The sequence below is a fragment of the Nitrospira sp. CMX1 genome (genome assembly GCF_054902215.1).
In genome coordinates, this window is sequence record NZ_JBUBKD010000024.1 from 1 (window position 1) to 57,671 (window position 57,671).

Annotated in this window: 55 protein-coding genes, 1 tRNA gene and 1 pseudogene (1 of these 57 running past the window's edge); 43 read left to right on the forward strand and 14 right to left on the reverse strand. The window is 54.6% G+C overall.

What is annotated here, in order from left to right:
* On the reverse strand, positions 1–460 hold a 460-nt coding region (locus tag ACYX34_RS06800), incomplete at its 3' end, for an LEA/WHy family protein (RefSeq protein ID WP_462075800.1).
* Between the two features lie 370 nt (positions 461–830).
* Complete coding sequence (locus ACYX34_RS06805; protein ID WP_462075801.1) at positions 831–1,238, reverse strand: hypothetical protein; 408 nt, start codon at positions 1,236–1,238, stop codon at positions 831–833.
* Positions 1,239–1,625: 387 nt separating this feature from the next.
* On the opposite strand from ACYX34_RS06805, the gene ACYX34_RS06810 reads away from it, so the two are divergent.
* Together ACYX34_RS06810 and ACYX34_RS06815 are read left to right on the forward strand one after the other, a co-directional pair.
* On the forward strand, positions 1,626–2,108 hold the full coding sequence (locus ACYX34_RS06810) for a hypothetical protein (protein WP_462075802.1): 483 nt from the start codon (positions 1,626–1,628) through the stop codon (positions 2,106–2,108).
* A 229-nt stretch (positions 2,109–2,337) separates the two neighbouring features.
* Positions 2,338–3,495 carry a pyridoxal phosphate-dependent aminotransferase gene (locus ACYX34_RS06815; RefSeq protein ID WP_462075803.1) on the forward strand — a complete coding sequence of 386 codons (1,158 nt, stop codon included), beginning with the start codon at positions 2,338–2,340 and terminating at the stop codon, positions 3,493–3,495.
* A gap of 105 nt (positions 3,496–3,600) precedes the next feature.
* On the opposite strand, the gene ACYX34_RS06820 is transcribed toward ACYX34_RS06815, so the two are convergent.
* On the reverse strand, positions 3,601–4,395 hold the full coding sequence (locus tag ACYX34_RS06820) for a 3'(2'),5'-bisphosphate nucleotidase CysQ (RefSeq protein ID WP_462075804.1): 795 nt from the start codon (positions 4,393–4,395) through the stop codon (positions 3,601–3,603).
* Between the two features lie 93 nt (positions 4,396–4,488).
* On the opposite strand from ACYX34_RS06820, the gene corA reads away from it, so the two are divergent.
* Positions 4,489–5,544: a magnesium/cobalt transporter CorA gene (gene corA / locus ACYX34_RS06825; protein WP_462075805.1), complete on the forward strand. Its 1,056-nt coding sequence runs from the start codon at positions 4,489–4,491 to the stop codon at positions 5,542–5,544.
* A 14-nt stretch (positions 5,545–5,558) separates the two neighbouring features.
* Here corA and ACYX34_RS06830 read toward each other — a convergent pair whose 3' ends face one another.
* The 3 genes from ACYX34_RS06830 to leuC are packed head-to-tail and all read right to left on the reverse strand — an operon-like array spanning position 5,559 to position 7,959.
* On the reverse strand, positions 5,559–5,909 hold the full coding sequence (locus tag ACYX34_RS06830; RefSeq protein ID WP_462075806.1) for a hypothetical protein: 351 nt from the start codon (positions 5,907–5,909) through the stop codon (positions 5,559–5,561).
* A gap of 15 nt (positions 5,910–5,924) precedes the next feature.
* Positions 5,925–6,548, reverse strand: a complete 624-nt coding sequence (gene leuD, locus ACYX34_RS06835; protein ID WP_462075807.1) for a 3-isopropylmalate dehydratase small subunit — start codon at positions 6,546–6,548, stop codon at positions 5,925–5,927.
* Positions 6,549–6,555: 7 nt separating this feature from the next.
* Entirely contained in the window at positions 6,556–7,959 is a 1,404-nt protein-coding gene (gene leuC, locus ACYX34_RS06840; RefSeq protein WP_462075808.1) for a 3-isopropylmalate dehydratase large subunit, read from the reverse strand.
* Between the two features lie 111 nt (positions 7,960–8,070).
* Here leuC and ACYX34_RS06845 point away from each other — a divergent pair, with 111 nt between their 5' ends.
* Positions 8,071–8,553: an MEKHLA domain-containing protein gene (locus tag ACYX34_RS06845; RefSeq protein WP_462075809.1), complete on the forward strand. Its 483-nt coding sequence runs from the start codon at positions 8,071–8,073 to the stop codon at positions 8,551–8,553.
* A gap of 67 nt (positions 8,554–8,620) precedes the next feature.
* Here the strand turns inward: ACYX34_RS06845 and ACYX34_RS06850 are convergent, their stop codons facing one another.
* The gene (locus tag ACYX34_RS06850) at positions 8,621–9,235 is read right to left on the reverse strand and encodes a CBS domain-containing protein (protein ID WP_462075810.1); all 615 of its coding nucleotides are present in this window, start codon (positions 9,233–9,235) and stop codon (positions 8,621–8,623) included.
* A gap of 414 nt (positions 9,236–9,649) precedes the next feature.
* Here ACYX34_RS06850 and ACYX34_RS06855 point away from each other — a divergent pair, with 414 nt between their 5' ends.
* Positions 9,650–10,129 carry a hypothetical protein gene (locus tag ACYX34_RS06855; RefSeq protein WP_462075811.1) on the forward strand — a complete coding sequence of 160 codons (480 nt, stop codon included), beginning with the start codon at positions 9,650–9,652 and terminating at the stop codon, positions 10,127–10,129.
* Positions 10,130–10,315: 186 nt separating this feature from the next.
* Here the strand turns inward: ACYX34_RS06855 and ACYX34_RS06860 are convergent, their stop codons facing one another.
* The gene (locus ACYX34_RS06860; protein ID WP_086424882.1) at positions 10,316–10,663 is read right to left on the reverse strand and encodes a 4Fe-4S dicluster domain-containing protein; all 348 of its coding nucleotides are present in this window, start codon (positions 10,661–10,663) and stop codon (positions 10,316–10,318) included.
* A 194-nt stretch (positions 10,664–10,857) separates the two neighbouring features.
* On the opposite strand from ACYX34_RS06860, the gene ACYX34_RS06865 reads away from it, so the two are divergent.
* The 15 genes from ACYX34_RS06865 (at position 10,858) to ACYX34_RS06935 (ending at position 24,597) form a co-directional block, all read left to right on the forward strand.
* Complete coding sequence (locus ACYX34_RS06865; RefSeq protein WP_462075812.1) at positions 10,858–11,391, forward strand: DUF192 domain-containing protein; 534 nt, start codon at positions 10,858–10,860, stop codon at positions 11,389–11,391.
* Positions 11,392–11,422: 31 nt separating this feature from the next.
* Positions 11,423–11,740: a Rieske (2Fe-2S) protein gene (locus ACYX34_RS06870; protein WP_462075813.1), complete on the forward strand. Its 318-nt coding sequence runs from the start codon at positions 11,423–11,425 to the stop codon at positions 11,738–11,740.
* A 52-nt stretch (positions 11,741–11,792) separates the two neighbouring features.
* The gene (locus ACYX34_RS06875) at positions 11,793–12,131 is read left to right on the forward strand and encodes a protease inhibitor I42 family protein (protein ID WP_462075814.1); all 339 of its coding nucleotides are present in this window, start codon (positions 11,793–11,795) and stop codon (positions 12,129–12,131) included.
* Positions 12,132–12,135: 4 nt separating this feature from the next.
* Complete coding sequence (gene dat, locus ACYX34_RS06880) at positions 12,136–12,975, forward strand: D-amino-acid transaminase (protein WP_462075815.1); 840 nt, start codon at positions 12,136–12,138, stop codon at positions 12,973–12,975.
* 129 nt (positions 12,976–13,104) lie between these two features.
* Positions 13,105–13,563, forward strand: a complete 459-nt coding sequence (locus ACYX34_RS06885) for a ribosome maturation factor RimP (RefSeq protein ID WP_462075816.1) — start codon at positions 13,105–13,107, stop codon at positions 13,561–13,563.
* 51 nt (positions 13,564–13,614) lie between these two features.
* Entirely contained in the window at positions 13,615–14,772 is a 1,158-nt protein-coding gene (gene nusA / locus ACYX34_RS06890; protein WP_462075817.1) for a transcription termination factor NusA, read from the forward strand.
* Positions 14,773–14,794: 22 nt separating this feature from the next.
* Entirely contained in the window at positions 14,795–17,374 is a 2,580-nt protein-coding gene (gene infB / locus ACYX34_RS06895) for a translation initiation factor IF-2 (RefSeq protein WP_462075896.1), read from the forward strand.
* A gap of 110 nt (positions 17,375–17,484) precedes the next feature.
* Complete coding sequence (locus ACYX34_RS06900) at positions 17,485–17,766, forward strand: DUF503 domain-containing protein (protein ID WP_462075818.1); 282 nt, start codon at positions 17,485–17,487, stop codon at positions 17,764–17,766.
* Between the two features lie 42 nt (positions 17,767–17,808).
* A complete protein-coding gene (gene rbfA, locus ACYX34_RS06905) occupies positions 17,809–18,219 on the forward strand; it encodes a 30S ribosome-binding factor RbfA (RefSeq protein WP_462075819.1) in 411 nt (136 codons plus the stop codon).
* A gap of 4 nt (positions 18,220–18,223) precedes the next feature.
* Positions 18,224–19,174 carry a tRNA pseudouridine(55) synthase TruB gene (gene truB / locus ACYX34_RS06910; RefSeq protein WP_462075820.1) on the forward strand — a complete coding sequence of 317 codons (951 nt, stop codon included), beginning with the start codon at positions 18,224–18,226 and terminating at the stop codon, positions 19,172–19,174.
* 16 nt (positions 19,175–19,190) lie between these two features.
* Entirely contained in the window at positions 19,191–19,460 is a 270-nt protein-coding gene (rpsO, locus tag ACYX34_RS06915) for a 30S ribosomal protein S15 (protein ID WP_462075821.1), read from the forward strand.
* Positions 19,461–19,681: 221 nt separating this feature from the next.
* The gene (pnp, locus tag ACYX34_RS06920; protein ID WP_462075822.1) at positions 19,682–21,799 is read left to right on the forward strand and encodes a polyribonucleotide nucleotidyltransferase; all 2,118 of its coding nucleotides are present in this window, start codon (positions 19,682–19,684) and stop codon (positions 21,797–21,799) included.
* A gap of 3 nt (positions 21,800–21,802) precedes the next feature.
* Positions 21,803–23,083, forward strand: coding sequence for a M16 family metallopeptidase (locus ACYX34_RS06925; protein WP_462075823.1), 1,281 nt, complete (start codon positions 21,803–21,805; stop codon positions 23,081–23,083).
* A gap of 293 nt (positions 23,084–23,376) precedes the next feature.
* Complete coding sequence (locus ACYX34_RS06930; protein WP_462075824.1) at positions 23,377–23,892, forward strand: hypothetical protein; 516 nt, start codon at positions 23,377–23,379, stop codon at positions 23,890–23,892.
* A gap of 39 nt (positions 23,893–23,931) precedes the next feature.
* Positions 23,932–24,597, forward strand: a complete 666-nt coding sequence (locus ACYX34_RS06935; protein ID WP_462075825.1) for a hypothetical protein — start codon at positions 23,932–23,934, stop codon at positions 24,595–24,597.
* 271 nt (positions 24,598–24,868) lie between these two features.
* Here ACYX34_RS06935 and mutS read toward each other — a convergent pair whose 3' ends face one another.
* The 5 genes from mutS to ACYX34_RS06960 are packed head-to-tail and all read right to left on the reverse strand — an operon-like array spanning position 24,869 to position 30,790.
* Positions 24,869–27,526: a DNA mismatch repair protein MutS gene (mutS, locus tag ACYX34_RS06940; protein ID WP_462075826.1), complete on the reverse strand. Its 2,658-nt coding sequence runs from the start codon at positions 27,524–27,526 to the stop codon at positions 24,869–24,871.
* Entirely contained in the window at positions 27,519–27,863 is a 345-nt protein-coding gene (locus ACYX34_RS06945; protein WP_462075827.1) for a LapA family protein, read from the reverse strand. Before ACYX34_RS06945 ends, mutS begins: the two co-directional genes overlap by 8 nt.
* Entirely contained in the window at positions 27,860–28,411 is a 552-nt protein-coding gene (gene tsaE, locus ACYX34_RS06950) for a tRNA (adenosine(37)-N6)-threonylcarbamoyltransferase complex ATPase subunit type 1 TsaE (protein WP_462075828.1), read from the reverse strand. The genes ACYX34_RS06945 and tsaE overlap by 4 nt, the downstream gene beginning before the upstream one ends.
* 10 nt (positions 28,412–28,421) lie before the next feature.
* Complete coding sequence (locus ACYX34_RS06955) at positions 28,422–30,017, reverse strand: NAD(P)H-hydrate dehydratase (protein ID WP_462075829.1); 1,596 nt, start codon at positions 30,015–30,017, stop codon at positions 28,422–28,424.
* Positions 30,018–30,076: 59 nt separating this feature from the next.
* Positions 30,077–30,790, reverse strand: a complete 714-nt coding sequence (locus ACYX34_RS06960; RefSeq protein ID WP_462075830.1) for a pyridoxine 5'-phosphate synthase — start codon at positions 30,788–30,790, stop codon at positions 30,077–30,079.
* Positions 30,791–31,078: 288 nt separating this feature from the next.
* On the opposite strand from ACYX34_RS06960, the gene alaC reads away from it, so the two are divergent.
* From alaC to rlmB, 18 genes and pseudogenes are all read left to right on the forward strand, one after another.
* A complete protein-coding gene (alaC, locus tag ACYX34_RS06965; protein WP_462075831.1) occupies positions 31,079–32,275 on the forward strand; it encodes an alanine transaminase in 1,197 nt (398 codons plus the stop codon).
* The gene (locus ACYX34_RS06970; protein ID WP_462075832.1) at positions 32,272–33,585 is read left to right on the forward strand and encodes a homoserine dehydrogenase; all 1,314 of its coding nucleotides are present in this window, start codon (positions 32,272–32,274) and stop codon (positions 33,583–33,585) included. Before alaC ends, ACYX34_RS06970 begins: the two co-directional genes overlap by 4 nt.
* 3 nt (positions 33,586–33,588) lie before the next feature.
* Positions 33,589–34,647: a threonine synthase gene (gene thrC / locus ACYX34_RS06975; RefSeq protein WP_462075833.1), complete on the forward strand. Its 1,059-nt coding sequence runs from the start codon at positions 33,589–33,591 to the stop codon at positions 34,645–34,647.
* Positions 34,648–34,663: 16 nt separating this feature from the next.
* Positions 34,664–35,872, forward strand: a complete 1,209-nt coding sequence (apgM, locus tag ACYX34_RS06980; protein ID WP_462075834.1) for a 2,3-bisphosphoglycerate-independent phosphoglycerate mutase — start codon at positions 34,664–34,666, stop codon at positions 35,870–35,872.
* Positions 35,873–35,877: 5 nt separating this feature from the next.
* Positions 35,878–37,101 carry an aspartate kinase gene (locus ACYX34_RS06985; RefSeq protein ID WP_462075835.1) on the forward strand — a complete coding sequence of 408 codons (1,224 nt, stop codon included), beginning with the start codon at positions 35,878–35,880 and terminating at the stop codon, positions 37,099–37,101.
* Between the two features lie 185 nt (positions 37,102–37,286).
* A pseudogene (locus tag ACYX34_RS06990) lies at positions 37,287–39,749 on the forward strand (type I restriction-modification system subunit M).
* Complete coding sequence (locus ACYX34_RS06995) at positions 39,742–40,947, forward strand: restriction endonuclease subunit S (protein ID WP_462075836.1); 1,206 nt, start codon at positions 39,742–39,744, stop codon at positions 40,945–40,947. Before ACYX34_RS06990 ends, ACYX34_RS06995 begins: the two are co-directional and overlap by 8 nt.
* Positions 40,947–42,626 (forward strand): RNA-binding domain-containing protein, encoded by a 1,680-nt coding sequence (locus tag ACYX34_RS07000; protein WP_462075837.1) that lies wholly within the window; start codon positions 40,947–40,949, stop codon positions 42,624–42,626. Before ACYX34_RS06995 ends, ACYX34_RS07000 begins: the two co-directional genes overlap by 1 nt.
* A gap of 117 nt (positions 42,627–42,743) precedes the next feature.
* Positions 42,744–45,998 carry a type I restriction endonuclease subunit R gene (locus ACYX34_RS07005; RefSeq protein ID WP_462075838.1) on the forward strand — a complete coding sequence of 1,085 codons (3,255 nt, stop codon included), beginning with the start codon at positions 42,744–42,746 and terminating at the stop codon, positions 45,996–45,998.
* A complete protein-coding gene (locus ACYX34_RS07010; protein ID WP_462075839.1) occupies positions 45,995–46,699 on the forward strand; it encodes a M48 family metallopeptidase in 705 nt (234 codons plus the stop codon). Before ACYX34_RS07005 ends, ACYX34_RS07010 begins: the two co-directional genes overlap by 4 nt.
* Before the next feature lie 209 nt (positions 46,700–46,908).
* Positions 46,909–48,558, forward strand: coding sequence for a citramalate synthase (gene cimA, locus ACYX34_RS07015; RefSeq protein ID WP_462075840.1), 1,650 nt, complete (start codon positions 46,909–46,911; stop codon positions 48,556–48,558).
* Positions 48,559–48,691: 133 nt separating this feature from the next.
* The gene (locus tag ACYX34_RS07020; protein WP_086426756.1) at positions 48,692–48,967 is read left to right on the forward strand and encodes an integration host factor subunit alpha; all 276 of its coding nucleotides are present in this window, start codon (positions 48,692–48,694) and stop codon (positions 48,965–48,967) included.
* 42 nt (positions 48,968–49,009) lie between these two features.
* Positions 49,010–49,360 (forward strand): MerR family transcriptional regulator, encoded by a 351-nt coding sequence (locus ACYX34_RS07025; protein WP_413934776.1) that lies wholly within the window; start codon positions 49,010–49,012, stop codon positions 49,358–49,360.
* 80 nt (positions 49,361–49,440) lie between these two features.
* A tRNA-Pro gene (locus tag ACYX34_RS07030) sits at positions 49,441–49,517 on the forward strand.
* Positions 49,490–50,422, forward strand: a complete 933-nt coding sequence (surE, locus tag ACYX34_RS07035) for a 5'/3'-nucleotidase SurE (RefSeq protein WP_462075841.1) — start codon at positions 49,490–49,492, stop codon at positions 50,420–50,422. The genes ACYX34_RS07030 and surE overlap by 28 nt, the downstream gene beginning before the upstream one ends.
* On the forward strand, positions 50,419–51,060 hold the full coding sequence (locus ACYX34_RS07040) for a DedA family protein (RefSeq protein ID WP_462075842.1): 642 nt from the start codon (positions 50,419–50,421) through the stop codon (positions 51,058–51,060). The genes surE and ACYX34_RS07040 overlap by 4 nt, the downstream gene beginning before the upstream one ends.
* Before the next feature lie 5 nt (positions 51,061–51,065).
* Entirely contained in the window at positions 51,066–52,544 is a 1,479-nt protein-coding gene (cysS, locus tag ACYX34_RS07045) for a cysteine--tRNA ligase (RefSeq protein WP_462075843.1), read from the forward strand.
* Complete coding sequence (rlmB, locus tag ACYX34_RS07050) at positions 52,519–53,340, forward strand: 23S rRNA (guanosine(2251)-2'-O)-methyltransferase RlmB (protein WP_462075844.1); 822 nt, start codon at positions 52,519–52,521, stop codon at positions 53,338–53,340. Before cysS ends, rlmB begins: the two co-directional genes overlap by 26 nt.
* Here rlmB and ACYX34_RS07055 read toward each other — a convergent pair.
* Positions 53,296–53,574, reverse strand: coding sequence for a response regulator transcription factor (locus ACYX34_RS07055; RefSeq protein WP_462075845.1), 279 nt, complete (start codon positions 53,572–53,574; stop codon positions 53,296–53,298). The two genes, rlmB and ACYX34_RS07055, sit on opposite strands and share 45 nt — an antisense overlap.
* Positions 53,575–53,730: 156 nt before the next feature.
* Here ACYX34_RS07055 and ACYX34_RS07060 point away from each other — a divergent pair, with 156 nt between their 5' ends.
* From ACYX34_RS07060 to ACYX34_RS07080, 5 genes are all read left to right on the forward strand, one after another.
* Positions 53,731–54,516 (forward strand): prepilin peptidase, encoded by a 786-nt coding sequence (locus ACYX34_RS07060; RefSeq protein ID WP_462075846.1) that lies wholly within the window; start codon positions 53,731–53,733, stop codon positions 54,514–54,516.
* A gap of 287 nt (positions 54,517–54,803) precedes the next feature.
* Positions 54,804–55,235, forward strand: coding sequence for a GspH/FimT family pseudopilin (locus ACYX34_RS07065; protein ID WP_462075847.1), 432 nt, complete (start codon positions 54,804–54,806; stop codon positions 55,233–55,235).
* Between the two features lie 8 nt (positions 55,236–55,243).
* On the forward strand, positions 55,244–55,717 hold the full coding sequence (locus ACYX34_RS07070; protein WP_462075848.1) for a type IV pilus modification PilV family protein: 474 nt from the start codon (positions 55,244–55,246) through the stop codon (positions 55,715–55,717).
* Positions 55,714–56,472, forward strand: coding sequence for a PilW family protein (locus ACYX34_RS07075; protein WP_462075849.1), 759 nt, complete (start codon positions 55,714–55,716; stop codon positions 56,470–56,472). The genes ACYX34_RS07070 and ACYX34_RS07075 overlap by 4 nt, the downstream gene beginning before the upstream one ends.
* A 15-nt stretch (positions 56,473–56,487) precedes the next feature.
* Positions 56,488–57,671, forward strand: partial view of a hypothetical protein gene (locus ACYX34_RS07080; protein WP_462075850.1) — the 5' portion only. Its footprint extends 286 nt past the window's final position; only the first 1,184 of its 1,470 coding nucleotides appear in the window; it begins with the start codon at positions 56,488–56,490; its stop codon lies beyond the right edge, outside the window.

Here is a 57,671-nt window from a genome sequence, read left to right on the forward strand (position 1 = left end):
AGCCGGAGAACATGCTCGGCTCAACGAGCGTTCCTGCATTGGTGAACGGCAATCGCCCTTCCGTACCATGCAGCACGCCTTTGATGTCGTATGTCAGTTCCTGTTTCTGAGAGAATTGGAACAGTTGTCGCACGATGTCGAGCGTTGAGGTGCTGGTGTCGATTGTCATCACGGCATCACCTAACCGGGGAATCGTTACCTCCTTGCTTCCCAGGCCACGGGCCAGGCGTTTCCCGTTCAGATTCAAGGTGAAATCGATGCCCGTCAGGTGATAGTCGAAGTCGTTCGGATTGCGGACCCGGAGATCGACGCGAAGCCGCTGTTCGAACATCGTCGCGTCCAGCGGCGTGACATTGGTGACGAGTACCTCCGGCGGTTCGCCTTTTATGAACCAGGAGGCGCAGCCGGGAAATAGCATGGCCACGGCGAATAAGAGCAAGGCTGCTCGGTGAAGTTGCATAGGCGGCATCATAGCAAGAACATCTACGGGAAAGCGAAGCGGAAGGTGTCAGGACGTTCAGGGGAAGCGATGATAGGGTGAGGGTGAGTCTTTCACTGCTCATCCCAGCATCAGGGTCAGTGGTTGACGCATTGAATTGGATCTAACCCCAGGGTCTGTGTGCTCATTGGCAGGCTAATCAGAAACTATTTCGACATTCCCGCCATAGACTAAGATGACTGATCTCGGATGTGATCAGAGTATCGTGCAGGATGGTCAAAAAGTCCGTTTAGCGCGGCCGCAGCGAGTGAAGGGCTGAGCATACCCTTTGGGGTACGTTGAGGGTCTGAGCGATGCGAGAACAAAGCTGGCGGACTTTTTCAGCATCCTGCTAGTAACAATTTGGATTGGAAGGCCAACCTCCAGGGGAGGGTATACAGTTCATGGGACGTTGCGGAGGGAGCCTGACCGGACCTTCCGGTCTTGGTTCCGCCTCGTGGCGGTATCCTGTCGCCAGCGCCTCATTGATCATCGCCTCAATTTCTGTCTCGGTCAAATCGGGGTGTTCGTATCGAAACTTGCGCTCAAGAACTGGGCGGGTGGTGGCGATATACCGCTCACGAGACTGTCGGAGCCCCTCGCGAGCCTGGTCATACAGTGCCTTGCGTCCCTCGGTCTGCACATTGCCCATTGGGTTGGAAGCGGTATCGGTTCTTGACCCTGGGTCCATCCCATGATCGAGGCGGGGTTCAGCACATCCAATGAGCAGAGTGAAGATGAAAACCAGAGCGAGTCGCATGATACGGCCTCGTAGGGGGATCCGATCAGTCGCCACTGTTTGGCTTGACGGGCGAGTGTAGTCAGGTCGCCTATTCTTGGGCAACAGGCCGCTACGTTCTAACTCTTCAACACAGCAGAGGAATTGGAATAAAGGCTGGACTCGGATGCTCTTAGATCCGGTCTTGACAAGTGCTACCTCACAAGGTAACACTCATCATGGGGAAGGTTCGCCGGGGTGGGTATGTGTTTGTCACCTGGAAGGGCGATCATTTCCCCGGCATGTGCATGTCTATCGAGACTGTGCGCTCATCGTGAAATGGGATTTGGACAACAACCAACCGATGATCGGGACGGCATCGAGACGCATTCGTGCGTTGATTGAAAAATTAGAAGCCGAGGGAGCGCTATGAAGATTCGATCGGTCATGTGCAATAACCGCAAGAAGGCGTTTCAGGTGAAGTCCTCAAAAGGCACACTGTTGCTACCTTATTCAAAGACAGAGGTTCGTCCAAGCAGCACCGACCCGGTCGCCCGAGTCTTTGTCGATAAGGAATTGGGAGATGAGGGGTTTACCTATATTCTCGCATCCGGGAAAGAAGGGACGATTCATAGTGAGCAGGTGCTGGAATACAATCAAGACCCATCCTTCCTGAGAGATGCGTTGCTTTACAAACTGACGATTGAAGCGCAGAAGCGGATCGAGAAAAGTTCCCTGTCAAAGCGAGAAATTATCAGACGATTGCATACATCGGCGACGCAGTTGTACCGGTTGCTCGATCAAACCAACTACCGTAAGTCGGTGGACCAGCTTCTCTCGTTGCTGCACGTTCTGGATTGTGAGGTCGATGTTCGGGTTAAGAGCAGGAGTTCATCGGGAAAAGCAGCCTAAAAGAGTTTACATTCGGCACGTACTCACGCGTGCCGAATACGACCGAGGGTTTTTGAATACGCCGAATCTCTTCAGTCCCATCAACTGGCAATTGATTCTTATCTATCTGATGAATGTGTAAATCCCAACCCCTGGCCTGAGCATCCAGAAAGTGTCCCTTGCCTTGACGCCGGCACAATCCTCTGCCAGAAAGAGTACCAGTTTGGGGTAGAAAAGAAGGAGCACCGGAATGCGCACAGTTAGTCGACGAATGACGGATTTAGCTCAATCAGAAATTCGCGCTATGACGCAGGCCTGTGCCAGTGCAAAGGGTCTCAACATGGCGCAGGGGGTTTGTGATACGCCGGTACCTTCGATCGTGCTCGAAGGGGCTGAGCGGGCGATTCGTGATGGATACAACGTCTATACGCGCTTCGATGGGTTGCCGGAGTTGCGGCAGGCGATTGCCGAGAAGCTGGAACGGTATAACCGGATGCAGGCCGATCCTGAAACCGACATCACCGTGAGTGCGGGTGCAACGGGAGCTTTCCATTCTGCCTGTGCGGCCCTGCTGAATCCCGGCGACGAGGTCATTCTGTTTGAGCCGTACTACCAATACCATCTCAGTGCGCTTGTGGCGGTCGAAGCGGTTCCGGTGGCGGTTTCAATGCAACCTCCGACCTGGTCCTATTCGATGACCCAATTGGAAGAGGTCGTGACGGCCAAGACAAAGGCCATTATCGTCAACTCACCAGGCAACCCTTCTGGGAAGGTTTACAGCCGGTCCGAATTAGAGGCCTTGGCGGAATTTGCCTGCCGGCATGACCTCTTTGTCTTCACGGATGAAATGTATGAATACTTCCTTTACGACGGACGTCGCCATGTCAGTATCGCATCGTTGCCGGAGATGGCCGAGCGAACCGTCACGATCAGCGGGTACTCCAAGACCTTCAGCGTGACGGGCTGGCGGATCGGGTACAGCGTTGCATCGCGACGGTGGGCACAAGCCATCGGAGCAATGAACGATTTGCTCTACGTGTGTGCCCCAGCGCCGTTGCAGATGGCGGTGGCACGAGGTATTCGTGAATTGCCGGATAGCTTCTATGAGGGCCTGCGGCAGGAGTATCAGCGGAAGCGCGAGAGGTTTTGCCGTGCGTTGTCTCAGGCTGGGATCACTCCATCCGTTCCACAAGGCGCCTATTATGTCTTAGCGGATGTCTCTCATCTTCCTGGTCAGACGGGGAAAGCACGTGCGATGTTTCTGTTAGACAAAACCGGGGTCGCCGGCGTGCCAGGGGAAGCCTTTTTCAGGAGCAAGGTTGGGGCTGGTTTTATCCGATTCAGTTATGCCAAGACAGATCAAGATCTGGAGGAGGCCTGTCGGAGATTGACACAGACTCGGACGTAGCTAGTCCGGACTGTATATCGCCGTGAGGTGCCGTCCAGGTACGACCATGATACAGGCGCATCACGAGCCGGGATGAGCCTGCATTTTCATTTTCCATTGCACGAGTCATTCAGAGGCGGGAATCAGGCGCTCCAATTCGCGCATGAGTGAAGCGGGACAGTGGGGGCTCGTGGCGATGATCCCACGGTAGCGTGGGGTCGGTCGGTTGAAGGTCAGGGCTTGTCTGCTTCCATCGGTAATCGTCCCACCGGATTCGGTGATCAGCAAGACTCCGGCGGCAACATCCCACTCATTTTCCGGTTCAAAGGTCGCTACCGCATCGATGCGGCCGCCTGCCATCAGAGCGAGGGACCAGGCGATGGAAAGCATCGGACGATGCTGCGTGCATGAATCGAGTGCGGCGAAACGACCAATCTGGCGCTCCCAGGGACTCAGCGCAATCAGGGGCCGTTGCCTCGTGCCGACTTGCTGAGCATCTACCGGTTCACGGTTCAGTCGAAGCCCTCCGCCCCGGATAGCAGTGAAGAGTTCGTTGGTCGAAGGGTTATAGATCCCTGCCACGAGGGGATGACCATGCTTAATGAGGGCAACGGAAATGCAAAACTCCGGAACTCTGTTGATAAAAGCCTTGGTTCCATCGATCGGATCGACCACCCAGACCCGATCCTTCTGAAGACGGACGGCATCATCAGGGGATTCTTCCGATAACCATCCGTCCTGGGGAAATGCTGAGAGGAGGTACGTGTGCAGAATATCGTTGACTGCGAGGTCTGCTGATGTGACTGGAGACTGATCCGGCTTTCTGATCGTCTCGAATCCAGCAGCGGCTAATCGCAAGGCCTCTGCACCGGCCGTTTGAATCGCGGCTTCGAGTGTTTCAAGTTCATGAGTCCAACCCATAGCTGCAGAGTACCAGGCCTATCGCCGGATGAAAAGGACCCTGCCAGTTCTTGGCTTGACCTTCCACAAGAATCTGCGTACAAGCTCGCTATCATGAAGTTGGTCCAAAAGCGTTCGAAGAAGACCGGTCTCTCTCCTGGAACGTTGATCCACATCGGTGAAACACGTACGAACTCCGTGATCGTCACCCGCTTCAACTACGCTAGCACGCACTGCGACGAGCAGGTTGTGACGGACGTCGAGACCCTTCAGCCACCGGCAGATGAGACGGTGATCTGGGTCAATGTGGGCGGAGTTCATAAGGTTGAGGTGTTGGAAAGATTTGGCAAACACTTTGGCCTCCATCCGCTGCTGCTGGAAGACATCGCCAACACAGATCAGCGTCCCAAGCTGGACGACTACGAGACCTATCTGTTTCTTGTGATGAAGATGCTGACGACCTCCGATCGTGGAGATATCCTGGTTGAACAGGTCAGTTTCGTGCTCGGTCGTAATTATGTGCTCTCGTTCCAGGAGAACGGCACGGATGTGTTCGGGCCCGTTCGAGATCGCCTTAAAGGCGGCAAGGGACGACTGCGGCAAAACGGCTCGGACTATCTTCTGTATGCGTTGATCGATGCCGTGGTGGACCAGTATTTTGCCGTGCTTGAAATGCTGGGTGAGCGTATTGAATCACTCCAGGAGCAGGTGATGGCTGACCCGAAACCGGAGACCCTTCAAAGCATCCATGCACTGAAACGGCAGTTGCTCTTCGTGCGTCGAGCCGTGTGGCCGTTACGGGAAGCGATCAACAGTCTTTCCCGTTCGGAATGCTCATTCCTGCGTGAGCCGACGAAGTTATTTTTCCGGGATGTTTATGATCATGTGGTGCAGATCGTGGATACGATTGAGACGCTGCGCGAAATGGTTTCGGCCAGCCTCGACATCTATCTGTCCAGTGTGAGCTATCGCCTGAATGCCGTCATGCGGGTACTGACGGTGATCACAACGATCTTTATGCCGCTCAGTTTCATCGCCGGTATCTACGGGATGAATTTCGAGCATATGCCGGAGTTGAAATGGGCATGGGGGTACCCCATGGCGCTCGGCATCATGGGCATCGTCGCCGCGATCATGTTGATCGGGTTTCGTCGCAAGAACTGGCTGTAAGCGGTTGGACTGCCTTACTCTTGGACTTCCACCTTGTCGACAAAATAGGTCGTATCCCCGAAGCAGGTGGTCGGGATATAGCGATATTCCTTATAGTGCAGGATCACGCGCTTCCCCATTATTTCGTTCAGTTGAGCGGCGACTTTGTCGTCCCAGATTGTAAATTGCCACAGGACCGGAGCGGTACCCGGCACCGTGGTCATGGCCAGCTCTCCTTCATGCGTTTTGCACACCCACCCCTTCGAGGAGAACTTCTGGATGTAGCCGGCTCGGTTCCCATCGGAATAGGTCCAGTTGAACACAACGATGAGATAGGCCGCACCGAGAAACACGAGAAGGGTCGACAACACTTTCACTGCTTTCACCAGCTATCTCCCTTGTTACGCGTGAATGTCACCGAAGAGCCAGGGAGCCTCAGTCTTCCGACGAGTCTCATAGGCTGAGATGGCCTGCTCGTGTTGGAGTGTGAGGCCGATCGAATCGAGCCCCCGGTAGAGACACTCTTTTCGGAAGGGGTCGATCTCAAACCGATAGGCCGTTTTCTCTGGTGTCGTGACCGTTTGGTTCGCGAGATCGACCGTGAGCCGGTATCCCTCGGTCTCAACGGCGTGCTTCATGAGGGCCAGCACTTCGTCTGCCTTGAGCGCAACGGGAAGAATGCCGTTTTGAAAACAGTTGTTATAAAAAATGTCCGCAAAGCTCGGCGCGATGATGCATCGGAATCCCTGGTCCAACAGCGCCCAGGGAGCATGTTCGCGGGATGAGCCGCACCCAAAATTATCGCGCGTCAATAAGATCGAGGCCGATTGATAGCGGGGTTGATTCAAGAAAAAGTCAGGATCAGGTGATCCATCTTGTTTCTTTCTCCAGTCAAAAAAGAGACCTTCCCGGAGCCCTGTCCGTTTGATGGTCTTTAAAAACTGCTTCGGAATAATTTGGTCGGTGTCGACATTGATTTGATCCAGTGGGGCCACGAGACCAGTGAGAGTAGTAAACGGTTCCATAACGACCTCAACTCCAATGTCGAATATCGACGAAGTGTCCTTCGATGGCCGCTGCGACTGCCATAGCAGGGGAGACTAAATGGGTTCTCCCGCCTGCGCCTTGGCGGCCCTCGAAATTGCGATTGCTGGTGGAGGCACAACGTTCCCCTGGTTGCAGGACGTCCGCATTCATCGCCAGGCACATGCTGCATCCTGCCTCTCGCCATTCAAATCCTGCATCACGAAATACGCGATCAAGTCCTTCCGCCTCGGCCTGTTGCTTGACGAGTCCTGACCCTGGGACCACCATGGCATGGACGGATGCGGCTACCTTCCGACCTTTAGCCAGGCTGGCCGCCAATCGCAAATCTTCAATGCGTGAGTTGGTGCAGGAGCCAATGAAGACCTTGTCGATTTTGATGTCGGTGATCGGCGTATTGGGAGATAGTCCCATATAGTTCAAGGCGCGTTCCGTCGCACTCTTGGTTTTGGCATCGGCGATCGTTTGAGGGTCCGGGACCTTTTGATCCACACCTGTCACCATTCCCGGACTTGTTCCCCAACTGACCTGCGGGGCAATCTCTTCCGCTCGCAGGGTGACGACGGCATCATAGCGGGCATCCGGATCGGTCTTGAGCGACTGCCACGCCTTCATAGCCCGTTCGAACAACTCTCCCGTCGGGGTGAGCGGGCGCCCCTTTACATAGACGGTCGTTTTTTCATCGGGGGCTACCAGCCCAGCACGGGCTCCTCCCTCGATCGACATGTTGCAGAGGGTCATACGCCCTTCCATGCTCAGTGCGCGAATCGCCGACCCTGTGTATTCGATGACATAACCGGTGCCGCCGGCCGTGCCGATTTTTCCGATAATTGCCAAAATAATGTCCTTGGCCGAACAGCGATCAGACAGGGTTCCCTCAACCCGGACTTCCATCGTTTTGGGTCGTTTCTGGACGAGGCACTGTGTGGCCAAGACATGCTCGACTTCGCTGGTTCCAATACCGAATGCCAATGCACCGAATGCCCCATGGGTAGATGTATGAGAATCTCCACACACGATCGTCGTTCCTGGAAGCGTGAACCCTTGTTCGGGACCGATGACGTGGACCACGCCTTGTCGGATATCATCCATGCCGAAGAAGGTAATGCCAAAGTCACGGCAGTTTTCCTCAAGGGTTTGAATTTGCTTCGCACTAATGTGATCGGCGATCGGCAGTTTCCGGTCGGTCGTCGGGACATTGTGATCCGGCACCGCGAGTGTGGCAGCGGGGCGGCGTGGGCGGCGACCGGCAAGCTTCAACCCTTCGAAGGCCTGCGGTGATGTCACCTCATGCACGAGTTGCCGATCGATGTACAGAAGGGTGGTTCCGTCAGGCTCCTCGCGGACAACATGCGATTCCCAAATTTTATCGAACAGTGTCTTGCCGGCCATCGGTGCTCCTGCTTCGTATTGTGAGGACCCATTATACAGAGAAGGCCCATGGTCTTGACAAGGTGTCTCTGATGCTTGCCCTTCACCGCACGTCGTGATACCACCACCTTCGTGAAAACTGCACCGTGGAAAGAACCGCGCGTTATGGAGTGGAGTCAGTTCTTGCTGGACAGTTATCGCCATTGGGTCGGGAAAGAGTTGGTTGCGCGGGTCGGAGATGAGAGGGCGCAAGCGCAGCGACTGTTCGAAGCCTCATGTATTGTGGTGTCGCATGGTGTTGAGCCCGATCCGGTCTTGAATTATGGCAACCAAGTCGCCCTAGATTTGTGGGAGGTTTCCTGGGAGCAATTCACCGCGACTCCCTCGCGACTGACGGCTGAAGCCGATAACCGACCAGAGCGGGAGCGGATGTTGGCGCAAGCGAGAGCCCAAGGCTACTATGATGGTTACACAGGAGTGCGGATTTCATCAACGGGCCGTCGTTTTGTGGTTGACCGGGCGATAATTTGGACCGTGATCGATTTAGCCGGAAGTCCCGTTGGGCAAGCGGCGACATTTTCATTTGATCTGGCGGGAAGGAAATCCACGAGCTAGCCCTTGCCAGAATTGACGATTCGTTTTTGTGAAAGGATCTTGAACGATCAGGCAAAAGACTGGAAGGTCAGGTCCACAGTTCGAGGGGAGCATGGTTCGCGATGCCATGGAGCAGGTCTTGCGTGGAAAGTATGCCGACCAAACGACGGGTCTGATCCAGAATTGGAACGGCATGGATCTGCTCCTCCAGCATGACTCGAGCGATTTCGCGGATCTCTGTGGTCGGTGTTGCCGAGATGACTCGCGGGGTCATGATCTCGGCAGCATGCTTATGGGAAGCCTGTCGTGTATCGGCCGTTGAGATCAATTCAGGTACATGCTGGAGGAGGTCTCGATAGGAAAGCATTCCTACGAGCGTGCCATGTACTGACGTGATGGGGATATGGTGGAATCCCTTGTGAGACATGATCGTCCACGCATCAAGCAGCGGACTGTCGGATGGGAGAGAGAAGACAGGTGTCGTCATCAAGTCTCGGGCCAGGACCGCCAGTGTAGGGTGTGATCGGTCAGAGCCCTGTTGTTGATACGCGGTGTGTGCAATCAAGGCGGGGTGGTCCAACGTCGATGCCTGTTGGCCATGGTGCTCCCGATCTGCCGCAGCCTCCGTGCGGTTGTACCGTGGGGTCACGAGCTTTGCCGGATAGACTTCCGCAATCCCGTTGACTGCCACAATAATGGGCATGCTATAGCTCCTTGGCTGTTGTATCGGCAGAGTTGGTGAAATACTGAAGCGAAGAATAAGGAAGGTCTATTCGAGTGAAGGTTCTTCGGCCAAAGAGTGAGCGATAACGCAGAGCCGTGTCCGACACCGTTGCCGATAGCAGAAGTAAAAGGTGTCGTCACCATGTTGTGTTTTACTTTTGGCGATAAGTCCTCCACCCATGGTGGTCCCAAATTGGTTGCTTCCATTTTGAGCCCTATGTTATAAGGATCTCCGCATAATTAGAATTCGTCGGTTGTCGATGATTGTTCTGTGAAGGCTTATAGAAGAAGGGTGTAGAGTACCAAACGCCTGCACGTCCTCCAGAGTTTGGCATCATACACACAGGTCACGAGCTTCTATTTCATCTCTTCTTTTCTCGCAAGGGGGGTAGTTATGGGCAAGTCATTGTTGGCGGTCTTTCTCGGCCTTGGGATGGTGTTGGCCGGAGTTTCAGGTTCATACGCACTTCAGGCGGGCGGCGTCGAAACCGGCGATCTGGAATCCGGTTCCGTCGTCGGGCAACCGTTCAAGGAACTCACTGTCGATGTCTCGTTTTTCGCGCTCGAAATTGGAGATACGAAGGTCTGGTATCCTCCCACGACGGTCATCGATTTCAAAGCGCGTCCTGGTGCACCCGTTCTCTTAAAGGTCACAAACAAGGCGACGGCTGAGCATGGATTTCAACTCACGGCGGCAGTGAATCAACAATCGGCACCGACTGTTTTGCACACTACTCTGGTCCTCAAGCCTGGAGAGACGAAGTACATCGGTGTTCCGACCAGCGATTTGTTTTATGCGGCAGGGAACGTACTGGAATATCGGTGTCATTTGCATCCGGGACATGTCGGCGGCAAGTTGCTCATGTTGAAATAGTAGCGGGTACCGAACAGAGAGCATCTCAGCGGAGATTTTTGGCCTCAAGGAGAAACTCCTTGAGGCCATTGTTTTTCAGCGGGTCTAAAACGGCCATACCAGCATCCGAGATCCTCTCAAAAACGAAAGGTCTTGGTTCTGAAGAGAACCAAGACCTTTCTTCACCACCGATAGGACTCGAGTTGATTAGTTTCTGACCCCACTCCATACCTTAGCTGGGTCTATCCCTTTATCGGGATTCAGGGTCTTTGCTCTTTCCAGAAGGACCTCTGTCGTCTCTGGATAGAGAGGGTCGGAGATACAGCAATTATCCACCGGGCAGACGGCCGCGCATTGGGGTTCGTCGAAATGGCCGACGCACTCGGTGCATCGGTCATGGGCAATGACATAAATATTATCGCCGACTCCTTGTCCGTCACCAACATGGTTCCCTTTGGACTCAGCGTCGCTTCTGGTTTCAAAAATTGCTTCATTGGGACATTCCGGTAGGCATGCCCCGCAAGAAATGCACTCATCCGTAATCAGTAGAGCCATGACCCAAGCCTCCTTCTCACTCCCAACGTCTATTCAATATTGACAAGCTCCCATGTCCCCCACCATAGTAATGCCCGATTTGACGATTGACAGCGTGGGGACGCATTTTATTCTGCGCTTCTTTTCCAAGTCAACACAACGAGTTCCGGTCAGAAGGCCTAGGGTAGTTCTACGCATGGGTCATTGGACCCAGCATGGGAAAAAACGAAGTCAGTACTCTTCTCCAGATGTCCAGTCATCAGAGTCAAGCGAGTGATCGGGAGCAGAAAAAGAAGCGGATCATCATGATGGTCCTGCTGGCGCTGCTATTGATGAGTGCCTCGGTGTTTCTCGTTGAGCGCAAAGAATCGAGTGTGATTGTGGTGACGTTTCCCAGTGGCGTCGAACTCGAGGCTGAGGTGGCTGATACTCCTGAGAAGCTCCTCTTTGGGCTGGCCTTTCGAGAGGCATTACCAACTAACGGTGGCATGTTGTATATCTTTGAAGAAAATGGTCTTCATCGGGTCACGACCCGGGAATATCGATTCCCCATTGATATTCTCTGGGTTGATGAGAGTCACCATGTCGTGCATTTGCTTGAGCAGGCAGAGCCCTGCGCCAAAGATCCTTGCCCATTGTTTGGGCCGCCACCTGAAGCGGCGCGCTATGTGATACAGGCGGAGTCTGGATTCATTAAAAAGGCGGGAGTCGCAAAAAACGATGAACTCAAATATGCCCTTCGCCTCTAGGCCTTGCGGCACACCAAGGGGATATATCACGATGGATGGGTTTCAAAAGGTCGGCCAGGTTGAAGACGTGCCTCCAGGACAGTCGAAGATTGTCAAGGTCAATGATCGTCCGATCGCGCTGTTCAATGTCGACGGGAAGTTTTACGCCATTCATAACAGCTGCCCTCACGAAGGAGGACCTCTCATTGAAGGTCGGCTCAAGGGCTACGTCATTGCCTGCCCCTGGCACGATCTTGCGTTCGACATCCGAAATGGACAAGGTACGGATGGGGGTGGTTATTGTGTAGGAAGTTACGAGGTTCTGGTGGAAGGGACCGAGATTCTCATCGGTCCGAGGAAGAAAATATGACGAGAGCCAAGAGAATACGCATGGTCGTGACGCGTGCAAAGAGGATGTTGGTGTGAATACCACCGGTGTCGAGCCTGTTTCAATGTATGATGCCGGGGATTCCCGCCAGGTCATGGTTGACCAACCCTTTGTCCTGCAGTTGTGGGAAGATCGGACAAGAGGTGAGCAATGGGTCGCCTCGTATGATACCAAAGGACTTACGCTGCTCAGCGACGAATTTCTTCGTATCGCGAGTAATAACGCCGTCGAAAACGGACAACGCATTTTTGAGTTTGCGGCAGTACAGCCGGGGGTATACTACGTGGTGTTCGAAAAGCGTATGGGGTGGAAATTCACCGCAGAAGATCGTCGCCTTTTCAAGATAGAGGCGCAGCCACCCACGGGGAATTGATTCCATGCCAGACATTGCCTTTATTAATGGCCGTTTCCTTCCGTGGCAGGATGCGACGGTTTCCATCGATGATCGCGGGTTTCAATTCGGGGATGCCGTCTATGAAGTGATTCGAACCTATCGAGGCGCTCCCTTTGAAGTGGGTGCACATCTTGATCGGCTTGATCGAAGCGCGACGGAACTCTCCATTCCCCAGCCTTATACCAGAAGACAGTGGATGCAGTGGATTCAGCATGGGCTAAGTCTTGCTGGGTATCAGGATGCCAAGATCTATGTTCAGCTGACACGCGGAGTAGCTCCGCGTGATCATACCTTCCCTTCCGAGAGTCGCCCGACAGCCGTCATGACGATTCGAGCACTCCATCCTCTTAGTCCAGAGACGCGGCGCAACGGCGTGACGGCCTGTACTTGTGAGGATCTGCGATGGGGGCGATGTGATATCAAAAGCGTCAATTTACTGGCCAACGTGCTGGCTCGTGAGGAGGCGCGCAAGGCGGGTGTGTTCGAGGCTATCCTAGTTCGCGACGGCTTTGTCATGGAAGGGGCCGTGAGCAATGTGATGGTTGTTCAGGGGGGCGTCATCATCACGGCTCCCGAAAGCCCGCGCATTCTGTCTGGCGTGACCAGGACGGTCGTGCTGCAGCTAGCAAGAGAGGAAGAGGTTGTCGTCGACGAGCGATTTCTGTCGATCGACTCCCTCTACCAAGCAGACGAAGTCTTTCTCACTGGTACCACGCTTGAAGTCCTCGGAGTCGTTCAGATCGACGGGAAACCCATCGGCTCCGGTCACCCTGGTCCAATCACCCAGGCCTTGGCCGCTCGATGGGCATTACTGACGGGCTAGTCCCCTTGCATTGCTTAGGGGTGCATGGTATGGTACCGCCTCTGTAAGTGGGCGCACGCCCACTTTTTTGTTTGGTCATGTTCCAAGGGGACATTGAGGTTGAGGATACCGGGGAGTAGTTCGCAACCGGTGATCGACCGATTGCACGAAATCATTTCACCGATTTTATGGACGCTTGGGCTCGAATTGATCGATATCGTCTGTGTTGGTCGAGGTCCGCGTTCCGTCGTTCGTGTGTTGATCGATAAACCGGGTGGCGTGACCATCACCGACTGTGAGCAAGCACATAAGGCTCTAGGGCCGGCACTCGATGTGGCCGATCCGTTCCCTCACGCCTATACGCTTGAAGTCTCATCTCCAGGTTTGGATCGCCCGTTCCAGAGAACTCAGGACTATCAGCGGGCGATTGGGAAACAGGTGAATCTCAAGCTTCGCCAGCCTCTCGACGGTCAGTGGCGGATTGCCGGAGAGTTGATGCAAGCTGATGAGCATCTCGTTGTGCTGACGATAGCCGCGCATCGAGCTTCTCAGGTGATCCAGCTCAGTCGCGAGATCATCGCGGAAGCGAAATTGGTTGTGAAAATTTAAGTGTGAGGTCAGGGGCGCCGTGAGTGGAAACCGGATGCAGGAGCGTGAGGTATGAACCGAGAACTGATTTCAGTGATTGACGAAATCGGGCGCCAAAAAGGAATTGACAAGGCCCGCGTGATCGGAGCCATCGAATCCGCTCTGCAGACTGCCGCAAAGAAGCGTTTCGGGCAGGCTGAAAACATTCAGGTTGAGATGGATCCGAAAACAGGTGAAATTTCCGTCGTCTCTAAGAAGATCATCGTCGAGACGGTCAGCAATCCGAAAGCTGAAATTTCGCTGCAAGAAGCTCGTCAATACGACAGCGAAGCCGAAGTGGGGGACGAAATCGGGTCCCTGATTGAAATGAACGAATTGGGGAGAATTGCCGCTCAAACCGCCAAGCAGGTCATCTTTCAAAAGGTTCGCGAGGCCGAGTGGGAGGCGGTGCAAAAGGAATACTCGACGAGGCAGGGTGATTTGGTCACCGGCATCATTCTCGGGATGGAGCGCCGCAATTACTTGGTGGACCTCGGAAAGACGGAGGCGCTTCTTCCGATCCAAGAGCAGATCCCGCGTGAAACCTACCGGCGCGGTGATCGAGTCAAAGCCATGCTCCTGGAAGTTCGTCGGACCCCGAAGGATGTACAAGTGATTTTGTCACGCAGCCACCCGCAATTCGTGGCGAAGCTCTTTGAGCTTGAAGTGCCGGAAATTATGGAGAAGATCATCGAAATCAAATCGGTTGTTCGGGAACCTGGCGACCGTACGAAGATCGCCGTAACCTCGCGGGAAAAGGCCGTGGATCCGGTGGGAGCCTGCGTCGGCATTAAAGGTTCTCGTGTGCAAGCGGTTGTCCGTGAGTTGCGTGGTGAGAAGATCGACATCATTACCTGGACGCAGGATCCGCGGGTGTTCATTGCGGAAGCGCTAAATCCCGCTACCATCGAAAAGGTCGGTATCGACGAGGAGAAGAAGTCGGCGCTCGTGGTCGCTGCTGATTCCCAGCTATCCCTGGCCATCGGAAAAAATGGTCAGAATGTCAGGCTTGCGGCACGCTTGACAGGATGGAAGATCGATATCATCAGCGCGACGGAATACGAAAAGGAAAAAGTGGAGCGCGATAAGGAAATCAAAGCGGCACTGGCGGAGGAAGCGGAGGCGCAGCGACTGCAGGAAGAAGCCCGGCAAGCTGCGAGAGCGGAAGAGGCAACGAGCGGATCAGAGTAGGATACGGAATCGTCTGATGGCAATGCGCGTATACGAACTTGCGAAAAAGTTGGGTATGGAAAATCGCGTGCTCATCCCGGAGCTCAAGAAAATGGGTGTGTCGGTAACCTCCCATAGCAGTGCTCTGGATGATGGGATCGTGCAGAAAGTCCTGGAGAAGCTTGCTCCTCAATCTAAAGGGCAGGGACCCGGGAGTGAGGGGGATGTTGCGCCCAGGTCCGTTCACGGGATGGGGCAGGGCAAAGCTGTGGCCAGTAAGGGTCAACCGGCAGAAGAATCGCCAAAGCCGGACAAGCGGCGTATTTTGATCAAGCGTAAGAAAGAAGAAGAGCCAGCGGAGGTTCTTGCGTCTTCCTCGACTGTGGAAATCGAACGCATACCTCAGCCTGAACCGTCAGTCTCAGCCATCACTCCGCCATCAGTTGCTCCAGAGCAACCTGCTCTTGAGGCGATTGTCGCTCCCAGCCCACTGGTGGAAGCTGTTCAGGAGGAAGTCGTGGTGCCGCCTCCAGCGGCAGTTGCGCCTCCTGTGGTGCCCCCCAAGTCGGATGACGTACAGCCCAAGGTGATCGCCGCTCCGCCTCCTGTTGCGACTACGACGGTTGAATCCGTCCTGGGTAAGAAAAAGAGCATGGCGTTTGAGGCCATTGAGGCCGAAGGACAGAAGGATAAAGCCAAGAAAGTCCGAAAGGTAGGTCGCCCCAAAGATGATCAGCAGGATGTAAAATTTAGGGAGGATGCTGCACGCTGGCAAGATCTCCGAGCCATTCCAGTGCAGCGTCGTGACGACCGATCGAAGCATCTCCATCATAGTGTTCCCTCCGAGGTGACTAAGCCTCGACGAAAGAGTGTCAAGGTTACCCCTCGAACCACGGTCAAGGAATTTGCTGAGTTGATCGGCCAGCGTCCGGCCGACATTGTTCGTAAACTCATGGATATGGGACAGATGTTGACCTTTCACCAGCCCATGAATCTGGATGCGGCGTCGATGCTGGCGGAGGAGAGTGGCGTCAAGATCGACATTGCCGTTGAAAAAGTAGGGGACGACTTGTTGCAGGATGTACTGGAGACCGGCGGTGAGGAACGACCTGAGCCTCGTCCACCCGTCGTGACCATCATGGGTCATGTTGATCACGGGAAAACATCGTTACTCGATGCCATCCGTCAAACCAATGTTGCCGAGGGGGAGGCGGGAGGCATCACACAGCACATTGGTGCTTATACGGTCTCAGTGCGGGGCAAGCAGGTGACCTTCTTGGATACGCCAGGTCATGAAGCGTTCACGGCTATGCGAGCTCGGGGGGCGAAGGTCACGGACGTCGTTATTCTGGTTGTTGCCGCCGACGATGGGGTCATGCCCCAGACCATTGAGGCCATCCATCATGCGAAAGCGGCCGGAGTTCCCCTGATCGTCGCGATGAACAAAATTGATAAACCCACCGCGAACCCTGATCGTGTCAAGAATGCACTTTCAGAGCATGGACTCATTTCTGAAGCCTGGGGCGGCGATACGATTATGGTAGAGGTATCGGCCAAACAGAAAACGGGTCTCGATACTCTTCTGGAAATGATTCTTCTCCAGGCTGAAGTGCTTGAGTTAAAGGCAGACCCACACCGACAAGCTAAGGGTACGGTCATCGAAGCCAAAATTGAACGGGGGAGAGGGCCGGTTGCCACAGTTCTCGTGCAGAGCGGGACGTTACGGGTGGGCGATGCCTATGTCGTGGGCATGTTTAGTGGTCGCGTGCGAGCGCTCATCAATGATCGGGGTGAGAAGACGCAGCAGGCGGGGCCGTCCATTCCTGTTGAAGTCATTGGATTGCCCGGCGTCCCTTCGGCGGGGGATGTCTTCCATGTCGTATCGAATGAGCGGGTTGCTAGAGAGATTGCCGAAGAGCGAGCGCAAAAACGCAGGGCAGCTGAATTGACTGGGCCGACGAAAGTCTCGCTTGATGATCTCTTTGCAAAAATTCAAGAAGGCTCGGTGAAGGAATTGGCCATCGTCATCAAAGCCGATGTGCAGGGTTCCTCGGAAGCCTTGGCTGGGGCCGTTGAAAAGCTATCGACCGATGCGGTCAAGCTTCGGGTTATTCATAATGCCGTGGGCGGCATCATGGAATCCGACGTCCTACTCGCAGCAGCATCGCGGGCGATCATCATCGGTTTCAATATCAGACCTGAGCCAAAAGCCACGGCGTTGGCCGAACAGCAGGGGGTCGATGTCCGCCTCTATACGATCATCTATGACGCCATTGCCGACATTAAAGCCGCGATGGAAGGTTTGCTTGAGCCAACGTTGAAGGAACGTGTCCTCGGACGTGCGGAGGTCCGTCAGGTCTTTATGATTCCCAAAGTCGGCGCAGTGGCAGGCGCCTATGTGCTCGATGGACTTCTCTCTCGTACGAGTGCAGGGGTTCGTGTGATTCGGGACAATGTGGTGGTGTATCAAGGTAAGTTTGGCTCCTTGAGGCGATTTAAAGACGATGTGCGTGAGGTTCAGCAAGGGTATGAATGTGGCTTGAGCATCGAGAACTTTAATGATGTAAAAACGGGAGACATCGTCGAAGCGTATACGATCGATAAAATAGCAGCCAAACTCTAGATGTCGATCCGGCTTATGAGCGTCCGCAGTCTGTGGGTCTGAAGGAGATCGTCGCAGGAGCCTCTCGCTGAGATTGGTCGGAGATAAGGGGTCTTTTATAGGCAGTCATTATGGTGGTGGGGCTCTGTACGGTCGAGTTGTTTATCGCGGAGAGTCAATCGCTGAAGGACAAGCGACAGGTCCTGCAGGGACTCAAAACCCGGTTGCGAAATAAATTCAACCTCTCTGTAGCCGAAGTGGATGGCCAAGATCTCTGGCAGAAAGCCGTTCTTGCAATGGCCTGTGTGGCAAGTGAGGGGCGTTTTGTGAGTCAAGTCATGGAGCAGGCGCTGAACGTGATCAAGAGCATGCCGGTTGTCGAGGTTATCCGTACTCAACAGGAATTGCTCTAACCTTCGTTCCGTACAACCGCTCGTCACAACGGTCATACCGCGATGTCAAAGACGACCTACAAACGGGCTGATCGAGTGGCCGATCAGATTCGCATGGAAGTGGCCGATATCCTCATGCGAAAAATCAAAGACCCGCGGGTGCATGATGTTACGGTCACGGACGTTGAGCTTACGGGGGACCTACGCATCGCTCATGTGTTCGTCACGACCATGGAACGGGGCGAGGGTGAGCGAGAGGTCTTTGCAGGGCTGTCAAAGGCGAGCGGATTTGTGCGGGCAGAATTAGGGCGCCGTCTCTCACTCCGCTATCTCCCCGATATCATTTTCAAAAAAGATGTGAGCGGAATACGCGGCGATCGAATTCACCAGCTATTGGCCGGATTGCACGGCGATGTAGAGCCGCGGCCACTCCAGGACGATCCCAGTAAGGAACCGAGTGCATCAGGATCTTAAACTCATGACCAGTAGAGCGACAGCGCTTGGACAAAAGGAGATTCGGGACGGCGTCCTTATTGTGCACAAAGAAACAGGGTGGACGTCGCACGATGTCGTTGCAAGGGTTCGAGCCATTTTGAGAGACAGCAAAGTTGGCCATGCCGGAACATTAGATCCGAGTGCCACCGGAGTCCTTCCGATTCTTGTGGGTCGAGCCACCAGAATCGCGGAATATCTAGTCAATTGGGACAAGGAGTACCGAGCTCAGTTGCGACTTGGAGAAGCGACTGACACGCAGGATGCAACGGGTCAAGTGCTGGCCAGAACTGATCTAACCGGAGTCACCGAAACCGATCTTCAAACCGTGCTCACGGGCTTTCGGGGTCCTCAACGGCAACTACCGCCGATGTACTCTGCGGTGAAGGTTGGGGGACAACGGCTGTATAAGGCCGCCAGGGCTGGTAAGACGATTGATCGTGCTGAGCGATCCATCGTCGTCCATGAATTGGAGCTGGTGTCCTTTGATGGCCGGGATGCAATTTTGCGCGTCGTCTGCTCAAAGGGCACGTATGTGCGTACGTTGTGTGCCGATATTGGTCAGGCATTAGGTGTCGGCGGGCACCTGTTTGCTCTGGAACGGCGCCGTGTGGGGCCACTCTTGATCGAGCAGGCCTTGACGATCGCCCAACTCGCTTCTCACTGTGAGGCGAACACTCTCGGGTCGCAGTTTCTTTCGCTTGACGAGCTCCTCTTTGATTTCCCCACAGTGGTTGTCAATGAGGAACAGGCACAACGGGTCCTACACGGAGCACCCCTATCCCCGGTGGTTGGTGAAGGGGCTCTCTCTCAGGTGGGAGCTGGCATTGTGCGACTCAAGAATGAGGCGGGGCGTCTGTTGGCGATTGGAACCCATGACCGGACCGGTCTGGGGGCGATCAGAGTACGGAAAGTATTAAATCTCTCGAGTCATTAATGAAGAAGGAGTTGTTATGGCGTTATTGAAAGAAGCAAAAGCAGCACTCATTCAGCAATATCAACAGCACGAGAAGGATTCCGGTTCCCCGGAGGTCCAAATAGCAGTCTTGACGAATCGAATCACCTATCTAACCGAGCATTTCAAGACGCATAAGAAGGATCATCACTCGCGGCGCGGGTTATTACAACTAGTCGGGCGACGGAGGCGATTGTTGGACTACCTTCGCGGCGTGGAAGACGCTCGGTACCGGGCAATTATCGATCGACTTGGTATACGCAAGTAACCGGTCGGCCCAAAGTATGGCGTAGACCGGCGCCGTATGTCGTGCTCACATGTCCCACAGATGAACACCGACATGCGCTCTGTGGCTGCACTGTCCGACGAACGCGTCCGACAATCAGTCGCAGACGCATCGCCCATTCGCGTGCTCGACTGAACGGCGAGGATCGTCGACCAGAGCGCATCTCAGTGGGCATCTGTGGATCTAACCAGAGGAGACCATAGATGATACATGTTGTCGAATTAGAAGTTGCCGGTCGTATGCTTCGGCTCGAAACCGGGCGGGTCGCAAAACAGGCCGACGGGTCGATTTGGGCCTCGTACGGTGATACGGTGGTCCTTGCCACCGCGGTGTCGGCGCAAACTGCCAAACCCGGAACCGATTTTCTTCCTTTAACGGTCGACTATCAGGAAAAGGCCTATGCGGCCGGCAAGATTCCAGGGGGCTATTTCAAGCGAGAAGGCCGACCTGCAGAAAAGGAGGTCTTGACCAGCCGATTGATCGATCGTCCTCTCCGTCCGCTCTTCCCTGAAGGATTTTATTTTGAGACCCAGGTTATTGCGTCTGTTCTTTCTGCCGATAAGACCGGTTCTTCTGACGTGATCGGTATTACCGCCGCCTCCGCTGCACTAGCTGTTTCTAATATCCCGTTCAATGGTCCGGTTGCCGGAGTGAAGATCGGCTACATTAAAGGGCAGCTGGTCGTCAATCCGGACCTCGAAGCCATGGAACAGAGTGACCTCCACCTGGTGGTTGCCGGTACTGCCGATGCGGTCATGATGGTTGAGGCGGGCGCCAATGAGCTTCCTGAACAAACCATGCTGCAGGCGCTGGAATTAGCTCACAGCGAGATCAAGAAGATTGTTCGGAAGATTGATGAATTGGCGAAAAAAGTTGGACGGGTGAAGCGAACGGTTGCGGAGGAGTCGATCGATCCTGCCCTGCAGGCCGAAATTAAATCTCTCGTGGCCCAGCCGATTCGTGATGCCATTATGATTTCCAATAAGACTGCTCGGCAGGAGCGACTGGATCAGATCCTTGCAGAGACTCTTCGGAAGCTCCAGAAGCCGGAAGATTCTTCGCGCGAGCGGCATATCAAGCTCGTCTTTCATCAGCTGGAGTACACGGAAGTTCGGAAAATGATCTTGGAAAAACAATCACGGGCCGACGGACGAGGTCCATCCGATATCCGACCGATTACCTGTGAGGTCGGGGCATTGCCGCGTGCACATGGTTCAGCAATCTTTACCAGGGGAGAGACCCAGAGTCTGGCGGTCGTGACGTTAGGGACGACGGATGATGAACAGCGGATTGATGCGTTAGAGGGAGAGTACACCCGCACGTTCATGCTGCATTACAATTTCCCACCCTTCAGCGTCGGTGAAGCGCGGCCGCTCCGCTCACCAGGGCGACGCGAGGTTGGTCATGGAGCATTGGCTGAACGGGCGTTGAAGCCAGTGATTCCCACGAAGGATGTCTTTCCATACACCTTGCGCATTGTTTCGGAGATTCTTGAATCCAATGGGTCTTCATCGATGGCCACGGTCTGTGGGGGAACGTTGGCGATGATGGACGCCGGGGTTCCGATCAAGGAGCCGGTCGCCGGTATTGCCATGGGGCTCATCAAGGAAGGGGACGACGTCATTATCTTGTCCGACATTCTCGGCCTTGAAGATCACTTGGGTGATATGGACTTCAAAGTATGCGGGACGAAGAACGGAGTGACGGCGCTTCAAATGGATATCAAGATCGGTGGGATTACGACCAACTTGATGCACCAAGCGTTGGAACAAGCTCGATCGGGGCGTCTCCACATTCTGAACCGCATGTCGAACGCACTTCCGGAGCCGCGAACCGACCTCTCACCCTTTGCACCTCGTATCTATACGATGAAGGTCAAGCAGGATAAGATCCGGGACATTATTGGCCAGGGTGGGAAGACGATCCGTGGGATTCAAGCGGATTGTGGGGTCAAGGTCAGTGTGGAGGACAGTGGCATTGTCACGATCGCGTCCTCGGACGGGGCATCCTTGCAAAAGGCCAAGGACATCATCAACCGTTTGACTGAGGAAGTCGAAGTCGGCAAGGTGTATTTGGGGACTGTGCGAAAGATCATGGATTTTGGTGCCTTCGTCGAGGTCTTGCCGGGAACGGATGGGCTCGTGCACATTTCTCAGCTTGCCCATCATCGTGTGAAGTCTGTGTCCGATGAGGTGGCGGAGGGGGACCAAATTCAGGTCAAAGTACTTGAGATTGATAAGCAGGGGAAAATCCGCCTCAGTCGGAAAGAAACCATCCCTGCACCGACCGCAGGCAACGCTCCAGATCCAGCGGGTGGGTAACACTTGTACCGCAAGGTCATCCTCAATAACGGGATTCGCTTGGTCACCGAGCGAATCCCGACCGTGAAATCCGTCACCATCGGTCTCTGGGTAAATGCCGGTTCCCGTGACGAGCGTCCCGAAGAAGCTGGGTATTCTCATTTCATCGAGCATATGCTGTTCAAGGGAACGGCGTCACGGTCGGCAACGGACATCTCCCGTGAAATCGACGCACTCGGCGGAGAAATGAACGCGTTTACCACGCGAGAGACGACGACCTTCTATGTCAAGGTTCTCGATCAACATCTGCCCCAGGCTTTGGATCTTCTCTCGGACCTGTTCTTGCACTCTCGCCTGAGCCAGAAGGAAATTGAAAAAGAGAAACAGGTTGTGCTCGAAGAAATTCGCATGGTCCAAGATGATCCTGAGGATCTCATTCAGGAGTTGCACACCAAGTTGATGATGGGTACCCATCCCTTGAGCCGCCCAATCCTTGGAAAGGCATCCACCATCGTACAGATCCGTCGACAAGACCTCCTTGACTACATCGATCGACACTACCGTTCAGAAGACATTGTCATTGCTGTCGCTGGAAATTTTGACCAACGGAAGCTTGAGAAAACGATAACCCGCCTGTTTGGGCGCCATCAGGGGGCGAGAGAAACCATTTCTCGAAAACGTTGGCCTCCGGAATTAGGTGGTGGTGTCGTCTTGAAGCAGAAACCCTTGGAACAGGTTCATCTCTGTGTAGGACTCCAGGGGATTGCCGCCGGACACAAGGATCGATATGTGATCTATGCCCTCAACAGCGTCTTAGGTGGGAGTGTGAGCTCACGGCTGTTCCAGGAAATCAGAGAAAAACGCGGTTTATCGTACTCAATCTATTCATTCCTGTCGGGGTATTCCGATAGCGGTACCGTCACCGTGTATGCGGGAACCCGTGCCGGGGAAGTTGAGCGTGTCCTAGCTCTGGTCGGACGAGAAATTCAAAAAATGGCCAGGTTGGGAATGACCAGGGAAGAGCTCAAACGGACCAAGGAGCAGATGAAAGGCGGTCTGATGCTGAGTCTGGAGAGTTCACATAGCCGCATGAACAAACTGGCAAAGGATGAACTGATCACCGGCACGCACGCATCTTTAGAGGAAATGATTTCAGAGATTGATGCAGTGACGGAACAACAGGTCAGCCGAGTCGCACGCAGTCTCTTTACTACCGAGAACATGGCCTTGACCGGGTTGGGCCCGCTCTCCGCCCGCCAGGTCGCAACATTGAAGAAACAGTTACCAGTCTCAATGGCCTCATAGTGGAGAAGCGCAAGAGGATAATGTCATATAACCTATTGTTTTTCTGATCATATTTGTAGTAATTTTGATGCGCATGTTGTTCATGAGAAAACATCCCCTTGACAGGGCAGCGCAGTTTCAGTACCGTTCCACCTCGATTGTCACGGTTTGTGGTTCATGACTTGAGCGCCGTGCGACCTGAGTTATCAGTGCATCATCATGAAATGATTGGCTCAACCGACAATGATCAGCTGAACGTGATCAATACATTTGTGAAGACAATGGCAATCAATTTGATGAAGGAGGGACGAGGTATGAAAAGGGCTGTCATTCTAGCTGCCGCCGTAGTATGTACAAGTTTCGGCTTGCTAGCGGCCGAATTTTCATTCGCTGCTGGCGGCATTGAGCACCTTGGTCTTGCGGATGACGTCGTAGGAGGGAAGCCACTGAAGGCTGCCGCACCAGTCAAGAGTCTGCAAGGCCGTGTCTGGTCTCAGTGGGCGGATAATCCCGATGGGGAGCTGTTGTTCGGGGTTCAGTACTGGAATTCTGGGGAGCAAGGATCTGGAGATGGGGGTGGTCGATCATCAACCATGCTTGATGTGAAACCGCCGGATCCTCTCTTTACCTGCTGTGCATGGGGGTTTGTCGGAGGGACGGAGAAGAACTCAACCTATTCCGGTTGGTACCATGCAGCCACGACCGTTCGGCTTGCCGTGAAGGATAAGGCCCTGATGGATAAGATCATCAAGGCCTCACAAGAATTGGTCGCCATGGAGGTCACTCTCGACGGCCGAACCATCACTGGCTTCAAAATACTGAAGGACTAGTCACTCTTAGTACAGCACGTTGTTGTGAAGGAGGACCTGATGATGAAGGTTCAGAAGCAAGGTGGAGCCATCCTGGCAGCCGTTGCCCTCGTAGCCGGTATGGCGTCGAGCGCCTCGGCCATTGAGTCATTTCAAGAGCGATTTGAATGGGGAGACATGAGCAAGCCCACCACGATACAGGGGCGAGTGATTGTCCTTGACCCATATGATGAGGCGGTGTGGATTAATGTGGCCGTATTCGGCGGTAATGCCGAGAGCGGCTTATACTGGCAGAAAGTTCACCCCGGTAAGAACCTGAAGTTTTATGCCGAGAAATCTGCTTGGCAGGAACTGCAGAAAATGGGACGGCCCCACGCAGGACCAGCTGCTGCGAAGGAAGTTCCCCCCGGTAGTACGACGGACCTGATTGAATTTGTCGTCACAGAAACAGAACAGAACCATCGAGTGATTTCTGCAGTGAAGAAGATTCCTGAAGTGTCTGGCGCGATGGGTAAGCCCCTAAGCATGTCCGCGCTTCGACTCAAGGAATGTGCGGGGAAAAACGAATTTGAGGCAGCCTGTAACAAAGCCAAGATTGGCCTCAATACCTCTCCGGTCACACCGGATGGAAGCAACGTCGGCATGCAATACGATGTCATGCTTCCTGGTGGGAAAACGGTCGGAGGTTTGATTCCCTGGACCGCACAGTACAATCAGGCTCACTGAAGAGCGATCAAACAGCAGCAGAAAGGGCGGCATTCCTTCCGGGAGTGCCGCCCTCTTTATTTTGAGTCTGGACGCCACGCTCTCCACCAGAGAGGACCACACCCATAACATCAATTAACAGTAAAGAATTTCTGCAGAGAGCCTGTTGCCAGTTCAATTACCGCAGTCGTTCAAACTGACAAAGTAAGAATATGAACGATCAGGGTTTTAGGGAAGCACGTTGTAGCCCGTATTCTAAGGATCGTAGATTGACTGTGTGGAAGCAGCGGAATTATTGACTGACTGATGGTTCGGTCGTGTCTGTTCTGGCTATCCGTTGCAGCTCAGCGAGGCGATTGAGGGCATCGAGTGGCGTTATTGAAAACAGATCGATTTGCTTCACCTCTTCTATCAGTGGGTGAGGCTGAGGAAGAGTTTGGGCATGTTGTTGTAACGGAACCGAGGTCGAGACGGGAGAGGCAGACTCAGGTCGTTCAAGCTGCGACAAGACTGCTTGAGCGCGACCAACTACCTCCGGGGGAAGCCCTGCGAGTTTGGCCACGTGAATGCCATAACTGCGATCGGCCTTACCGGCAACGATCTTTCTCAGAAACACGATATCCCCATTGCATTCCTGGACGGCCACGCGGTAGTTCTTGATTCCACTGCGTTGAGACTCTAATTGAGTCATTTCGTGATAGTGCGTGGCAAAGAGGGTGCGCGCACCGAGCCTGGTACAGTCATGGATATATTCCGCAATGGCCCAGGCAAGGCTGAGCCCATCGTAGGTACTCGTTCCACGACCAATCTCGTCAAGTAAGAGCAAGCTCCGTTGCGTTGCGTTCCTTAGAATATGGGCGGTCTCCACCATTTCAACCATGAACGTGCTCTGTCCGCCCGCCAGATTGTCGGACGCACCGACCCGGGTGAAAATACGATCGACCACACCGATGTGCGCCTCTGCTGCTGGCACGAAGCTCCCAACCTGAGCCATCAGAACAATCAACGCGACCTGCCGAAGGTAGGTGCTTTTCCCTGCCATATTGGGACCTGTCATGATGAGGAGTCGATCAGATTCAAGATTCAGCGTCGTGTCGTTCGGCACAAAAACAGAATCATGACAGAGCCGCTCCACGACGGGATGTCGGCCCTCTCTGACCGTGATATCCCCGCCGTCCGTAACCGTTGGCTTTGCGTAGCGATAGAGTGCTGCTGTCTCGGCTAAACCTGCCAGGACATCGACTAGAGCCAGGAGCGTCGCCATTTTATCCAGTCGATGGGCTTCTGTTGCCAGCCGGGAGCGCAGCGCGATGAAAGCCTCCTGCTCGGACGCAAGGAGTTTCACGTCGGCACCAATCACACGCTCTTCTAGTTCCTGGAGCTCCGCAGTTGTAAACCGTTCTGCATTGACGAGTGTCTGCTTCCGAATATAGTCTGGTGGCACACGGCTCAGGTTCGCTTTGGTAAGCTCGATGTAATACCCAAATACCTGATTGTAACGAACCTTCAACGACTCAATACCTGTTCGTTCGCGTTCTTTGCTTTCCAGGGAGGCAATCCATTCCTTGCCTTCCTTGCTGGCCTTTCGAAGTCCGTCGATAGCAGGGGCGTAACCCTCCTTAATGATATTGCCATCGCGTAAAGAGGGTGGGGCATCCGGGCGGATGGCTTCTTCAATTAGATCGTACAGATCCTGAGCCCCATCCCAAGTCCCTAAAGATTCACTTAGAAGTCGGCTGCGAAGTGAAGTGAGCTGGGCGAAGATCTCCGGCAGGGCTGCGAGAGATTGTTTCAACGCCAGCAGCTCTCGTGGCCCTGCCAACCCAAGCGTGATACGTGTGCCCAATCGTGCGATGTCCTGAACCTCCCGCAACGCCCTGCGCAAAGCAGTTCGGACGAACAAGGTCTCCTTGAGCTCCTCAACCGCATCAAGACGTGCTTGGATCAGATCACAGCGCATGAGAGGCATCACCAACCACTGACGCAGCAGCCGACATCCCATCGCGGTAACCGTATGGTCCAACACGGACAAGAGTGTGAAGGGATCCGTCGCGGATGCACGCTCATTGGCAACCACCGGTTTCAGGAGTTCTAAATTCCGAATGGTCGTCCCATCCAGATGCATCACTTCGCTATTGCGACGAATGACGAGACGACGGATATGATCCAAAGGCACGGCGGGTTGCGTTTCACGGAAATAATCCAGCACCGCACCGGCAGCGCCGACAGCAGCCGTAAGTCCCTGACAACCTACCCCTTCAAGCGAATGACAGCGGAAATGGGTCGTCAATACACGCGACGCATGGTGTGGTTCAAATGAGGCAGATGGGCGTTCGCATAACCGCGGGCCAGTGATCTCTTTCACCCATCCTAAGCGGCGACGGTCGGAGCCTGTTGGGAAGATCAGCTCCCGAGCGTCGAGCCGAGCCAGTTCGTTCAAAACCTGGCCGACTGCTTGTGGTCCTCGACACTCCATCACGGAGAACTCTCCGGTCGATACCTCAAGGTACGCGAGGCCGAGGCAGTCTCCGAAATCAGCATCGGGGTAGCTGGCAATGGAGGCGAGATAGTTGAGCTCTCCTGGGATCAAGAACTCGGTGTCCACCAGAGTACCTGGCGTATAGAGTCGGACGACTTCACGCCGCACAAGTCCCTTGGCAGATTTGGGATCCTCCACTTGCTCGCACAAGGCGACCAAACGTCCGGCTTGTAGTAGCTTTGCAATGTACCCCGTGGCCGAATGATACGGGACACCGCAGAGTGGGATTGGGTGCGGGCTGTTCTTGTCGCGAGAGGTTAATGCAATAGAGAGGAGTCTGGAGGCTTCCAGCGCGTCTTCATAAAACATCTCGTAAAAATCCCCGACACGAAAAAATAAAATTGCGTCAGGGTATCCCTGCTTGATGTCTCGAAACTGACGCATGAGAGGACTAAGCGTTGTGTCACTCATCAGCGAAATGTCTCGCGGGTTCCAACTCTGTTTGGGCGGGAGTCTTTCCCGACACCTTCTCCAGTGATTGTCGAAGTCGCTCCAGGTCTACCTCGGCTTGTTGCAAGGCTTTGGTCTTTCGGCGCAGCTGAATACGGCTGCGCACCCAAGGAGGACACAGGAGAATAGCGGAAACCAGAAGGCCCACGGCAAACCCGGCCATGACGGGTTTATAAATTGGTGTTGAAGCCTCGAGTAGGCCAAAAAAATAGCGAAGTGTGACTTCCTGCTCCTGGTTTTGCAGGACAAATGCCAGTGAGAGGAGCAAGAGAATGCCGACAAGAATCAATCGGGTCATCGATGAGAAGCCTTTCTCTTTCCTCTGAGCTTAGGATTCGGCAAGTCGCGGCGCTTTTTTTCGGAGGGCAAGACTCTCGTGATGCGGGTGAACAACAAACGGGATCGTACTCCGTGCGCGATGAGCTGAGCGGAGCGAGTCGTAAAGGTTCTATGAGTCAACCGAATTTCAAGATGGTCGGAAGGGAGGAGGTTCGGAAATCGGTCAGCCCACTCAATCGCCGTCACGCTGTCCTCGGTAAAGACTTCAGCGAGGCCGATGGCCTCGGCTTCCGCGGAACTCTTCAATCGATACAGGTCCATATGCGTCAAGGGGAGTCGCCCATGGTATTGGCGCATCAACATGAATGTCGGACTGGTCACGACGGTAGAGGGCGCATCGAGGCCAGAGACGATTCCGTGAACTAACGCGGTCTTGCCAGCTCCCAGCTCTCCTATCAATGCAAGGACATCCCCTTCGTGAAGGACCCGCCCAATGGCTCTTCCAATCGACTCCGTCTCACGACGAGAAGAGAGGACGAGACCGCGTGACCAAGCTGGTCGAACCATAGAGTTGCCGTTAGATCGGTCTTGTTCGTACCGGACGGACTGGACTAGTCGAGTGTTCAAGTGGCCTATTCAGTGCAGTGGGAATCTGTTCAAGGAGGTCCCCTGCGATCATACCGATTTCCCCTTTCCCGGCTGCCGCCAGATCGCCTGCCGCCCCGTGCAGGTACGTGGCTGTGCAAGCAGCTTCCCATGATGGCAGGCCTTGGGCCAACAGACCAGCCACCATCCCCGTCAGAACATCTCCTGTTCCAGCGGTGGCCATACCGGGGTTGCCGGTTGGACAGATCGCCACGACGCCATCTGGTCGTGCAATAACGGTCCTCGCTCCCTTCAAAATGACGAACAAGCCACGTTCTCGCGCAAAGCGAGTCGCAGTGCCGATCCGGTCGCGATTGACGGTCTGAGGAGTTGCCTCTGCTTCCAATCGAGCCATTTCTCCAGGATGGGGTGTAATGATGGGGGGTGTTTTGCATGAAGCGAGGATCGCGGCACGTCCGGTCAAGGCATTCAGCGCATCAGCATCAAGCACGGCTGGTCGGTCGAGCCGTGCGGTCAAGGCTTGGACGAGCTCAACTGTCTCAGGATGAGTGGATAGCCCAGGACCGATCGCCACCGCATCTCTAGTCGCCATGAAGGCGAGAAGACGATCGAACGCGGCTCGCGAAAACGTTCTTGCCTTCGTCTCCGGCATGGGGACCGTCATGACTTCCAGGAGTTTGGCTTCTAATACGTCATTGACACTTGAGGGCGTCGCGACGGTAACGAGTCCGGCTCCTACCCGTAGCGCCGCTTGTGCAGCCATTGCGGCCGCGCCAGTTTTTCCGAGGGATCCTGCAATGATGCCGGCGTGTCCATATGTTCCCTTGTGTCCGGATCGTTCACGTCGCGGGAGACACCCGTGAACCCACTGCGGGGTGATCAAGGTGAGTGGAGTCTCTAGAGCATCGACATAGGCCGGGGGTATTCCGATATCGACAAGGTGGATGTCTCCAGCCAAGTCGATCCCTTGATTATGGTACAGGCCGACCTTGGGGAGGCCAAAGGTGACGGTGAGCGAGGCACGAACAGCTTGGCCAAGAGCCATTCCAGTATCAGCGTGTAGGCCAGAAGGCACATCAACGGCCACGACGGGACGGTTGAGTTCGTTCATGCTCTCGATGACTTCACCGTAGCGACCCGTGACTACTGAGGATAGTCCCGTCCCAAGCAGCGCATCAACCAGCAGGTCGCTCTCCTGCAACAGTGCTCGCGCCATATCCTTGGATTTATAAGGAAGGACGGAGGATCGACCGGCGGTCTTGGTAAACTGCCTGTACATCAAGGCGGCGTCGCGACTCAATTCGGATACGGGAGTCATTGCAAGGACACGGACCTTGGCATGGCGTCGTCTGAGGAGGCGTGCGGCGACGAATCCGTCACCGCCGTTATTCCCTTTCCCGCAGACCACGGTAATCGTTTTGCCGCTGACGGTACCCACCCATTGCTCAATGCACGAAGCCACGCCCGATCCCGCACGTTCCATCAGCGTGGTTGCAGGGATACCAGCTTCACCAATCGTTCGGCGGTCGAGCGCTTGCATCTGTGCGGCGGTGATGATCTTGATCATGGCGCGATGGTGATCGCCGGTTAACTGGGCCGAGGTCCGTGATCCGTGATAATGCTCTCTTAACTCAACAGCGTTTTCATTTCCTTGACGGCTTGCACCAGCCCCACAAGGACCGCACGTGCGATAATGCTATGCCCAATGTTGTATTCCACAATTTCAGGAATATGGGTGAGCCGCTTGATATTACGGTAATTCAAGCCATGTCCTGCATTCACGCCGATTCCAAGTTTATACGCGAGCTTCGCGGCAAGACTAATCGCCTCAAATTCAGTGTCGGCTTCTTTCGAGCGCGTGGCATTGGCATAACGGCCGGTGTGGAGCTCGACAAAATCCACCGCAATTTTATGTGCGGCCTTGATCTGGTTCAAATCCGGATCAATGAAGACGCATACCGGGATTCCACCATTACGGAGGATGCTCACAATGTGTTGGATGCGTTCTCGTTCGCCCACAATGTCGAGCCCGCCTTCCGTGGTCAGTTCCTGACGTTTTTCAGGTACCAAAGTCACCAGGTCCGGCTTGATAGTGAGCGCAATCTTTGCCATCTCAGGATCCGCTGCCATCTCAAGGTCAAGCTTTGTCCGGGAGATTTCACGAAGCAGATGAAGATCGCGATCTTGGATGTGGCGTCGGTCTTCCCGAAGATGAACGACCAAACCATCGGCCCCTGCCAGCTCAACGAGAACGGCGGCCGCCAACGGGTCAGGATCGGTCCCTCCGCGAGCCTGTCTCAACGTCGCTACATGGTCAATATTCACGCCGAGCCGAGCCATTCACCCTCCTTACACAACGATGCGACTGGATAAAATTACAGATAAGAGTCAGACGAGTGAGACAACCCCAATGCTATTAGTAACAGAAAGGAGGGAGAGGGGGCAAGAATGGTCGGGGTAAAGAGTCTTCCGTCGCAGTTTTTAGCCGAATGAGGAGAAGTCTTTAAAAAATCAGGAAATTGACTGGGCTAGACTGCTCCATTAAAATAGGCACTTCTTCACCTTCCCGCTCGGTTGCCGCGGCGCGTCGGGTGAGAATTCTCTCGTACGAATAGTCAAAGGAACTTCATGGGGTTGGGCGACGGGTTTTATCGAATTAAACGATTGCCGCCGTATGTCTTCGCGCAGGTTCAAGCACTGAAGCTCGAGGCACGGCAACGAGGTGAGGACATCATCGACTTCGGTATGGGAAACCCCGATCAACCTACCCCCCCACACATTGTCGAGAAGATGGTTGAGGCCGCACGTAAAGGGAAGAATCATCGCTACTCTGCATCGCGAGGGATCACCAAGCTCAGGCATGCGATTTGTGGGTGGTACAAGCGAAACTACGATGTTGATCTCGATCCGGAGACGGAAGCGATCGTCACGATCGGATCAAAAGAAGGCCTCGCGCACCTCGCCCTGGCCATCATCGGTCCTGGCGATGTGGTCATGACTCCCACACCGACCTATCCCATCCATATGTACAGCTTCATCATTGCCGGTGGAGAAGTCTGCGGCATAGAACTTCGCCAAGACAGTGATTTTTTTGAAGACCTCACCCGTGTTTACCGGCAAACGTTTCCGCGGCCAAAAATCCTCGTCATCAATTTTCCGCACAATCCTACGACTGCCGTGGCTGATCTTGGATTTTTCAAGAAGATCGTGGCGTTTGCCAAGGAACACAATGTCATCGTCATCCATGACCTGGCCTATGCCGATCTCGTATTTGACGGATATAAGGCGCCGAGTTTTCTCCAGGCTCCGGGAGCAAAAGACTGTGGAGTGGAGTTTTATACCCTCTCCAAGGCCTACAATATGCCGGGGTGGCGAGTCGGGTTCTGCGTCGGGAATCGGGAAGTCGTCGGTGCGTTGGCGAAGATCAAGAGCTACCTCGATTACGGTATTTTCCAGCCTCTGCAAATCGCAAGTGTGATCGCCCTGAACGGGCCGCAAGACTGTGTCAAAGAAACCGTGCACCGATATCAAAAACGTCGCGATGTGCTGGTCGGTGGATTGAACCGAATCGGGTGGCAGGTTGCCAAGCCTCTGGCGACGATGTTTGTATGGGCACGCATTCCCTTACCCTATCGCCACATGGGCTCGTTGGAATTTTCGAAGCTCCTGCTCAAAGAAGCCAAGGTCGCGGTTTCTCCGGGCATTGGATTCGGCGAAGGGGGAGATGAATACGTACGATTTGGACTCGTGGAGAACGAACATCGCACGCGTCAAGCGGTGCGGGGAATCCGCAAAACCCTCAAGCTTGAGGGAGGCGAGGAATGAAGGCTCGGATTGGAGTGGGGATCGTCGGGTTTGGGACGGTCGGAACCGGCGTTGCTAAGACACTTCTCGACAATGCCGGTCTCATCCGCCGCCGCGTCGGGGTGCCGATCGAATTGGTTCGTGTCGCTGACTTGGATATTGTAAAGGATCGTGGGGTGACGATGGCTCCAGGAGTCCTCACACCCGATGCCAAGCAAGTCTTGACGGATCCCGACATCGATATCGTGATCGAACTGATCGGCGGGTACGATACGGCGAAACGAATCATACTGGACGCCGTCGCTGCCGGGAAGCACGTCGTCACGGCGAACAAGGCACTCCTCGCCCTGCACGGCGAAGAAATTTTCGCTGCCGCCACACGGAAGGGTGTGGAGCTGGGGTTTGAGGCCAGCGTGGGTGGGGGCATCCCGGTGCTGCGGGCGCTGACAGAAGGGTTGGCCGGCAACACGATCGAGTCCATCTACGGGATCATCAATGGGACATCCAACTACATCTTGTCGAGAATGACCCAGGAAGGCCACGATTTTCAGGCGGTGCTCAAGGACGCCCAGCAGGCCGGTTATGCAGAGGCCGATCCCACGTTCGATGTCGCCGGGGTCGACTCCGCACATAAGCTGGCGATCTTGGTCAATCTCGCCTACGGCACTCCCGTCAACTTCAAGGAAATCTATACGGAAGGGATCACGGATATCACACCGACTGATATCGCGTACGCCAAACAGTTTGGCTGCACGATCAAGTTGCTGGGTATTGCAAAATTTGTGAACGGAGAAATCGAAGCGCGGGTGCATCCCACGATGCTGCCCTCCACCTCTCCCATTGCACAAGTCGAAGATGTCTACAATGCCATTCAACTCGTTGGGGATGCGGTCGGTGATGTCGTCCTCTATGGACGTGGAGCGGGGTCCATGCCGACCGGAAGCGCGGTGGTCAGCGATGTCATCGCCATCGGGCGGAATATTCTCAAGGGAGCGATCGGTCGGGTGCCGGTGGCGTCTTTCCAACAGGACCACCGGCGACCGCTGCGGCTTCGGGCGATGGAGGAGATCAGCTCGCTCTATTATCTCCGGTTTACCGTGGTGGACCGGCCTGGCGTGTTAGCGCAGATCGCCGGTGAATTGGGGAACTGCAGTATCAGCATTTCCTCGATGGTTCAACAGGGGCGTCGCGAGGGGCAGACCGTGCCGGTGGTCATCAAGACACATATGGCCAAGGAGCGTGATGTGCAAACGGCGCTTCGCGAAATCAACCGGCAAGCGTTCGTGGCTGAACCGACAAGGCTCATCCGCGTGGAAGGCAAAGACGAATAACCGATGAATCGTTGGCGTGGGATCATAGAGGAATACCGTAAATTCCTCCCTGTGACTGAGAAGACACCCATCATCAGCTTAGGTGAAGGAAATACCCCGCTGATTCGTGCGGCACGGTTGGCCAAGGCCATTGCGCCGGGGATTGAACTCTATCTCAAGTTCGAAGGGGTCAATCCGACCGGGTCGTTTAAGGACCGCGGGATGACCTTAGCCATCTCAAAGGCCGTGGAAGGTGGGGCACGGGCCGTCATGTGTGCGTCGACGGGCAATACATCAGCCTCTGCCGCGGCGTATGGGGCTCGAGCTGGATTGTCCGTGTACGTCTTGATCCCTGCCGGCAAGATTGCGATCGGCAAGTTGTCACAGGCGATGATGCATCAGGCTACGGTCATCCAAATAGAAGGAAATTTTGATCAGGCCCTGACCCTCGTCAAAGACTTATCGGCTTCACTTCATATCGAGTTAGTGAACTCCGTGAACCCGTTCAGGATTGAGGGTCAGAAAACCGCAGCTTTTGAGGTCTGCGATCAGCTCGGCGATGCTCCGGCCCTTCACGTCTTGCCGGTGGGGAACGCAGGGAACATCACGGCCTATTGGAAGGGATATACGGAGTATCGTGCCGCCAGTCAGGTCACACGACTGCCCCGTATGATGGGGTTTCAAGCGGCAGGTGCGGCTCCCATTGTTTTGGGCAAGGTCGTCGAGCAACCACAGACTATTGCGACTGCTATTCGGATCGGCAATCCTGCCAGTTGGTCCTCGGCGTTGAAAGCCGTGGAGGAGTCCTCTGGGGCGATCGATATGGTGACGGACGAGGAGATTCTGCAGGCCTATACACTCGTGGCCGCCACGGAGGGGGTCTTCTGCGAGCCGGCCTCGGCTGCATCAGTAGCCGGTGTGGCAAAACTTCAGCGGAACAAGGTGTTGCGAGAGGGAGACACAGTGGTGTGCACTCTGACAGGACATGGCCTGAAGGATGCAGATACGGCCATCTCCGTGTCCAAACAACCCCTCACTGTCAAGGCGACACGCGAGGATGTTGCTCGTTTATTGAACGTGTGAAAGGCGTGTAGATTCGATGAAATATGTGATCGTGCATGCTGGTGGGATGGCGGACCATCCACAGACAGAACTCAATGGTCGAACACCACTGCAAGCGGCAGCCACTCCCCATCTCGATCAGCTCGCCCAAATCGGAGAACTCGGTCAGCTGGTGATTCCACGCGAGGGGATTCGGCATGGAGGTGGGTTGCTCGGTGCGGCGATTCTCGGCTATGACCCGAAGAAATATTATCAAGGACCCGGTCCGCTGGAGGCAGCCAGTCTGGGCGTCTCGGTGACGGAACACGACGTGGTCTATCGCTGTACCATGGTCACGTTGCGTCCGGAGGGCGGGAAGGGTGCGGAGATCAAGAAATTGGGGCCGCATGTCATGATGGATGATGCGACCGCCGGCTTGATTGAAACCGAAGAGGCTCGCGAGCTGCTCGAGGCAATCAATGAGCAGCTCGGTTCCGAAACCATTCAGTTCTTCCCGGGCGCCGGGCATCGTCATCTCATGGTTTGGGTCAATGGCAAACCGCGGGCTATTTGTAACGATCCCCAGTCCGTCCTTGGTCAATCCATTGCCGATGCCCTGCCTACGGGAGACGGCGCAGACATTCTCCGCAAACTCATGGATGCCGCGCATGTGATTATGCGCGATCATCCGGTGAACGATGAGCGGATTGCGGAGGGACAGAAGCCGGCCAACTGTGTGTGGTTGTGGGGTGAAGGACGTGCGGTTCCGTGGCCCAGTCTGACCGAAAAATATGACATCACCGGGGCCGTCGTGGCGACCAGCGATGTCTATCGTGGGGTCGGGATTTGTGCCGGCCTTGAGGCCGTCGAGCCGGAACGACTCGCCGACGGCAATCTTCGCACCAGGGCCTCGGTAGCGCTTGCCGAGTTTGCCAAGAAAGATTTTGTGTATGTTCATGCCCGGTTAACGGACGAAATCATTCACGGCACCGATATCAAGGCCAAAGTACGGGGTATCGAAGAGTTCGATCAGCACCTGGTTGGCCCGCTCGTTGAGGGGCTGGCTAAGCAAGGGCCCTATCGGTTTCTGGTCGTGTGCGAGCACGGACGCGGGGCGAACGGTCAGCCGTTCTATGCGTTCGGTGAGGGGGGTGAGAAGGGTGCTGGGTCGGCCAATCGCCGTTTCACCGAGGTGGATGCTCAAGCCGCAGATATGCCTGCCCGTGACGCGACCAAGTTCGTGAACAAGTTCTTCTCCAAAAGCTGACCGTCGTGGCACTGATCGTCCAAAAATACGGAGGGACTTCAGTCGGTACGATCGAACGTATCCACCGCGTGGCCGATCGTGTTGAGAAAACACAGCGAGACGGCAATCACGTCGTCGTCGTGCTGTCCGCGATGAGCGGGGAAACAGACCGTCTCATTAAACTGGCTCATGAAGTGACTGCGACGCCCGATGATCGGGAGATGGATATGCTGCTCTCCACCGGCGAACGAGTGACCGTTGCCCTCTTAGCGATGGAGTTACGTGGCCGCGGCATCGATGCCCGCTCCTTTACGGGACGGCAGGTGGGCATCATGACCGACAGTGCCCATACCAAGGCGCGGATCGCGCGAGTGACGGCCGGACGGCTCCGCGAGGCCTTAGATCAGGGAGTCGTGCCTGTGGTCGCAGGGTTTCAAGGTATCAACGAACGGTCTGATGTGACGACGCTGGGACGAGGCGGATCCGATCTCTCAGCAGTTGCCGTGGCGGCAGCACTGAAAGCCGATCGCTGTATTATCTTTACGGATGTCGATGGGGTGTATACCGCTGACCCCAACATCGTGCCGGCGGCAAAGCGCATCGACAAAATTTCCTATGAAGAGATGCTCGAAATGGCTAGTCTTGGCGCCAAAGTGCTACAGACCCGATCGGTGGAATTCGCGGCCAAGTTCAACGTGCCGGTCGAAGTGAATTCCAGCTTCAAAGAAGGAAAGGGAACGCTCGTGACGAAGGAAGATACGGATATGGAAGCGGCGGCGGTTGCCGGAGTCACGGGAGACCGGAACCAGGCGAAGATCACGATCATAGGGGTTCCTGACAAGCCGGGCATTGCCGCCAGGATCTTTGGGCCGGTGGCCGAAGCGAACATCAATGTCGATATGATCATCCAGAACATCAGTCAAGCGGCTCTCACGGACCTCTCCTTTACCGTCCCGCGGGCAGACCTGAAAAAAGCCGTACCCCTCATCCAAGGCGTGGCGAAGGACATCGAGGCCAAGTCGGTCTCCGTGACCGAGGCCATTGCAAAAGTGTCACTCATCGGTGTCGGTATGCGGTCACACTCCGGCGTGGCGGCCAAGATGTTCAACGTCCTCTCCCACGAGGGGGTGAACATCATGATGATCAGCACGTCGGAGATCAAAATCTCCTGCGTGGTCGATGAAAAGTACCTCGAGCTGGCCATGCGCTCACTCCATTCAGCGTTTGGGCTGGATCAAGCGCAGGCCTAAAACGGTTGGGCCAAGGCCTAACAAGCATCGCTCTTTTCTTAGCTCTGTTGGGTAGGTCTCCTACATTCCTGCCCGATCCTTTCACTACGCGACCAACAGACTTTTTTGCCTGTAGTCCGCAGAATCTCGCGTGATTTCTCAATGAGAAACGAGTAAGCTTCGGCGCGATCAGTTGGATATCGTCCATGACAAAACTCACCCTTATCCAGCTTTCCAACCTGCTGTTCCGTGCGTGCGACGACTTGCGCGGGAACATGGATGCGTCGGAGTACAAAGAATATATCTTCGGCATGCTCTTTCTGAAACGGATGAGCGATCTGTTCGATCAGGAGCGTGAGCAGCTTGGCAAAGATCTCAAGTCGCGAGGGATGTCGGATAAGCAAATAGCAGCTCAGCTTGCCAATCCGGACAAGTACACCTTTTTTGTTCCGGAGAAAGCCCACTGGTCGAAGCTGCGGCATTTAAAGACGAACGTCGGGACCGGACTGAACAAGGCTCTTGAAGCGTTGGAAGATGCGAACATTGAAGCTCTTGAGGATGTCCTTAAACACATCAATTTCAATCGCAAAATCGGTCAGCGGATGCTGGACGACGACACCCTCGCCAATTTCGTGCAGAACTTTGAAAAGATTCCTCTGCGCGATGAGAACTTCGAGTTCCCTGATCTGCTTGGGGCGGCCTACGAATATCTGATCAAGTTCTTCGCGGATTCGGCAGGCAAAAAAGCTGGCGAGTTCTACACGCCGGCGGATGTCGTTCGCACACTCGTCGAAATTGTCGATCCTCAGCCTGGCATGAGCGTCTATGATCCGACGTGTGGCTCAGGCGGCATGCTCATTCAAACCCGTGACTATATTCGGGAGTGCGGCGGTGATCCGCGTGACCTCTCGCTCTTCGGGCAGGAAAGCATCGGCACGACCTGGTCTATCTGCAAAATGAACATGCTGCTCCACGGGATTTCCCATGCCGACATTCGCCAGGAAGATACGATCCGCCGCCCGCAACATAAGGCTGAAAGCAACGAACTCAAGCGGTATGATCGCGTCCTCGCCAATCCCCCCTTCAGCCAGAACTACATCAAGAAGGATATTGAGTACGCGGGCCGCTTTGCCGTCTGGATGCCGGAGAAGGGGAAGAAGGCCGATCTCATGTTCGTCCAGCACATGCTGGCCGTACTCAAGGCGGATGGGAAGATGGCCACGATCATGCCGCATGGCGTGTTGTTCCGGGGCGGCGAGGAAAAGGAAGCGCGAAAACATTTTATCGAGCGTGGCTGGCTGGAAGCGGTCATCGGCCTCCCGGCGGGACTGTTCTACGGGACGGGCATTCCGGCGTGTGTCCTGGTGATGAACAAGTAGGGGGCCAAAGACCGCAAGCACGTGTTCTTCATCAATGCGGATCGGGACTATCGTGAGGGCAAAGCGCAGAACCTTCTCCGCCCCGAGGACATCTCAAAGATCGTGCATGTTTATCGAGAGCGAAAACACGTCGAAGGATACGCCAGGCTTGTGCCTGTCCAAGAGATTGAAGCGGAAGAGTACAACTGCAACATCCGTCGCTACGTGGACAATGCCCCGCCGCCTGAGCCGCATGATGTGCGCGCACACTTGCACGGCGGTGTGCCGGTTGTGGAGATTGACGCGCTCGAACATTTCTGGAAGAACTACCAGGGTTTGCGCGAACGGGTGTTCGTGCCGCGAGCGAAGGACAAGATCTATTCAGACTTTGCTCTCGCTGTTACCGATCGGCGTGTGATTGCGGAGCTGGTGAAAACTGACCCTGGCGTTGCAAAGGCTCACGCTCTCTTTCTCGAAATCCTGGAGCGGTGGTGGAACGAGCATCTTCCCCTCATCGAAGCCCTTGCGCCGAGAAACGGCAAGCGGGGCAATGTGTACGAATTGCGTCGCCAACTGCTGGCGAGCATTGCAACCACGCTTGCCAAACAAAATTTGCTGACGGATCATCAAGTCCGTGGCGCACTGGCCAGCTACTTCGAATTCTTCAAGCCGGATTTTAAATCGATCGCCTTCAGCGGCTGGGGACCGGAACTCATCCCGGACGATGAGATTCTACAGAGCCAGTTTCCTGAGATCCTCGCCGCCATGGAACAGAAGCGGCTGCGTCTCGCCGAACTGTCCGCTCTCTTTGCCGCCGCCGATGAAGAGGACTACGAGGACAGCGACGATACTGGTGTTCTCCCAGATGAGGAAGTAAAGGCGCTCAAAGCCGAAATCAAAGAAGTGAGGGCTCAGGCCAAGCTGGCGAAGAAAGAAAAGCGCGACCAATCTAGGTTTTTAGCTCGCGCCGAGGCGGCTGAGAAGCGGCTCGCACGCCACAAAACGCTGGAGGACGAGGCCAAGCAGTTAAAGGCCGATCTGCGCGCGACGGAAAAGAAGGAAGAAGAATTGGTCGCCGCTGCGCGTGAAAAGATCGACCGTGACGAAGCCCGCCGCGTGATCCTCGACCACCTCCATCGCATCCTCATCCAGACCTACGAAGACTATCTCCGCTCCGACCAACGAGCCTGCACCGCCGCGCTGGAAAATCTGCATGCAAAATATGCCGTGACCGCCAAGACCATCGAGGCGAAACGGGACACCGAAGCGGCGAAGCTAAAAGCCTTCCTGGTGGAGCTGGGATATGAGTAAGCGTCTTCGCGATGTCGCTGAAGTTCATTATGGTAGGTCGCCAAATGAGGTGCTAACAGAAGATTCTCCAATACCGATCATTGGTACCGGTGGAATATATGGACGTGCATCCCGCGCCATGTATAACGGACCAGCTGTTGTGGTGCCACGAAAAGGCTCCCTGGGCAACCCGCAATATGTGGACGAACCATTCTGGCCTGTCGATACGACCTATGCTGTTATCCCAAAGACCGGAATTGACGCGAAATGGCTTTACTACAGTCTGGATACGTTCGACCTTACCAAGCTAAATGAGGCAACTGGTGTTCCCAGTATTAGCTGTGATTGGTTGTATAAGGTTCCGGTTGGCTCAGGGGAGTATGGAGAGCAGCACCGCATCGCTGAAATCCTTTCGACGGTGGACGAGGCAATTGAGCAGACAGAGGCGCTGATTGCGAAGTATCAACGGATCAAGACGGGGCTGATGCAAGACCTGTTTACTCGTGGCGTCACTCCCGACGGCCAACTCCGTCCTACCCGCGCCAAAGCTCCTCATCTCTACAGAGAATACCACTGCGGCTGGATTCCGAAAGAGTGGGATATGGTCGCTGTGAAAGATTGCGGCTCAGTTCAATTAGGCCGACAGCGAAGCCCTGATCAAATGTCTGGCCGTTGGACAATGCCATATCTGCGTGTGGCAAATGTTTTCGATGGCTACATTGACTACGGGGATGTTTTGGAGATGGATTTCACGCCTGATGAACGTCGGACGTTTTCCCTAAAGCAAGGAGATATTCTCCTGAACGAAGGTCAAAGTCTTGAACTGGTTGGCAGATGTGCTCTTTATAACGGGCAAGATGACGCCTTCTGTTTCCAAAACACGTTGGTTCGTTTTCGCCCTTTTGACAAACAGTGTCCGTTCTTTTATCGGTTCTTGTTCAAGTGGTTTCTAGATTGTGGGCTCTTTATGCGAATCGCCAAACAGACGACCTCTGTTGCACATCTAGGCGCCGACCGTTTTGCACGAATGCGGTGCGTGTCGGTGCCATACGTTGAACAGCTGCGCATTGCGGAGCGGCTTGAAGTCCTGCAATCGCGACTCAACACTGACATCGCTTTTGCTTCAAAACTACGCCAACAAAAGCATGGCCTCATGCACGATCTCTTGACCGGTCGCGTGCGCGTGAAGGTGGGAGAGCCTGAGAAGGGCGTTGTTTGATGATGGATGTGCACAAGAAGCTACAAGAGCTTCTGGCCTTGCCTGCTGAGACGGAGTGGGTGGAGTTCAAGGCGGCAAGGGGGGAATTTGATTTCGATCACCTCGGGCGCTATTTCTCGGCCTTGAGCAATGAGGCCTGTCTTGCTGGGCAAGCGTTTGGGTGGTTGCTGTTCGGTGTGACGAATGAGCATCCCAAGAAGATCTGCGGAACCCGTTACAAAGAAAGCCACGATGCTTCGAATAAGCTCAAGCATGAAATCGCTCAGGAGACGAATCACCAGCTTACCTTCCACGCCATTCATGAGTTACTCGTAGAGAACCAGCGCGTCCTGCTTTTTCAGATCCCTGCCAGCATTAACGGCGTACCGACGGAATGGCGCGGTCGCGTGTATGGTCGGCATGGAGAATCGGTCAGTCCACTCTCGCTCTCGGAAATCGATCGCATTCGGGCTCCCTTGAGGGAGGACTGGTCCGCGCAGGTCTGCTCCTCTGCGACTCTCGCCCATCTCGACCCGCCCGCCATCGAATTCGCACGGAGCCAGTTCAAAGAGAAACATCCAAAACTAGCCAAAGATGTTGATGGCTGGGACGACATGACGTTTCTCAACAAGACGAAGGTCTGTCTTGAAGGGCGGGTCACCCATGCGGCGCTTGTTCTGCTGGGAAGGCCAGAGTCGTCGTCACTGCTGATCCCTGCAGTTGCACAAATCACGTGGGTATTGAAGGATGAGAAGGGAATAGAGAAGGACTATGCCCATTTTGGCCCGCCCTTCATCTTAGCGGTGAACCAAGCGTTCAGCCGAGTGCGGAATCTCACCTATCGCTATCTTTCGAGCGCAACCCTGTTTCCGACGGAAGTGAAGCAATATGACGAGTGGGTGGTGCGCGAGACTCTTCATAACTGCATTGCGCATCAAGATTATCGTCTTGGCGGCAGGATCAATGTTGTCGAAGAACCGGATTCGCTCCTCTTCACGAATCTTGGTGGGTTCATCCCTGGATCAGTTGAGAACATGATTCACCGCGATGCGCCGCCGGAGGTGTACCGGAATCCCTTCCTGGCTCAGGCTATGGTCAACCTGAATATGATTGACACCATAGGTAGTGGCATCAGGAGAATGTTCACAATTCAGCGTTCCCGTTTCTTCCCCCTACCGGATTTTGATTTGGCTGAGCCGGGACGCGTGAAAGTGCGTCATCTGGGAAAGATCCTCGATGAAAAGTATACGAGGATGTTGATAGACCATACGGACCTTGATTTGGACACGATTATTGCCCTGGACAAGATCCAGAAGAAGCGCCCGATTGATGACGAGACCTTCGCTAGGCTCAAGAAATGGAAGTTGATCGAAGGTCGCCGCCCGAACGTCTTCATCTCCGCGCACATTGCTGCTGTTACCGGAACCAAGGCGGCGTATATCAAGCATCGCGGGCTGGACAAAACGCACTACAAGGCGTTGGTAGTTTCTTTTTTGGAGAAATTCCAGCAGTCGGTAAGGGGAGACATCGAAGGTTTCTTGCGAGAGAAGATTTCCGATGCGCTCTCGTTAGACCAGAAAACCAACCGAATTCGAAATCTGCTGCAAGAGATGCGGCGCGAAGGTACGCTGACTTGCGAAGGCCATGGTCCGGCGGCAATCTGGAGGTTAGCTAAACAGGACTCCAATCAGAACATTTAGCTTTCTTTTTAGTCCTCCGCATCGAATTCTGGTCAACCAAGTTCTGAAATATGAATGACTTAGGAATAGTCTACGGGTGGCAAGTTTTGATCGCTTAGACCAAGAGAAGCGAATGTGATGTCCGAATACCTCCACGTCGAAAAACCGTTTCTTGACCAGCTGGCGACGCTGGGCTGGACGGTCATCGATCAGGGGCATGGCCTTATCCCCTCGGATCCCACGGCCAGTCTGCGCGGAAGTTTCCGTGAGTGGCTCTTGCCGGACGTGTTTCGCACGTCGATTCGCTCGCTCAATCTCACCACAGATGGCCAGGCGTGGCTCACGGATCGGCAGCTTGACGATCTCCGAGACCAAATCATCCGTCAGCCCAGTCGTACGCTGCTGGAGGCGAACGAGGCGGTGCAGGCGCTGTTCTTCAAGGCTCAGGTGGATGTGAATGAACTCACCGGGGAGCTAGACCCGGTGATACAGTTGATCGACTTCGCCCACCCGGAGCGAAACGTTTTTCATGCGATCAACCAGTTCCGTATCGATACGCCCGGCTGTGTGAAAGCCTGCATCATCCCGGACCTTGTCCTTTTCGTAAACGGCATTCCTTTGGTCGTGGGTGAGGCCAAGATCGGCGATGCGAACACAGCCAATCCCTTACATGCCGCCTTTGAGCAGTTGCTTCGCTACCGCAATGGGCGGCCTAAGACTACTGCTGCTGGTTTGCGAGAGGGCGAGACGCGCCTGTTCTTCTCCAATCTCTTGCTCATTCGTACCTGCGGCGAGAAGGCAGAGTTCGGCACGGTTACGGCCGGCCATGAGCATTTCTCTGCCTGGAAGGATATCTGGCCGGAGCAACGCCGTTCCTACAAACCTCCGCTTGGGGTCGAGCGTGAACAGGAGCGTCTGATTCAGGGACTTCTTGTACCGGACACGTTGCTGGATGTGCTTCGTACCTGCACGGTCTTTATGGATACCGATGCCGGGAAGCGTGTGAAGGTGGTCTGTCGCTATCAGCAATACCGCGCCGCGCGTCGTATTGTCGATCGGTTGCGTAGTGGAAAGACGCCGGAGGAACGCTCCGGTGTCGTCTGGCATACACAGGGTTCCGGCAAATCACTCACGATGGTCTTCGTTGCCAGGATGTTACGAGCCTCTTCAGACTTGGCCGATTTCAAGATCGTGATGGTCAACGACCGAATCGATCTCGAGGCGCAGTTGTCTGTGACTGCTCGTTTGATCGGTGGGAAGATCAACGTGATTGAGAGCACTGCCAAGCTGCGGGAACATCTCGGTATAGATGCGTCCGATGTGAATATGGTGATGGTACACAAGTTCATGGAGCGGACGGAAGATGTGCCGCTCATGGTTGCCGAAACGTTAGCTCAATATGGCAAGCCTCCACAGGCTGAAACATTCGGTGTGGTGAACCGGTCGGAGCGCATCCTCTTGATGATCGATGAAGCGCACCGGACTCAAAGTTCGGATCTCGGCGACAACTTGTTCGAAGCTTTTCCCAACGCGACCCGGATCGCCTTCACCGGAACGCCGCTCATTACCGAACCGCATGGCACGAAACGGACGGTGAAACGATTTGGGGAGTATATCGACACCTACAAGCTTATGGATGCGGTGCGCGACGGGGCGACGCTTCAAATCCTTTACGAAGGTCGAACGGCGGAGACGGCTCTCAAAGATAAACATGGTTTCGATACGAAGTTTGAGGACCTCTTCAAGGAACGCTCTGAGGAAGAGTTGCTGGCGATCAAGAAAAAATATGGTGCGACCGGAGACATCCTCGAAGCTGAAAAACGGATCGAGGCGATTGCGCGTGACTTGGTTAATCACTATATCGAGAACATTGTGCCGGATGGTTTCAAGGCGCAGGTGGTGTGTCATTCCAAATTGGCAGCTATTCGCTATCAAAAAGCAATTCGCACTGCGCTTGCCGAGCGATTGGATCGTGAGAAGCAGCAGCCAACACCCAATATAGATTTAATTCGGCGTATTGCGTTTCTGAAAGCGGCGGTCGTCGTGTCAGCCGATGCAACTAACGAGCTAGCAGCCATCACAGAAGTTAGGAAGGAAGCGAAGCGCTGGAATGCGGTGGAGAATTTCTGTAAACCGTTCGATTTCGATGACCCGGATAAGGATCTGACAGGCATTGCGTTCCTGATCGTTTGCGACATGCTGTTGACTGGGTTCGATGCTCCGGTCGAGCAGGTCATGTATATCGATAAGCGCTTACGGGAGCATAATCTCTTGCAGGCAATCGCCCGTGTGAATCGTGTGTCAAAGGGGAAGGGGCGGGGGTTCATCGTGGACTATATCGGGCTTGCCAATCACCTTGCCTATGCATTGTCGATCTATGCCAAGGAAGATGCGCAGGATATTCAACAAGGGCTGAAGAATCTCTTGACTGAAGTGCCGATTCTCGACGAACGATATCAGCGGCTTTTGCAACACTTCCAATCGGCCGGCATTTCGAAGATCGAGGCATTCGTCACGGGGGCTTTAACGACGCCTGATGAGGAAGTGGCGGTGGTGCATGCGGCGGTTGGTGCGATGCAGGATCTCAAGCGACGGGCTGATTTTGAGGTCTATCTGAAGACTTTTCTTCAGAGCCTGAACCTGATTCTGCCGCACGATGCGGGCCACCCATATCGAGGCCCTGCGAGGCGATTCGGCTATCTGCTGCGTATGGTCAAAGAACGGTACAAAGACGATTCACTCGATCTTGCCGATGCGGGCGCAAAGGTGAAGGCGCTGATTAACGAACATCTGATCGATCTTGGTATTAATCCCAAGATTCCGCCTATTGAATTGCTCTCTGCCGACTTTATGGCTCAGGTACAGAAGCACGCATCCGGGGATCCTGAAGCCAAAGCCAGCGAAATGGAACATGCCATTCGCAAGCACTGCACGGTGCATTTTGACGAAGACCCGGCCTTCTATAAGCGGCTCAGCGATAAATTGGAACATCTGATTCAGGAGCACAAGAATAACTGGGAAGCATTGGCAGAAGGGTATGAACAGCTTCGAGCGGAAGCGCAGGCGGGGCGCACGGACGCTATTGAGGGACTCACCAGGGAAGCCACGACCTTCTATGACTATGTGATACAGCTCGCTTTTGGAACAGGTGATGTTCCGCCGCAGTATCGCCAACAGCTGAAGCAATTAATGCTCCGCATTGTGGAAATGCTCCAGGATACAATCGGAATCATTGATTTCTGGAAGAAGCCGATCGAAATCAAACGGCTTCGAGGCAACATCGATACGGAGATTCTTCTCTCGAACATCCCTCAACTCGTTGAACAACACGAGCGGATCGCGGTGGAAATCGTCAAGCTTGCCGAAAAACGCCACGAGGAATTGACGAAATGAAGGCATCGCGTGATCCAGACATTTCGTATGGAGTCGTGCGCAGTCGCCGCACAACGGCGGATATCGTGGTCGAGCGGGATGGTCGCGTGATCGTGCGCGCGCCGGCTGCGCTCTCAGATGAGCACATTGAGGGTATTGTTCAGTCGAAGCAATACTGGATCTACAAAACGCTTGCGGAGTGGCGAGATCTTAATACTACTCGGGTCTTGCGCGAGTATCGCAACGGTGAGGGCTTCCTCTATCTCGGACGTTCCTATCGACTTTCTCTGGTTGCGGACCAAGCCGAACTCTTGCTGCTAAGAAACGGACGATTCTGCTTGCGTCGCGATTTGGTAGATCGAGGAGAGATGGCGACCGCAAAGGCTGCTTTTCGGAATTATTTCATTGCGCGTGGCTACGAGCGGATTACTCAACGAGTGCAGTATTACGCGCCTAAAGCTGGAGTCATGCCTCGCGACGTTGATGTGCGAGAGCTCGGGCATAGGTGGGCTTCATGCTCACAAAAAGGCAATCTTGCGTTCCATTGGAAGTGCATGATGGCGCCGCCGACTATTATTGATTACATCGTGGTACATGAACTCTGTCACTTTCATCATCTCAACCACACAGAGGGCTTCTGGAATGAAGTCGACAAAGTCATGCCATGTTATCGAGAACGAAAAGAGTGGCTGAAGAAGAATGGGGCGGCGATGGATCTTTGAATGAGGCACCGCTACTCAGAATGTTGACGGAATGGTTTCTCTTGAGCCACGCATTATTCCAAGGCGAATAATAAGATTCGATCTCGAATCTTGCATGATCGGATTGCGCTTCGGCCTTGACCATATAACCGCTCCGTACAACCCATCCTCCCTACTCCAAGCATAACGGCTCGACAGGGGAGCCCCTCTCCTGATACCCTTTCTCTCCTATGGCTAGTAATACCAAACAATCACGTACTTCCCGCGCTGTCCGTGAACAGGCTCCGGTTTCTGTCACTATACCGTCTGCCGAGCAGGCGGCCAAATTGGAAATCTATGACACCACGCTCCGTGACGGCGCACAGGCGGAGGATGTCAGTTTCTCGGCGGAAGATAAGGTGCTTATCGCGCAGAAGCTGGACAGTCTCGGCGTACATTTCATTGAAGGCGGATGGCCGGGTGCGAATCCAAAAGATATTGAATTCTTCCGGATGATCAAGACGATTCCGCTGAAGCATGCGGAGGTCATCGCCTTTGGGTCGACCAGGAAAGCCAGCAACACGGCTCGCAAGGATCCGAATCTTCAGGGGCTACTCGCCGCCGACACGAAGATCATCACGCTCTTCGGGAAGACCTGGTCGCTCCATGTCACCGATGCGCTTGGTATCTCCCTCCACAAGAATCTTGAGTTGATCGGTGACTCCATCGCCTATCTCCGAGGGAAAGGACGTCGGATATTCTACGACGCAGAGCACTTCTTCGACGGCTATAAGACCAATCCGGACTATGCGCTGAATACGATCAGGAAAGCGGTCGAAGCCGGTGCGGAGCGAGTCATTCTCTGTGATACCAACGGCGGCACGATGCCGTGGGAAATCCGCGAGATCTGCGGCGTGGTACAACGCGAGTGTGGGGTGCCGCTCGGTATCCATGCCCATAACGATTGTGAAATGGCCGTGGCAAACTCTTTGGTCGCCATCGAAACGGGGATTCTCCAAGTGCAGGGGACGATCAATGGAATCGGGGAGCGGTGTGGAAACGCCAATCTCTGCTCCATTATTCCGAATCTCGAGCTGAAAATGAAGCGCCAGGCCTTGACCAATACCTTGAGCCATCTCAAGGATGTGTCCGGATTTGTGACGGAGGTCGCCAATCTGATGCCCAATAAGCATCAGCCCTATGTGGGGGATTCCGCGTTCGCCCACAAAGGTGGGGTGCATATTCATGCCGTGTTGAAGAACTCGGCGACCTATGAACATATTGATCCGGCTCGTGTCGGCAATCGACAGCGAATGTTGATTTCCGACTATGGCGGGAGGAGCGGATTGCTCGACAAGATCGAAACCTATGGGATCAAGCTCTCCAAGGACCATGCGAAAGTCGATGAGCTCGTCCATACGCTAAAGGAGCGAGAAAGCCAGGGCTATCAATTCGAAGGGGCCGAGGGGTCCTTTGAATTGCTGATGCGAAAGGCGATGGGGAGCCATAAGTCGTCGTTCCAATTGCTCGGATTTCGCGTGATTGTTGAAAAGAAGCAGGAGAATGGCTCCCTGCTCTCTGAAGCGACGGTGATGGTTAAAGTCGGGGACGCGGTCGAGCATACGGCTGCGATCGGGGCGGGACCGGTGAATGCACTCGATCATGCGTTGCGCAAAGCCCTGGAAAAATTCTATCCGCAGCTTCGAGAGGTGAAATTGCTGGACTATAAGGTACGAGTGTTAGCGGCGAATCGAGGGACCGAATCAAAGGTGCGTGTGTTAATCGAGTCAGGTGACCACAAAGACAAGTGGGGAACGGTGGGAGTTTCTGAAAATATCATGGAAGCGACGTGGCAAGCCCTCGCCGATAGCATCGAATATAAACTGCTGTCAAAAAACTAGAGTATTTTCGTAAGCAGTCTCCAAATTTATTCTTGACAGGTGTCATAACCTCACGTAACTTAAGACAAACTCACCGTAATTGCGCGAAGGGATTGTAGCGCGGCGAGTGGTCGTCGTCACGTAGGGGGGTGGCATGAGAAAGGCGGATATCGCTGAAGAAATTTTTAAACAGGTTGGTATCTCGAAAAATGAAGCGGCTGATATCGTCGAGTTCGTGCTGAATCTCCTCAAGTCGGTATTGCAGAAGGGAGAATCAGTAAAAATCGCAGGGTTTGGAAATTTTGTCGTGCGGAGCAAAGGCGCACGGAAGGGACGCAACCCACGGACCGGAGAAGAGATTGGGATTACCCCCCGACGAGTCGTTACATTTCGTCCAAGCCAGGTATTCAAGAAGTACGTCAATTCGTAAGGCGACTTCACCCACATTGTCGACCGCACCGTGAGGCCGGTCATGGGAACTGAGCCCCGGCTGGGCAGCAAGGTTTTCTATAAAATCGGGGAGGTCAGTCGGCTGACAAGGCTGCCCTCGTACGTACTCCGTTTCTGGGAATCTCAATTCGCATTCTTAAAGCCTAAGAAGAGTCGTGGAAATCAACGACTGTACGTTCAACGAGATATCGAAACGGTCTTGCAGATCAAGCGCATGCTGTATGAAGAAGGGCATACGCTCGAGGGGGTGAAGCGGTATTGGGTCCGTCGTGGGAGGGCTGCTACCCGCCGGCTGAGGCCAAGGGAGATCGCTAAAAAGCTGAGAGGGGATCTCCAAGTTATTCTGAAGATCATCGATTCGCATTCATCATAAATTCGAAGAGCCGGTGCATTTCACCGAAGACAATCACGAAAGAATCTGCGACAATAACCGGCTCGAAAGTGAGAACACGTCGGGGCGTAGCGCAGCCCGGTAGCGCACTCGCTTGGGGTGCGAGTGGTCGTGGGTTCAAATCCCGCCGCCCCGACCAGTGTGCAGAGTCTTGAGGGGATGAGGGAAGAGACCGGATCTCTCAGTTCCGCCGAAGCTGCCTCGGGCAGCTTTTTTTATTGCAGTCCTCCCATGCGTATCCTAGTGACCAACGACGACGGCATTCAGTCTCCAGGGATTACGGCCTTGGCGCACGCGCTCGCTGCACTCGGTGAAGTGTGGGTCGTAGCCCCGGATCGGGAACGCACGGCGGTGGCTCACGCAGTGACGTTGCATAAACCGTTGCGTGTGCACCACGTGGCTCCACGCACCTATACCGTGAACGGAACGCCGGTGGATTGTGTGAACCTCGCCGTCCTCAAGGTAATGCCGAAACCTCCCGCCATTGTCGTATCCGGCATCAATAAGGGTGTCAACCTTGGTGATGATGTGATGTACTCGGGGACCGTGTCGGCCGCGATGGAAGGCACCATTCTGGGCGTTCCTTCGCTTGCGGTTTCGCAAGAAGGGCAGGATACCTTTCGATTCGAGATCGGCGCGACCTATGCCGCTCGTGTGGCCAGGCTTGTGGTGGAACATGGCCTCCCGGACGAAACTCTCTTAAACATCAATATTCCAGATCGGACTTCATCCAAAATGAGAGGAGTACGGATTACCTGTCTGAGCCGTAGGCGTTTTCATAATCCGATCATCGAAAAGATCGATCCCCATGGGCGCCCCTACTACTGGATCGCCGGTCAACGTGTCTCGTGGAGTCGTAGTAAGGATGCAGACCACGAGGCAGTTGAGGACGGGTACGTGTCGATTACGCCGATCCGCTTGGATATCACCCACCACGGAGTGGTGGACCAGTTCCGAGCGTGGGAGCCACTCATTGCGCGAGGTGCAGGGAACGGTCGTGTCTTGCGATCAAGCCGCCGTCCGAGGAAGCAGGTGGGAAGATGATCGGAGGGCTGATTGAGGCCATTATTAGTGAACTGAGTCGATTCATCATCGCTTGTATCTCAAAATTTGGGTACGGCGGGATTCTCTTCACCATGGCGGTTGAGAGTGCCTGTATCCCTCTCCCCAGCGAAATTATCATGCCATTCTCCGGGTACTTGGTCATGAGCGGGCAGTTTACAATGCTTGGGGTGACGTTGGCGGGTGCCATCGGCAATGTGCTTGGCTCCATTGTGGCTTACTATGCAGGGGTATGGGGAGGGCGACCGTTTGCAGAACGCTATGGTCCCTATTTCCTGGTCTCTCACCACGATCTCGATGTTGCCGATCGCTGGTTCGCTAAGTATGGCGAAGCGGCTGTCTTTTTCAGCAGAATGCTCCCCGTGGTGCGCACCTTCATTTCGCTTCCGGCCGGTATCGCGAAGATGAACTTTCCGCGATTCGTCATCTTTACCTTTGTGGGGGCGCTGCCCTGGTGCTATCTGTTGGCGTACATCGGCCTTCGGATGGGAGAACAGTGGGAACATCTGCGGGATTACTTTCATCAATTTGATATCGTCATCGGACTCGTCCTAGCTGCAGCCATTGGCTATTTCCTCTGGTCTCACTGGCCGAGACGACGAACAAGTCCTGGGGCGTAATCCTCATGCTCAAGCTCTTCAATACTCTGACCGGCCGACAAGAAGTCTTCGAGCCGATAGAACCGAACAAGGTCCGTATGTACGTCTGCGGAGTGACGGTCTATGACTATTGCCACATCGGTCATGCGCGCAGCGCATTGGTCTTTGACGTGCTGCGTCGGCACTTGGAATCTTGCGGCTATGCCGTAACCTTTGTGAAGAATTTCACGGATGTGGATGACAAGATCATCAAGCGGGCCAACGAACAGGGTGTGTCTTGTGATGTCGTGACGGCCAAATACATTCAGGCCTACCACGAGGATATGGGTAGACTGGGAATCCGTGTGGCGACGGAAGAGCCAAAGGCCACGGAACATATTGTCGACATTATTCAGCTCACGGAGCAATTAGTCGACAAGGGGTTAGCCTATATCGTGGGCGGAGATGTGTATTTTGAAGTTGCGAAATATCCGGAGTACGGACGACTGTCAAAACGACGACTCGAGGACTTACAAGCCGGTGCGCGGGTAGACGTAGATGAGCGGAAGCGTCACCCGATGGATTTTGCCTTGTGGAAGAGTAGTAAGCCAGGTGAGCCCGCCTGGGAAAGTCCCTGGGGACCGGGTCGTCCAGGCTGGCACATCGAATGTTCGGCTATGTCGATCCGGCATCTCGGTGAAACGTTCGACATCCATGGCGGCGGAATGGATCTCATTTTCCCGCACCATGAGAATGAAATTGCTCAATCCTGCGGTGCGACTGGAAAAGAGTTTGCACGCTATTGGGTGCACAACGGGTTTGTACAGATCAATAAAGAGAAGATGTCGAAGTCGCTTGGAAATTTTTTCACGATCCGGGAGATCTTTGAGAAGTCAGAATGGTCGGAGGAAGTGACGGGAGAGATGCTTCGATACTTTCTCCTTTCGACCCATTACCATGGGCCACTGGATTTTTCCGATCAAGCCTTGAAGGAGGCGAAAAACGCTTTGAATGGCTTCTATGATCTCTTTGGGCGACTAGCTGAGCCAGGTGGACATACGACGCCGGATCAGAGTTTGAGCCAGGCACTAGATCGTTGCAGAGTTGCGTTCAGGGCCGCCATGGACGATAACCTCAATACGCCCGTGGCGATTGCCGCGCTACAAGGGTTGCGAAGCGATGTGAATAAATTAACGGAAACAGGTCTATCGAGCGAAGGTCGAAAACAGGTCAGACAGGAGTTTCGTTCCCTCGGGAATATCTTCGGACTCTTCCAGTCGGACAAATGGCAATTTGGTTTGATTGTTGTACCAATCGGGCAAGTCAAAGAGACCGACAAGGCATTGCCGATAGGTGTGAAGAAGTCAGGACTCTCTGATCATGAAGTAGAAGGTTTGTTGCGGGAGAGAAACGAAGCACGCGGGAAGAAACAGTTCAAGCGGGCTGATGAAATTCGGCAATCGCTAGCCGATCACGGCATTATCATCGAGGACAAACCCGATGGCACCAGCCGATGGAAGCGCTAACACCCAAGATATTCTCTATGGCCTGCATGCTGTCAGGGAAGCGCTGAAAGCCGGAGGGAGGCCCCTCCAGCGGGTATTTGTTCTTCGGACCGACAAACAGTTCACGGATCTTGTCCAATTAGCCCGATCGCGCCGGGTTCCCGTTCATATCCAGCCTCTCAGCTCACTGGATCGTCTGGTTCCCAATGGCAAGCATCAAGGTGTCGTGGCCTTTGCTGCGGCTAAAGCCTATCAGACTCAAGAAGAGATTCTGGATCGTGCGGTCCAACGGCAAGAGCCGCCGTTGTTGGTGATCCTGGACGGCGTCGAAGACCCACACAACCTCGGCGCTGTTCTTCGGACGGCGGAGGGCGCTGGTGCGCATGGTGTCTTTATCCCGGAACGAAGGGCCGTTGGGTTGACCTCTGTGGTCGCCAAAGCGTCCGCTGGGGCGATTGACCATATGGCAGTGGCGCGGGTGACGAACCTCAGCAGACTCCTCGAGTCCCTGAAGGCAGCCGGCGTGTGGATCTACGGGGTTACCCCGTCAGCTCAGAAGATCCATACGGACATTGACTATCGCGGACCAGTCGGATTCGTACTGGGGGCCGAGGGGGCAGGCATTCGATCCGGCGTGGTCCAACACTGTGACGAATGTGTTCGTATCCCGCTCCGGGGGAACGTCCAATCCCTGAATGTGTCAGCGGCTGCGGCAATTGTCTTGTACGAGGTAGTGCGACAACGTGGGCGGCCCAACCACAGGGCAGGCAGTTCAACGGACTCGGAGCGCCCCCCCCTGGATAGCCGTCTTCAGTAGTTGAGCCGTGTTGGACACGCGCATCTTCTTCATCATATTGGCACGATGGGCTTCGACTGTCTTCACACTGATCTTCAGCCGCTGCCCGATTTCCTTGTTCTTAAACCCAGCCCAAATCAACTCCAGAATTTCCTGTTCCCGCGAGGTCAGCGATTCTGGTCGGCGCGGACGTGGCGGAGGTTGAAGGTCGGCAAGAGATTTCCGAGGGCGAGTCTTAGCACTTGTCTTGGCCATGATGTTGAGTTCTCCTTTGATCGTAAGCAGTTTCAGGTATACTCGAAGGCAATCGTCTTCAGGCGGCGGCGATTATGGGGCGTTTATCTCTAAAAGTAAAGAAAGGCAATTCGGCCCTAGTAGGGTTGCTAGGTAGGGAAAGAACTCTGGGCAATTATGCATGACGGTCATGACTTCTTCCTGCTGCTCTGTAGTGGGTTTTTCGGCGCCGTGGTGGGAAGCTTCCTCAACGTGTGCATTTATCGTTTGCCGAGGTGTGAGTCCGTGGCTTGGCCTGGATCACATTGCCCGACGTGCTCGCAGGCCATTGCGTGGTATGACAATATCCCCATCCTGAGTTATGTGGCATTGGCCGGACGTTGCCGCCATTGTGGGGTACACATTCCATTGCAATATCCGGCGGTGGAAATACTGAACAGTCTCGGGTATGTGAGCATCTTGTGGTTTTTTGGACTCACCTGGAGCACCGTGGTCTATTGGGGGCTCTATTCCGCCCTCCTGGTCGTGGCGGGAACTGACCTCTCCCATAAAATCATCCCGAATGCGATTACATTCCCAGGGATTGTGATCGGTTTGATCAGCGCGGGTACGATTCTGCCGCTCGGGCTTGTCAATGGGATCATCGGGTTGCTCGTTGGCGGGGGAATTCTATGGCTGCTCGCTTGGGCCAGTCCCTATCTCTTCGGCAAAGAGGGAATGGGTGGGGGAGACATCAAGCTGCTTGCCATGGTCGGAGCCTTTCTGGGGTGGAAACCGGCTGTCATGACGATTATGCTGGGATCGTTCCTGGGCTCGGTCGTCGGCGTTACTCTCATCGCTGCAAAGGTGATGAGGCGGGAAGACTACATCCCCTTTGGGCCGTTTCTTGTCTGTGGCGCCCTGGTCTCCCTCTTCTTTGGGCAGTCACTTCTGGATTGGTATCAAAGCCTGTTGGCTGGATAATGGCTCTGGCGGCCGATTTCAGCCTGACCAGCTGTATCCTTTCTGTCATGAACTGTATCTCTTTTGTTTAGTGGTTCTCGTCCTTCCTATCAATCCTACCCTGCCGTGATTCGCCCCTGCTTAATCTGCCTGAGGCCGAGGTTTCTCTTATTTCATCAGCGGTTTCCATCATGTCCATTCACACGGTTCTGCTCAAAACGATCCCCCCTGCGAGATGATTTCAAAGCGGCACGAGTCTTGAGATACCGCTGCGCCAGTCGATCACGCAGAGAAGGGGAAAGAAGGACATGACGCAAGACGGGAAGACGTTAACTGAACTCCTAGTCGTTGTCGGTATCGTGGCCATCGTAGCGAGCATGGCCCTGCCTAACTTCATGACCCTCAACTCTCGGACTCAGCTTCGCTGTGCCGCCGAGGAGATCGCTTCGGAACTGCGCCTAGCCAAACAACTGGCCCTCACCAACCGCGATCGCGTGCGTATTCTCGTCGACCTGGACCGGCGGGAGCTTGTCACCCAGTTCGTCCTGAGCGGACTTACGCATCATGTCTATCATTACAGCGACAAACATCTTGTGATCGAAGAGCCAAGCGCAGGACCAGAAATCCTGTTTCACCCAAGCGGGCGGTCTGCCACGGCCACGACGGTCCAGCTCCGGAGCCAAGAGGGTCAGAGCCAGAAACTGACCGTGAGTATCACAGGGCGGGTATCCATTTTATGAGACGGCTGATGAACAATAACGGCATCAGTTTGGTGGAAGTCATGGTGGCGATGATGATCTCCGGCATTGCCCTGATGGGGACCCTGGGTGCGGTGGAAATCTCCGCGCGATATGCACAGCAGGGTGCGGTGAACAGTCGGGCGCTGGAGTTCGTGCAGGGACGGGTGGAAGCGAAGCGCTCAGTTCGGTGGCAGTTGCTGCTGGAGGACGATCTTGATCGAGATGGTGTGGCTGAAATCCATATGACTGATGACGGCACAAGCATCGACGTTACGCCAGGCGATGGCATCTATAGCGCCATGTATGAACAAAATGGAATCACCGTGGTCTGGACGATCGAGACGGATCACCCAGGACCCTTGAGTGCGACCAGTATGGTGAGAATTCGGGCAATGGCGACCTATCTGGGACGGAACAAGGAGAAGCGGGAGGTTCAGATGGCAACAATGCGGGCGAATCCCAATTATGTGGGGCAACCATGAATCGCAGCAACGCTCTTTGTAGACAAGTTCAGCAGCCACCTCTTCCTGGGTTATTCCCGGGTCAGTCCGGGCTCACGCTGATCGAGCTGATGCTCAGTTTGTCCATGGGCGCCGCAGTGCTGGCCGCCACTCTGGACATCTTCACCGTGGCGAAAACCCATGCGGACAAACATTTCACGGTAGTGAGACAGCAGCAAGATATGCGAGTTGGTCTAGAGGTGTTTGAGCAGGAAGTTCGACTTGCGACGGCCGAAACGATTCAAACTGCAGATCCAGATCGGATTCTCTTCTATGCGAATCTCGGCGCCTTTCGGACCAATACGACGGGTACGCTTCTGCCAGGTCAGTCAGTGATCGCCGTGCAGAATGGCACCGGGTGGGGTGCGGGGAAGACCATCATGATTTGCAGCTCGACACAATGCGAGTCACACCGGCTTGCGCGAGCAGGCCAACGGAATCAGCTGACATTGGTGGAGCCGGTCGAATCGACTTTCTCGGCGGGAGTATCCGTGGAGGTTCGCAATCGGGTCCTGTACTACGCCAAACGTGATGAAATCGGAACCTTGCAGCTGATGCGTATGGTCGATGGAGGGGCCAGTGTGGTGATCGGTGGGCTTCAGAACCTCCGGCTCTCGTATTGGGACGAGACGGGGAAAAGAGCGGACACGATATCCCACATGAAGCGGATCGTTGTAGAGATTCAATCCGAACAATCCCGTCACAAGATGCTGCGGGATGTCTCTATTCAATCATAAGCGAGGAATCACACCATGTCGTACCGGACTTTCACAGGAAATCAGCAAGGGATCGCGCTGCTTGGCACGATGATCATCGTTCTGCTCCTGTCGCTCCTGGCGTCAACGCTCCTCAATCTATCCGGGCAGGAGATCGTAAGTGCTCGTGCCGGAAATGAGGCGGCTGTCGCTCAGCAGCTTGCGGATGCGGCAGGTGAACTGGCGGTTGCCTGGTTTCATGACCCACAGTCGACGGCTCGTGACCCACGGCTGGGGATCTTCCGTGAGAGAAGACATCGCGATGCCCAAGGAGGCCCGTCGTTCTTTGACCCCAATGGCCGTTCTCAGTTTGTCGGGACGAGTGACCAGCCAGATGTCACGCTTCTGGCAGGCAACCAGACGGACGAGCGACTCTTGAATGATCCGGAGGTCGGGGTGTTTCGCGCCATGCGCCATTTAGGGCAGATTGAAGAGCTCAAGGTCTATGCACCATCGAATCCAGGCCTGCTGTGTACCATTGAGGCCACGATTGTGACCCACGCGACGCCACCGGTCAGACAGTCGGTCGTGGCCCAGTTGGGTGCGCTGAACCTCCGGCCCTTGACGGCCGCAGTGCAGGTGACGGGACACCTGGGGGAATTTCGGCAGGGGAATGAATCGCCGGTCAGAGTTCATTGGGGGGATTTGCGTGTGGGGGAAACCCTCGTCCTCAGTCACCAGGATGATATTCCGACCAAGAGCCTGATGGCGCCAGTAACAGCGCAGAGCTATGACGAGACGGCTCAGCGCGAAGATCGCTGGGTGGAGGCGTGGATCGGGGGATCGGTTCTGGTGACGCAACCTGCTCCGGAGCAGGCACCGGGACTTCCATCCAATCTTCATGAAAGTCAATCGCCGATTCCTGGCGTCCGGCTGGATCAATGGACCTATGAAGATCTGAAGCGCATGGCGAAACGTTTCGGGCGCTACTTCGCAATTGACCGAGAGGGGTTGTTATATCCCCAAGGCATGGTTGAGCCGGGACGAGGACTGTCTCCAGATGAGGTGTTGAAGTCGCAGATACCGGGTGATCAACAAGGGTTGATCTTCATTGATACCCTCGACCAATTGCCGCCGCGCACGGACAATCTCGGCGTTCTTCGAATACAGGCCCCCTATCTTGAAGGTACGGTCGTGATGCAGGGACATATCCACCTCAATCCCAGTGGATCGGGGGCTAC

Bases quoted from the DNA above. Each gene is read 5' to 3' on its own strand.
- ACYX34_RS06960 (WP_462075830.1), bottom strand. From the start codon at position 30,790: ATGGCTCGGCTCGGCGTGAATATTGACCATGTAGCGACGTTGAGACAG.
- rlmB (WP_462075844.1), top strand. From the start codon at position 52,519: ATGGCACCAGCCGATGGAAGCGCTAACACCCAAGATATTCTCTATGGC.
- ACYX34_RS06810 (WP_462075802.1), top strand. From the start codon at position 1,626: ATGAAGATTCGATCGGTCATGTGCAATAACCGCAAGAAGGCGTTTCAG.
- ACYX34_RS07055 (WP_462075845.1), bottom strand. From the start codon at position 53,574: ATGGCCAAGACAAGTGCTAAGACTCGCCCTCGGAAATCTCTTGCCGAC.
- ACYX34_RS07060 (WP_462075846.1), top strand. From the start codon at position 53,731: ATGCATGACGGTCATGACTTCTTCCTGCTGCTCTGTAGTGGGTTTTTC.
- truB (WP_462075820.1), top strand. From the start codon at position 18,224: ATGACCAGTAGAGCGACAGCGCTTGGACAAAAGGAGATTCGGGACGGC.
- ACYX34_RS06955 (WP_462075829.1), bottom strand. From the start codon at position 30,017: ATGATCAAGATCATCACCGCCGCACAGATGCAAGCGCTCGACCGCCGA.
- ACYX34_RS06865 (WP_462075812.1), top strand. From the start codon at position 10,858: ATGGGAAAAAACGAAGTCAGTACTCTTCTCCAGATGTCCAGTCATCAG.
- ACYX34_RS07075 (WP_462075849.1), top strand. From the start codon at position 55,714: ATGAATCGCAGCAACGCTCTTTGTAGACAAGTTCAGCAGCCACCTCTT.
- ACYX34_RS07040 (WP_462075842.1), top strand. From the start codon at position 50,419: ATGATCGGAGGGCTGATTGAGGCCATTATTAGTGAACTGAGTCGATTC.
- ACYX34_RS07070 (WP_462075848.1), top strand. From the start codon at position 55,244: ATGAACAATAACGGCATCAGTTTGGTGGAAGTCATGGTGGCGATGATG.
- ACYX34_RS06935 (WP_462075825.1), top strand. From the start codon at position 23,932: ATGATGAAGGTTCAGAAGCAAGGTGGAGCCATCCTGGCAGCCGTTGCC.
- leuD (WP_462075807.1), bottom strand. From the start codon at position 6,548: ATGGAACCGTTTACTACTCTCACTGGTCTCGTGGCCCCACTGGATCAA.
- ACYX34_RS06805 (WP_462075801.1), bottom strand. From the start codon at position 1,238: ATGCGACTCGCTCTGGTTTTCATCTTCACTCTGCTCATTGGATGTGCT.
- ACYX34_RS06850 (WP_462075810.1), bottom strand. From the start codon at position 9,235: ATGCCCATTATTGTGGCAGTCAACGGGATTGCGGAAGTCTATCCGGCA.
- rbfA (WP_462075819.1), top strand. From the start codon at position 17,809: ATGTCAAAGACGACCTACAAACGGGCTGATCGAGTGGCCGATCAGATT.
- infB (WP_462075896.1), top strand. From the start codon at position 14,795: ATGCGCGTATACGAACTTGCGAAAAAGTTGGGTATGGAAAATCGCGTG.
- leuC (WP_462075808.1), bottom strand. From the start codon at position 7,959: ATGGCCGGCAAGACACTGTTCGATAAAATTTGGGAATCGCATGTTGTC.
- ACYX34_RS06815 (WP_462075803.1), top strand. From the start codon at position 2,338: ATGCGCACAGTTAGTCGACGAATGACGGATTTAGCTCAATCAGAAATT.
- ACYX34_RS06820 (WP_462075804.1), bottom strand. From the start codon at position 4,395: ATGGGTTGGACTCATGAACTTGAAACACTCGAAGCCGCGATTCAAACG.
- ACYX34_RS07010 (WP_462075839.1), top strand. From the start codon at position 45,995: ATGAAGGCATCGCGTGATCCAGACATTTCGTATGGAGTCGTGCGCAGT.
- cimA (WP_462075840.1), top strand. From the start codon at position 46,909: ATGGCTAGTAATACCAAACAATCACGTACTTCCCGCGCTGTCCGTGAA.
- ACYX34_RS06855 (WP_462075811.1), top strand. From the start codon at position 9,650: ATGGGCAAGTCATTGTTGGCGGTCTTTCTCGGCCTTGGGATGGTGTTG.
- ACYX34_RS07065 (WP_462075847.1), top strand. From the start codon at position 54,804: ATGACGCAAGACGGGAAGACGTTAACTGAACTCCTAGTCGTTGTCGGT.
- cysS (WP_462075843.1), top strand. From the start codon at position 51,066: ATGCTCAAGCTCTTCAATACTCTGACCGGCCGACAAGAAGTCTTCGAG.
- pnp (WP_462075822.1), top strand. From the start codon at position 19,682: ATGATACATGTTGTCGAATTAGAAGTTGCCGGTCGTATGCTTCGGCTC.
- ACYX34_RS07005 (WP_462075838.1), top strand. From the start codon at position 42,744: ATGTCCGAATACCTCCACGTCGAAAAACCGTTTCTTGACCAGCTGGCG.
- thrC (WP_462075833.1), top strand. From the start codon at position 33,589: ATGAATCGTTGGCGTGGGATCATAGAGGAATACCGTAAATTCCTCCCT.
- rpsO (WP_462075821.1), top strand. From the start codon at position 19,191: ATGGCGTTATTGAAAGAAGCAAAAGCAGCACTCATTCAGCAATATCAA.
- tsaE (WP_462075828.1), bottom strand. From the start codon at position 28,411: ATGGTTCGACCAGCTTGGTCACGCGGTCTCGTCCTCTCTTCTCGTCGT.
- ACYX34_RS06945 (WP_462075827.1), bottom strand. From the start codon at position 27,863: ATGACCCGATTGATTCTTGTCGGCATTCTCTTGCTCCTCTCACTGGCA.
- ACYX34_RS06970 (WP_462075832.1), top strand. From the start codon at position 32,272: ATGAAGGCTCGGATTGGAGTGGGGATCGTCGGGTTTGGGACGGTCGGA.
- ACYX34_RS06860 (WP_086424882.1), bottom strand. From the start codon at position 10,663: ATGGCTCTACTGATTACGGATGAGTGCATTTCTTGCGGGGCATGCCTA.
- alaC (WP_462075831.1), top strand. From the start codon at position 31,079: ATGGGGTTGGGCGACGGGTTTTATCGAATTAAACGATTGCCGCCGTAT.
- ACYX34_RS06870 (WP_462075813.1), top strand. From the start codon at position 11,423: ATGGATGGGTTTCAAAAGGTCGGCCAGGTTGAAGACGTGCCTCCAGGA.
- corA (WP_462075805.1), top strand. From the start codon at position 4,489: ATGAAGTTGGTCCAAAAGCGTTCGAAGAAGACCGGTCTCTCTCCTGGA.
- ACYX34_RS06995 (WP_462075836.1), top strand. From the start codon at position 39,742: ATGAGTAAGCGTCTTCGCGATGTCGCTGAAGTTCATTATGGTAGGTCG.
- ACYX34_RS07020 (WP_086426756.1), top strand. From the start codon at position 48,692: ATGAGAAAGGCGGATATCGCTGAAGAAATTTTTAAACAGGTTGGTATC.
- dat (WP_462075815.1), top strand. From the start codon at position 12,136: ATGCCAGACATTGCCTTTATTAATGGCCGTTTCCTTCCGTGGCAGGAT.
- apgM (WP_462075834.1), top strand. From the start codon at position 34,664: ATGAAATATGTGATCGTGCATGCTGGTGGGATGGCGGACCATCCACAG.
- ACYX34_RS07000 (WP_462075837.1), top strand. From the start codon at position 40,947: ATGATGGATGTGCACAAGAAGCTACAAGAGCTTCTGGCCTTGCCTGCT.
- mutS (WP_462075826.1), bottom strand. From the start codon at position 27,526: ATGAGTGACACAACGCTTAGTCCTCTCATGCGTCAGTTTCGAGACATC.
- nusA (WP_462075817.1), top strand. From the start codon at position 13,615: ATGAACCGAGAACTGATTTCAGTGATTGACGAAATCGGGCGCCAAAAA.
- ACYX34_RS06930 (WP_462075824.1), top strand. From the start codon at position 23,377: ATGAAAAGGGCTGTCATTCTAGCTGCCGCCGTAGTATGTACAAGTTTC.
- ACYX34_RS07025 (WP_413934776.1), top strand. From the start codon at position 49,010: ATGGGAACTGAGCCCCGGCTGGGCAGCAAGGTTTTCTATAAAATCGGG.
- ACYX34_RS06900 (WP_462075818.1), top strand. From the start codon at position 17,485: ATGGTGGTGGGGCTCTGTACGGTCGAGTTGTTTATCGCGGAGAGTCAA.